General features: G+C 71.4%; 46 protein-coding genes (2 of these 46 running past the window's edge). 23 read left to right on the top strand and 23 right to left on the bottom strand.

The genetic code is table 11. The features are described 5' to 3' along the window. The 7 genes from WQ56_RS01555 to pbpC all read left to right on the top strand — a co-directional run. Positions 1–2,199 carry the final stretch of an alpha-2-macroglobulin gene (locus WQ56_RS01555; protein WP_047135279.1) on the top strand. Its footprint begins 2,730 nt before the window's first position, so the window shows 2,199 of its 4,929 coding nt (coding positions 2,731–4,929); its start codon lies beyond the left edge, outside the window; its stop codon occupies positions 2,197–2,199. Positions 2,200–2,452: 253 nt separating this feature from the next. Then, the gene (locus WQ56_RS01550) at positions 2,453–3,706 is read left to right on the top strand and encodes an HlyD family efflux transporter periplasmic adaptor subunit (RefSeq protein WP_047135278.1); all 1,254 of its coding nucleotides are present in this window, start codon (positions 2,453–2,455) and stop codon (positions 3,704–3,706) included. Positions 3,707–3,723: 17 nt separating this feature from the next. Continuing rightward, complete coding sequence (locus WQ56_RS01545; RefSeq protein WP_047135277.1) at positions 3,724–4,491, top strand: ABC transporter ATP-binding protein; 768 nt, start codon at positions 3,724–3,726, stop codon at positions 4,489–4,491. After that, positions 4,488–6,929: an ADOP family duplicated permease gene (locus WQ56_RS01540; protein WP_047135276.1), complete on the top strand. Its 2,442-nt coding sequence runs from the start codon at positions 4,488–4,490 to the stop codon at positions 6,927–6,929. The genes WQ56_RS01545 and WQ56_RS01540 overlap by 4 nt, the downstream gene beginning before the upstream one ends. A 50-nt stretch (positions 6,930–6,979) precedes the next feature. Beyond that, positions 6,980–8,368, top strand: a complete 1,389-nt coding sequence (locus WQ56_RS01535; protein ID WP_047135275.1) for a sigma-54 dependent transcriptional regulator — start codon at positions 6,980–6,982, stop codon at positions 8,366–8,368. 812 nt (positions 8,369–9,180) lie between these two features. Continuing rightward, a complete protein-coding gene (locus WQ56_RS18970) occupies positions 9,181–9,699 on the top strand; it encodes an ATP-binding protein (RefSeq protein ID WP_231583318.1) in 519 nt (172 codons plus the stop codon). Next, entirely contained in the window at positions 9,696–12,080 is a 2,385-nt protein-coding gene (gene pbpC, locus WQ56_RS01525; RefSeq protein ID WP_047135273.1) for a penicillin-binding protein 1C, read from the top strand. Before WQ56_RS18970 ends, pbpC begins: the two co-directional genes overlap by 4 nt. Before the next feature lie 100 nt (positions 12,081–12,180). On the opposite strand, the gene WQ56_RS01520 is transcribed toward pbpC, so the two are convergent. Beyond that, positions 12,181–12,660, bottom strand: a complete 480-nt coding sequence (locus tag WQ56_RS01520) for a peroxiredoxin (RefSeq protein ID WP_047135272.1) — start codon at positions 12,658–12,660, stop codon at positions 12,181–12,183. 212 nt (positions 12,661–12,872) lie between these two features. Between WQ56_RS01520 and WQ56_RS01515 the strand changes: the two genes are divergently transcribed. After that, on the top strand, positions 12,873–13,322 hold the full coding sequence (locus WQ56_RS01515) for an Hsp20/alpha crystallin family protein (protein WP_047135349.1): 450 nt from the start codon (positions 12,873–12,875) through the stop codon (positions 13,320–13,322). 156 nt (positions 13,323–13,478) lie between these two features. Next, positions 13,479–14,387: a DnaJ C-terminal domain-containing protein gene (locus WQ56_RS01510; RefSeq protein ID WP_047135271.1), complete on the top strand. Its 909-nt coding sequence runs from the start codon at positions 13,479–13,481 to the stop codon at positions 14,385–14,387. 26 nt (positions 14,388–14,413) lie between these two features. Here the strand turns inward: WQ56_RS01510 and WQ56_RS01505 are convergent, their stop codons facing one another. Next, a complete protein-coding gene (locus WQ56_RS01505; protein ID WP_047135270.1) occupies positions 14,414–15,406 on the bottom strand; it encodes a YhdH/YhfP family quinone oxidoreductase in 993 nt (330 codons plus the stop codon). A gap of 345 nt (positions 15,407–15,751) precedes the next feature. On the opposite strand from WQ56_RS01505, the gene WQ56_RS01500 reads away from it, so the two are divergent. The 3 genes from WQ56_RS01500 to WQ56_RS01490 all read left to right on the top strand — a co-directional run bounded on the left by WQ56_RS01500 (position 15,752) and on the right by WQ56_RS01490 (position 22,903). Next, positions 15,752–18,475, top strand: a complete 2,724-nt coding sequence (locus WQ56_RS01500; RefSeq protein ID WP_047135269.1) for a TonB-dependent receptor — start codon at positions 15,752–15,754, stop codon at positions 18,473–18,475. Positions 18,476–18,531: 56 nt separating this feature from the next. Next, positions 18,532–19,428 (top strand): endonuclease/exonuclease/phosphatase family protein, encoded by an 897-nt coding sequence (locus tag WQ56_RS01495; protein WP_156170178.1) that lies wholly within the window; start codon positions 18,532–18,534, stop codon positions 19,426–19,428. Positions 19,429–19,546: 118 nt separating this feature from the next. After that, the gene (locus tag WQ56_RS01490) at positions 19,547–22,903 is read left to right on the top strand and encodes a GH92 family glycosyl hydrolase (RefSeq protein ID WP_047135268.1); all 3,357 of its coding nucleotides are present in this window, start codon (positions 19,547–19,549) and stop codon (positions 22,901–22,903) included. Positions 22,904–23,111: 208 nt separating this feature from the next. Here WQ56_RS01490 and WQ56_RS01485 read toward each other — a convergent pair whose 3' ends face one another. From WQ56_RS01485 to purB, 8 genes are all read right to left on the bottom strand, one after another. After that, entirely contained in the window at positions 23,112–23,705 is a 594-nt protein-coding gene (locus WQ56_RS01485) for a TIGR00730 family Rossman fold protein (RefSeq protein ID WP_047135267.1), read from the bottom strand. A 132-nt stretch (positions 23,706–23,837) separates the two neighbouring features. Next, positions 23,838–25,274, bottom strand: coding sequence for a dihydrolipoyl dehydrogenase (lpdA, locus tag WQ56_RS01480; RefSeq protein WP_047135266.1), 1,437 nt, complete (start codon positions 25,272–25,274; stop codon positions 23,838–23,840). A gap of 132 nt (positions 25,275–25,406) precedes the next feature. Next, a complete protein-coding gene (sucB, locus tag WQ56_RS01475) occupies positions 25,407–26,651 on the bottom strand; it encodes a dihydrolipoyllysine-residue succinyltransferase (RefSeq protein ID WP_047135265.1) in 1,245 nt (414 codons plus the stop codon). Positions 26,652–26,696: 45 nt separating this feature from the next. Then, positions 26,697–29,537 carry a 2-oxoglutarate dehydrogenase E1 component gene (locus tag WQ56_RS01470; protein ID WP_047135264.1) on the bottom strand — a complete coding sequence of 947 codons (2,841 nt, stop codon included), beginning with the start codon at positions 29,535–29,537 and terminating at the stop codon, positions 26,697–26,699. 204 nt (positions 29,538–29,741) lie between these two features. Further along, the gene (locus WQ56_RS01465; protein WP_052772755.1) at positions 29,742–30,653 is read right to left on the bottom strand and encodes a GNAT family N-acetyltransferase; all 912 of its coding nucleotides are present in this window, start codon (positions 30,651–30,653) and stop codon (positions 29,742–29,744) included. Beyond that, a complete protein-coding gene (locus tag WQ56_RS01460) occupies positions 30,650–31,855 on the bottom strand; it encodes a cupin domain-containing protein (RefSeq protein WP_231583316.1) in 1,206 nt (401 codons plus the stop codon). The genes WQ56_RS01465 and WQ56_RS01460 overlap by 4 nt, the downstream gene beginning before the upstream one ends. A 90-nt stretch (positions 31,856–31,945) precedes the next feature. Further along, entirely contained in the window at positions 31,946–32,470 is a 525-nt protein-coding gene (locus tag WQ56_RS01455) for a DUF3060 domain-containing protein (protein ID WP_047135262.1), read from the bottom strand. An 87-nt stretch (positions 32,471–32,557) separates the two neighbouring features. Further along, positions 32,558–33,940 (bottom strand): adenylosuccinate lyase, encoded by a 1,383-nt coding sequence (gene purB / locus WQ56_RS01450; protein ID WP_047135261.1) that lies wholly within the window; start codon positions 33,938–33,940, stop codon positions 32,558–32,560. A 128-nt stretch (positions 33,941–34,068) separates the two neighbouring features. Between purB and WQ56_RS01445 the strand changes: the two genes are divergently transcribed. Then, a complete protein-coding gene (locus tag WQ56_RS01445; protein ID WP_047135260.1) occupies positions 34,069–35,484 on the top strand; it encodes a class II fumarate hydratase in 1,416 nt (471 codons plus the stop codon). A gap of 176 nt (positions 35,485–35,660) precedes the next feature. Here WQ56_RS01445 and WQ56_RS01440 read toward each other — a convergent pair whose 3' ends face one another. From WQ56_RS01440 to WQ56_RS01410, 7 genes are all read right to left on the bottom strand, one after another. Further along, positions 35,661–36,383: a hypothetical protein gene (locus WQ56_RS01440; protein ID WP_047135259.1), complete on the bottom strand. Its 723-nt coding sequence runs from the start codon at positions 36,381–36,383 to the stop codon at positions 35,661–35,663. 35 nt (positions 36,384–36,418) lie between these two features. Next, positions 36,419–37,270 carry a hypothetical protein gene (locus tag WQ56_RS01435; RefSeq protein WP_047135258.1) on the bottom strand — a complete coding sequence of 284 codons (852 nt, stop codon included), beginning with the start codon at positions 37,268–37,270 and terminating at the stop codon, positions 36,419–36,421. 63 nt (positions 37,271–37,333) lie between these two features. Further along, complete coding sequence (locus WQ56_RS17500; protein WP_052772754.1) at positions 37,334–37,996, bottom strand: hypothetical protein; 663 nt, start codon at positions 37,994–37,996, stop codon at positions 37,334–37,336. Between the two features lie 48 nt (positions 37,997–38,044). Further along, positions 38,045–39,094, bottom strand: coding sequence for a hypothetical protein (locus tag WQ56_RS01425; protein WP_231583315.1), 1,050 nt, complete (start codon positions 39,092–39,094; stop codon positions 38,045–38,047). Then, complete coding sequence (locus WQ56_RS01420) at positions 39,091–39,966, bottom strand: ABC transporter ATP-binding protein (RefSeq protein ID WP_047135257.1); 876 nt, start codon at positions 39,964–39,966, stop codon at positions 39,091–39,093. Before WQ56_RS01420 ends, WQ56_RS01425 begins: the two co-directional genes overlap by 4 nt. Next, positions 39,963–40,334 (bottom strand): GntR family transcriptional regulator, encoded by a 372-nt coding sequence (locus WQ56_RS01415; RefSeq protein WP_047135256.1) that lies wholly within the window; start codon positions 40,332–40,334, stop codon positions 39,963–39,965. The genes WQ56_RS01420 and WQ56_RS01415 overlap by 4 nt, the downstream gene beginning before the upstream one ends. A 3-nt stretch (positions 40,335–40,337) precedes the next feature. Then, positions 40,338–40,616 (bottom strand): hypothetical protein, encoded by a 279-nt coding sequence (locus WQ56_RS01410; RefSeq protein WP_047135255.1) that lies wholly within the window; start codon positions 40,614–40,616, stop codon positions 40,338–40,340. Positions 40,617–40,758: 142 nt separating this feature from the next. Here WQ56_RS01410 and WQ56_RS01405 point away from each other — a divergent pair, with 142 nt between their 5' ends. The 6 genes from WQ56_RS01405 to WQ56_RS01380 all read left to right on the top strand — a co-directional run bounded on the left by WQ56_RS01405 (position 40,759) and on the right by WQ56_RS01380 (position 44,988). Further along, positions 40,759–41,340: a glutathione peroxidase gene (locus WQ56_RS01405; RefSeq protein ID WP_047135344.1), complete on the top strand. Its 582-nt coding sequence runs from the start codon at positions 40,759–40,761 to the stop codon at positions 41,338–41,340. 98 nt (positions 41,341–41,438) lie between these two features. Then, entirely contained in the window at positions 41,439–42,353 is a 915-nt protein-coding gene (locus WQ56_RS01400; RefSeq protein WP_047135254.1) for an FKBP-type peptidyl-prolyl cis-trans isomerase, read from the top strand. 82 nt (positions 42,354–42,435) lie between these two features. Beyond that, entirely contained in the window at positions 42,436–43,206 is a 771-nt protein-coding gene (locus WQ56_RS01395) for an FKBP-type peptidyl-prolyl cis-trans isomerase (protein ID WP_047135253.1), read from the top strand. Between the two features lie 55 nt (positions 43,207–43,261). Next, a complete protein-coding gene (locus tag WQ56_RS01390; RefSeq protein ID WP_047135252.1) occupies positions 43,262–43,492 on the top strand; it encodes a SlyX family protein in 231 nt (76 codons plus the stop codon). A gap of 108 nt (positions 43,493–43,600) precedes the next feature. Beyond that, positions 43,601–44,236, top strand: coding sequence for a DUF2058 family protein (locus tag WQ56_RS01385; protein WP_047135251.1), 636 nt, complete (start codon positions 43,601–43,603; stop codon positions 44,234–44,236). 2 nt (positions 44,237–44,238) lie between these two features. Continuing rightward, positions 44,239–44,988: a transporter gene (locus WQ56_RS01380; RefSeq protein WP_052772753.1), complete on the top strand. Its 750-nt coding sequence runs from the start codon at positions 44,239–44,241 to the stop codon at positions 44,986–44,988. A gap of 105 nt (positions 44,989–45,093) precedes the next feature. Here the strand turns inward: WQ56_RS01380 and WQ56_RS01375 are convergent, their stop codons facing one another. The 4 genes from WQ56_RS01375 to WQ56_RS01360 all read right to left on the bottom strand — a co-directional run bounded on the left by WQ56_RS01375 (position 45,094) and on the right by WQ56_RS01360 (position 51,388). Further along, positions 45,094–46,488, bottom strand: coding sequence for an amidohydrolase family protein (locus tag WQ56_RS01375; protein WP_047135250.1), 1,395 nt, complete (start codon positions 46,486–46,488; stop codon positions 45,094–45,096). A gap of 73 nt (positions 46,489–46,561) precedes the next feature. Next, positions 46,562–49,258: a methionine synthase gene (gene metH, locus WQ56_RS01370; protein ID WP_047135249.1), complete on the bottom strand. Its 2,697-nt coding sequence runs from the start codon at positions 49,256–49,258 to the stop codon at positions 46,562–46,564. A 109-nt stretch (positions 49,259–49,367) separates the two neighbouring features. Next, complete coding sequence (locus WQ56_RS01365) at positions 49,368–50,462, bottom strand: homocysteine S-methyltransferase family protein (RefSeq protein ID WP_047135248.1); 1,095 nt, start codon at positions 50,460–50,462, stop codon at positions 49,368–49,370. After that, a complete protein-coding gene (locus WQ56_RS01360) occupies positions 50,459–51,388 on the bottom strand; it encodes a metalloregulator ArsR/SmtB family transcription factor (protein ID WP_047135247.1) in 930 nt (309 codons plus the stop codon). The genes WQ56_RS01365 and WQ56_RS01360 overlap by 4 nt, the downstream gene beginning before the upstream one ends. Positions 51,389–51,541: 153 nt before the next feature. Here WQ56_RS01360 and WQ56_RS01355 point away from each other — a divergent pair, with 153 nt between their 5' ends. After that, entirely contained in the window at positions 51,542–52,117 is a 576-nt protein-coding gene (locus tag WQ56_RS01355) for an NUDIX hydrolase (RefSeq protein ID WP_047135246.1), read from the top strand. A 50-nt stretch (positions 52,118–52,167) separates the two neighbouring features. Here the strand turns inward: WQ56_RS01355 and serA are convergent, their stop codons facing one another. Next, positions 52,168–53,400: a phosphoglycerate dehydrogenase gene (serA, locus tag WQ56_RS01350; protein WP_047135245.1), complete on the bottom strand. Its 1,233-nt coding sequence runs from the start codon at positions 53,398–53,400 to the stop codon at positions 52,168–52,170. A 189-nt stretch (positions 53,401–53,589) separates the two neighbouring features. On the opposite strand from serA, the gene WQ56_RS01345 reads away from it, so the two are divergent. The 3 genes from WQ56_RS01345 (at position 53,590) to WQ56_RS01335 (ending at position 57,211) form a co-directional block, all read left to right on the top strand. Next, complete coding sequence (locus WQ56_RS01345) at positions 53,590–54,978, top strand: FAD-binding oxidoreductase (protein ID WP_047135244.1); 1,389 nt, start codon at positions 53,590–53,592, stop codon at positions 54,976–54,978. Between the two features lie 75 nt (positions 54,979–55,053). Continuing rightward, positions 55,054–55,353, top strand: coding sequence for a DUF2388 domain-containing protein (locus tag WQ56_RS01340; protein WP_047135243.1), 300 nt, complete (start codon positions 55,054–55,056; stop codon positions 55,351–55,353). Positions 55,354–55,357: 4 nt separating this feature from the next. Continuing rightward, entirely contained in the window at positions 55,358–57,211 is a 1,854-nt protein-coding gene (locus WQ56_RS01335; RefSeq protein WP_231583314.1) for a DUF4105 domain-containing protein, read from the top strand. Between the two features lie 117 nt (positions 57,212–57,328). On the opposite strand, the gene yeiP is transcribed toward WQ56_RS01335, so the two are convergent. Next, on the bottom strand, positions 57,329–57,671 hold the 3' portion of the coding sequence (gene yeiP, locus WQ56_RS01330) for an elongation factor P-like protein YeiP (protein ID WP_047135242.1). It continues 224 nt past the right edge of the window; the window shows 343 of its 567 coding nt (coding positions 225–567); the start codon falls outside the window, past its right edge; its stop codon occupies positions 57,329–57,331.

Below are 57,671 nucleotides of genomic sequence, written 5' to 3'. Positions count from 1 at the left end.
GGCGTCGACGCCTACGACGTCTACGGCCGGGTCATCGAGAGCTTCGAGGGCGGCACCGCGAAACTGCGCTTCGGCGGCGACGCGCCCTTGGCCTCGCTGCCGCAGGCGCGCCGTCCCACCGCGCGCGTGCAGACCGTCGACCTGTTCGCCGGCCCGGTGAAGCTCGACGCGCGCGGCAATGCCCGGGTGCCGCTGCAGGTGCCGGACTTCAACGGCACGCTGCGGGTCTCGGCGCTGGTGTTCTCGGCCGACCGCTACGGCAGCCGCGACGTCGAGACGCTGGTGCGCGCGCCGGTGGTCGCCGAGGCCAGCATGCCGCGGGTGCTCGCGCCCGGCGACCGCAGCACGGTGACCCTGGACCTGACCAACTTCAGCGGCCGGGCGGGGGAGTTCGACGTGCGCGTCGACGGTGTCGGGCCGCTGGCGATCGGCGACGGCAGCCGCCGGGTGCCGCTGGCGGCCGACGGCAAGGCCACGTTGCGCTTCCCGCTGACCGCGCAGCCCGGCTACACCGTCGCGAAGGTGCGCGTGCGCGTGGCCGGCAACGGCCATCGCGTCGACCGCAGCTACGACCTGCCGGTGCGCCCGGCCTGGCCGGCGGTGCTGCGCTCGAGCACGCGCGTGCTCGACGGCACGACGCCGCTGACGCTCGACGCCGGTGCGATGGACGGGCTGATGACCGGGTCGGTCAACGCGCGGTTCTCGGTCAGCGCGCTGCCGCCGATCCCGTTCGCCGCCGCGATCGACGGTGCACTGAGTTATCCCTACGGCTGCGCGGAGCAGACCACCAGCCGCGGCTTCGCTGCGCTGCAGCTCGACGAGGCCACCGTCGCGATGCTCGGCATTCCGGACGTCGACGCCGCCAAGCGCCGGCGCGTGGTGGAGGCCGCGTTCGGGCGGCTGGCATCGATGCAGGTCGGCACCGGGCACTTCTCGATGTGGGGCGACGACGGCGACGTCAATCCGATGCTGACCCCGTACATCGTCGAGTTCCTGCTCGATGCCCGGGATGCCGGCTTCGCGGTGCCCGAGGCGGTGCTGCAGAAGGCGCTCGAGCGGCTGTCCGAGGACCTGCTGTCGGGCGGCAACGCGTTCTACGGCCAGGACGAGCGCGAGCACCTGCGCTTCGCCTACCAGGCTTATGCCGGCTACGCGCTCGCGCGGGTCAACCGCGCGCCGCTGGGCACGCTGCGCGGGCTGTGGGACAACGAGCGCGCGAACACGCGCACCGGCCTGCCGCTGGTGCACCTGGGCCTTGCGCTGTCGCTGCAGGGCGACAAGGCGCGCGGCGAGCGCGCGATCGAGGCCGGCTTCGCGTTCAAGGGCGACCGGCCGGGCTACCTCGGGGACTACGGCACGCCGCTGCGCGATGCGTCGCTGATGATCGCGCTGACCCACGAGCGCGACGTGGCCAAGGCGGCCTACGACGCCCGTGCGGTCGACATCGGTCGCGACCTCGATGCCCGCAGGCAGCGCGGCTGGATGTACCTGAGCACGCAGGAGCAGATCGCGATCGCGCGGCTCGGGCGCGCGCTGATGGCGGACCAGCGCCGGCGCGTCGGTGGCACGCTGCGCGAGGGCGACGTCGAGGAGGCGATCGCACCGGCGGCGATCGTCGGCCGCGCGTTCGACGAGGCCGGGCTGCGTCGCGGCGTGCATTTCGCCCCGCAGGGCGAGCCACCGATGTACGCCAGCATCGATGTCGCCGGCGTGCCGCTGCAGGCGCCGGCCGCCGATGCCAGCGTGCTCAAGGTCGAACGCCGGCTCTACGGCACCGATGGCCAGCCGTGGACGCCCGGGCCGCTGGCCGAAGGCGAGGCGCTGATCGTCGCGGTCTCGGTCGTCGCCGACCGCGACATGCCCGACGCGCTGTTGACCGACCTGCTGCCGGCAGGTCTGGAGGTCGAGAACTTCAACCTCGGCGACGGCAAGCAATGGGCCGACGTCGTCGTCGACGGCATCCGGATCACCGAACGCGGCGGTGCGGCGACGGTGCGGCACGAGGAGTATCGCGACGACCGCTTCGTCGCCGCGCTCAAACTCGACCGCGGCCGCACCGCGCGCGTGTTCTACCTGGTCCGCGCGGTCAGCCCCGGCACCTACACCGCGCCGCCGCCGCTGGTCGAGGACATGTACCGTCCGCAGCTGCGCGGCGTCGGTGCGTCGGTGCCGGACAGCATCACGGTGGTGCAGCCCTGAGCGTCGCGCGGCCATCGACGCACCCCCTGTAGGAGCGCGCTTGTGCTTGCATCCCCTTTTCGGGGACGCGCGACGGGCTTTCCCGGGGAAAGCCCCATCACGCGCAAGCGCGCTCCTACAGGCCTGTACGATTTCGGGCGCCGTCGTCCGGAATCGTACGGTTTGGGGACTGGTCTCTTCCCGGGTCCGCCGGTCGAATCAATGGCTTGAGCACCGCCGGGCGGTTGGCACGATCCCTGCGCCGATACCGGGCATGGACATCGCGAAATCTTCCCGCACGCCGCTGTGGCGGCTTCGCAATCTGCAATGGAGCGCGCTCGGCGTCGCCGCGCTGGCGCTGCTCGTCGGCGTCGGCCTGGGGATCGGTCGCGCCGCGCCGGGCGTGAGCCGCTCCGAACTCTGGATCGATACCGTGGTGCAGGGCGACATGCATCGCGAGATCCGCGCGACCGGCACACTGGTCCCGCGCCAGATCCGCTGGATCTCGGCCGGCGCGACCGCGACCGTGCAGGAAGTGGTGGTGCTGGCCGGTGCGCGCGTGGAGGCCGACACGGTGATCCTGCGGCTGGCCAATCCCGAACTGCAGTCCGCGCTCGACAAGGCCGAAGCCGCGCTCGCCGGTGCCGAGGCGGACGTCGCCGCGGTGCGCACGCAACTCGTGTCGCAACTGCTGGACCAGCAGGCGCAGGAAGCGGCCGCATCCTCGACCTGGCGCATCGCGCAGGTCAAGCGCGAAGCCTTTGAACGCGCGCACGCGGCCGGCGTGATGTCGGCGATCGACATGCGCGAGGCGCAGATCACCGAGGAGCAAGGGCAGGGCCAGGCGCGGATCGAGCGCAGCCGGGTGGCCGCGTTTCGGCAGACGATGGCGGCGCAGTTGCAGGCTGCGCGGGCACGGCGCGATGAGGCGGCCAGTGCCACGGCCATCGCCCGTGCGCAGGTCCGGGGGCTGGCGGTGCGCGCCGGCATCGACGGTATCCTGCAGCAGGTCGAAGTCGAACCCGGCCAGCAGGTCGAGACCGGCGCCAAGCTGGCGCGGGTGGCGCGTCCGGACGAACTGATCGCGCGCCTCCAGGTGCCCGAGGTGCTCGCCAAGGATCTGGTGCTCGAACTGCCGGTGTCGGTCGACACCCGCAACGGCGTCGTCACCGGGCGGCTGGCACGGATCGATCCCGCGGTGCGCGAGGGCAGTGTCACCGTCGATGTCGCCTTCTCCGACCCGCTGCCCGCCGGCGTGCGCCCCGACCTGTCGGTCGATGGCAAGGTGCTGCTCGGCACACTGCGCGACACCTTGAGCATCGCCCGGCCTGCGTCCGCCGCGCCCGATGCGCGCGGCACCCTGTTCGTGGTGCCTGCCGGCAGCAACGAAGCGCAGCGCCGGCCGGTCGAGTTCGGCGCCGTGTCCAGCGACCGCATCGAAGTGCGAAGCGGCCTCCGGCCTGGGGACACGGTGATCCTGTCCGACACCAGCCGCTGGAACGACCACGACACCCTGCGACTCCAATGATCCGAGGACTGCCATCCATGCATGCCCAACCGCCCCGTACCGACACCCCCCTGCTGCAACTGCGCGAGTTGGGTAAGGTCTTCCATACCGACGAGGTGGAAACGCACGCGCTGTCGGGCATCTCGCTGGACATCCGCCGCGGCGATTTTGTCGCGATCACCGGCCCGTCGGGCTGTGGCAAGTCGACCTTGCTGTCGATCCTGGGCCTGCTCGATCCTGCCAGCAGCGGTCGCTACGTCCTCGATGGGCAGGACGTGGCCGATCTCGATGCGCGGGGACGCGCGCGCGTGCGCAACGGGCGGATCGGTTTCATCTTCCAGGCCTTCAACCTGATCGCCGACCTCACGGTCGAGGAAAACGTCGCGCTGCCGCTGACCTATCGCGACGACATCGCGCGTGATGCGTTGCGCCGGCGCGTGCGTGAGGTGCTGGAAGTAGTGGGCATGGGGCATCGCACCCGCCATTACCCGGGGCAACTGTCGGGCGGGCAGCAGCAGCGCGTCGCGGTCGCACGGGCACTGGCCGGCGACCCGGCGATCCTGTTGGCCGACGAGCCCACCGGCAACCTCGACACCCGCAACGGCGAGGCGGTGATGCAGTTGCTCGAACAGTTGCACGACAGCGGCACCACGCTGTGCATGGTGACCCATGACGCCGCATTCGCCCGCCGTGCGCAGCGCATCGTGCACATGCTCGACGGCCGCATCGTCGACGAGGACAGCTTCGAGCGGCTGCGTGCCGAACGCGATCTGCCGTTGCCTGGGCTGGTGGGGGCTGCACCATGACGCCGGGCGTCGCGTGGCGCGAGGCCGGTCAGGCCTGGCGTGGCCTGCTGCGGCGGCCGGGCTACCTGATGCTGGCGATGCTCACGCTGGCGCTGGGCGTGGCGACCACGACCGCGGTGTTCGCGCTGATCGACCAGGCATTGCTGCGTCCCCTGCCGTTTCCCGAGTCGGCGCGGTTGGTCACCATCGGCCAGTACGACGACGGCGACCGCAACGTCGCCGGGCCGGCCTATCGCGAGCCGGTCCGCGCGATGGGATCGGTGGTATCGGTGGGCATGCTGCGTGGTTGGACGATGGACGCCAACATCGCGCGCGGCGATACGGCCGAGGTGGTGCGCTCGATGCGGGCCGACCGCGGATTCATCGATACGCTGGGACTGCCGCCGATGCTGGGTCGCAACTTCAGCGTCGAGGAGGACCGCCCGCATGGCCCGCAGGCGGTGATCCTCGCCCATGCGCACTGGCGCCAGGCCTATGGGGCCGATCCGGCGGCCGTGGGACGCGTGGTGCAACTGGAGGGGCAGGCGGCGGAAATCGTGGGCGTACTGCCAGCCAGCTTCCAGTGGCCCGAGCCCTTCGATGTCCTGTTGCCGTTGCAGCAGGACACGGCGGCGCGATCCATGTCGACCAACGAGATCCTGGTCGCCCGGCTTGCACCCGGTGTCGACATCGCCGCCGCCTCGGCGGAGGCGGCGACCGTGATCGGGCAGCTGATGCTCGACGACGGCACCGCCGATCGCCGTGACGCATTGCGCCAGCATCTGCGCGAGCATCCGCCCAGCGCGCTGCCGATGCTGTCGAGCCTGTTCCGGGCGCAGAGCGGCAACACGCTGTGGCTGTTCTCCGCTGCCGCCGGCTGCGTGCTGCTGATCGCGGCGGTGAATCTCGCCAGCCTGATGCTGCTGCGCACACTCGACCGCAGTCACGACCATGCGGTGCGGCTCGCACTGGGCGCCTCGCTGCCGCGGTTGGGGTTGCCGATGCTGGCCGAAGGCGCGCTGATCGGCATCACCGGTGCCGCGATCGGGCTGTTGCTGGCATGGCTGGGCCTGCGCCTGTTCGCCGGTGCAGTGCCGCTGGTCTGGTTGCGCGGCGAGCCGCCGGCGCTGTCGGTGGCAAGCCTCGTATTCGCGGCCGCGTGTGGCGTCGGTACCGCAGTATTCGCCGCGCTCCTCGGCATCTGGCGGACCCGCCGGCTGCCGCTCGCAGCAGAACTGGTGGGCGGCGGGCGCGGTGGCTGGAGTCGCAGCTCAGGTCACCTGGGCAAGGCGCTGGTGGTCACGCAGGTGGCCCTGGCGGTGGTGTTGCTCATAGGCGCGGGTCTGTTCATGCGGACACTGCAGGAGCTGTCCAACGTCCCGCTCGGGATCGAGAGCCGGCAAACATATGTGTTCAACCTGTCGCCGGTGAAGGGCCGTGTGGAGACCGTCGAAGCGGTCGATCGGCAGACCACCCGGATCCTCGAACGGCTGCGTCGGATGCCGGGTGTGGCCGCCGCGGCCGCCGCGAGCAACCCGCCGGTGACCACGCAATTGAACTTCTCGGTGGAACTGCCGGACCGACGCGAGATCAGCAGCCAGTATCGCTTCATGACCCCGGACATGTTCGCGGTCTTCGGGATCCCGGTCCTGGCCGGCCGCGGGCTGACTGCAGGCGATGTCGCAGGGGCCGAATCGGTCTGCGTGGTCAGCGAAGCATTCGCACGTCGCTACCTGGACGGCGACGCGCTGGGCAAGCTGCTGACGATGCCCTTTTACGACGGTCCGCAGAGTAGGGCGATGCGCGTGGTCGGCGTGGTGGGCGACGTGCGCCACGCTGGGCCGGCCGAACCCGCAGCGCCGGTCATGTACACACCGATGGCGCAGTTGCCCGATGCGATCTGGCAGATCATCCGCGGCTTCGGCGGCCTGACCTACTCCATGCGGATGCACGGCGGGACCGCCGTGGATGAGGCCGCGCTGCAGCGTGCGATCGCCGAGGTCGCGCCCGGCCAGCCGATCTCGAACCTGCGCGCCATGACCACGGTGGTCGCGTCCACGACCGGCCAGCAGGCGCTCAATCTGCAATTGGTCGGCTTGTTCGCGGCCTTGGCGTTGCTGCTGGCGTCGGTGGGGCTGTATGCGGTGATGGCGACCTCGGTTGCCGCCCGCCGCCACGAGTTCGGCGTGCGTGCCGCGCTCGGCGCGCCGCCGGCGCGATTGTTGCGGCAGGTCCTGCTCGAGAGCGCGCGGCAGATCGGCATGGGATTGGCGATCGGGTTGACGCTCGCACTGTCGGGTTCGCGGGTGCTGCAGGGATTTCTGTTCGGTGTCGAGCCGGCCGATCCGCTGGCCGTCGGCCTGGTGCTGGGCGTGCTCGCGCTGACCGCCGTGGCGGCCGCCTGGGTGCCGGCCGTGCGGGCGGCGCGGGTGTCGCCGATGCAGGCCTTGCGGACATGAGCGCGGTGGCCGCCCAGAGCGCCGGCGCGACTTCCGACTAGACTTGCGCCATGCCGCTTTCGCACACTGCACACCGCATCCTGGTCGTTGACGACCAGGCCGACGTCCGCGAGGCGTTGCGCCTGTTGCTCAAGACCGCCGGGTACGGCATGGTCGGTGCCGCATCGCCGGACGAGGCGTTGGCCTGTCTGCGCGGCGACGCATTCGCCGCGGTGCTGGTGGACATGAACTATGCGCGCGACACCACGTCCGGTCAGGAGGGGCTGGCTTTGATCGAAGCGGTCGCCGCGCAGTGGCCGGACCTGCCGGTGGTGGCGATGACGGCCTGGGCCAGCGTCGAACTTGCGGTCGAGGCGATGCGCCGGGGCGCGGTGGACTTCATCGAGAAGCCCTGGCAGAACGCGCGCGTGCTGTCGGTGCTCGACAGCCGCATCGCGCTCGATCGCCAGCGACGCGAGTTGCAGCGGCTCGGTGCCGCCCACGCATTGCTCGCGAGCGAGGGCAGCGACGGCTTCATCGTCGAGTCGCCGGTCATGCAGCGGCTGGTGGACGACCTAGTACGCGTGGCCGACAGCGACGCCGCGCTGTTGCTGCTGGGCGAGAACGGCACCGGCAAGAGCCTGATCGGACAACTGATCCACCAGTGGTCGCCGCGTCGCGATCGGCCGCTGGTCAAGGTCAATCTCGGCGGCCTGACGCCGACGTTGTTCGAGTCCGAGCTGTTCGGCCATGTCAAGGGCGCCTACACCGATGCGCGGCAGGAGCGGGTAGGACGTTTCGAACTGGCCGATGGCGGCACGTTGTTGCTCGATGAGATCGGCAACCTGCCGCTGGCCCAGCAACCCAAGCTGCTGCGCGCGATCGAGGACGGTGAGTTCGAGCGGTTGGGATCCTCGCGGACCGCGCGCGTGGACGTGCGCATCGTCGCGGCGACGAACGCGGACCTGCCGGCGGAAGTCGCCGCCGGACGCTTCCGCCAGGACCTGCTGTATCGCATCAACACGTTCCAGGTGCGCGTGCCGCCGTTGCGCGAGCGCCGCGAGGACATTCTGCCGCTGGCCCGGCACGCGCTGGCGGCTGCCTGCAGGCGCTATGGCCGCACGATGCCGCGGTTGGCCGCGTCCGCCGAGCGCGCGCTGCATGCCTACGCGTGGCCCGGCAACGTACGCGAACTGGCGCATGCGATGGAGCGTGCGGCATTGCTCGCCCGGGGGGCGGAGCTGGTCGCCGACGACCTGCGGCTGCAGGCGGCATCCTCGCCGGAGACATCGCTGGGCGATATGACGCTGGCGCAGGCCGAGGCCTGGCTGCTGCGCAAGGCGCTGCGCGACCATCCTGGCCATCTGCAGCGCAGCGCCGAGCAATTGGGCATCACCCGCCAGAGCCTGTACCGGCGCCTGGACAAGCACGGCATCGATCCCCAGGCCGGCGACGTGTGAGAGGCGCAGCGCTACCGCTGTGGCGCGTGCTGCTGGTAGCGCTTCCGGCGCTGTCTGCGCTGTGCATCGTGCTTGTGGCCGGCATCCCGCAGGGCGCCGCCCGCATCTGGCTGGCGATACTGGTGGTCAGCCTGACCGCGGGGCTGGCGGCGCTGCAGGTTGCCCGCGCTCGCCGCGCGCTCGTGACCCTGGCCAGCCTGGTGGATGCGTTACGCGAAGGCGACTACAGCCTGCGCGCAGCGACGATCGGCCGGCCGGGCGATGTCGTGGCGGCCGAGGCCTTCAACCGTCTGGCCCTGCACCTGCAGGACGAGCGTCGCCACGTGCACGAGAGTCTGCAGTTGCTGGCCAAGACGCTGGCGACGCTCGACGGCGCGGTGTTCGTGTTCGAACAGGACATGCGGCTGCGCATGCTCAATCCGGCAGGCGAACGCGTGCTGGGGCGACCCGCAGCGACGGCACTCGGCAAGGACGCGACGACGCTTGGTCTGGCGCCTCTGTTCGCGTTGCCGAGTGGCGCATTACACGCGCAGCGTTTCGGCGGACAGGCCGGGCGCTGGCAGATCAGCCATGCCGCGCTGCGCAGCCGCAGCCAGGCGGGGCGCCTTCTGGTGATGCAGCCGATGGAGCGTGCCCTGCGCGAGGAGGAGGCGCAGGCCTTCCGGCGCCTGCTGCGCGTGCTCGGGCACGAGATCAACAATTCGCTGGCGCCGATCGCGTCGATGGCCGACACCTTGCAGCGCCTGCTGCCGGGTGCGGGTGTGCCGCTGCCGGCCGAAAGTCGCGACGATGCACTCGGCGGCCTGCGCCTGATCGAACAGCGCAGCCTCGCGCTGCAGCGGTTCCTCGGCGGTTACGCACGTCTGGCGCGATTGCCGCCGCCGGTGCTCGCGCCGGTCGCGCTCGACGAGCACCTGCGACGCGTGCACCGCTTGATCGGCGATGGACGGGTGCGTCTGCGTACGGTGCCGCCATTGCGGGTGATCGCCGACGCCGACCAGCTGGAGCAAGTCCTGATCAACCTGTTGCGCAACGCGTTGGAGGCCAATGCCGAGGGCAGGGAGGTCGAGGTGGTCTGTGACCTCGACGGCGACCACGTGCGGATCTCGATCGCCGATCGCGGGCCCGGCCTGCCGGCGAGCGACAACCTGTTCGTGCCGTTCTTCACCACCAAGCCCGGTGGTTCGGGGATTGGGCTGGTGCTGTCGCGGCAGATCCTTGAGGCGCAGGCGGGCAGCCTGCAGTTGCTGGCGCGCGACGAGCCGCCGGGCAGCGTGGCCCGTGTGCGCCTGCCGTCGGCCGGAGCGTACGACCAGGGAGCGACGCGTTGAGGCCTGAGCGCGGCGAACAGCGCGTCCGGACGTGGGGGCGCCGGCTGCTGCCCTGGCTGCGCTGGGGCACGGTAACGCTGCTGCTGTCGCTGCTCGCGCTCGACCTGGCGTTCCCGCCGCAGTTGCCCACGCGCGAGGACGCGAGCGTGCTGGTGGTCGCGCGCGACGGCACGCCGCTGCGTGCGTTCGCCGATGCCGATGGCGTCTGGCGCCATCCGGCGACGCCGGCGAGCGTGTCGCCGTACTACCTGCAGGCGCTGCTCGGCTACGAGGATCGCTGGTTCCGGCGCCATCCGGGCGTCAATCCGCCGGCGATGGCGCGGGCGGCCTGGCAGTGGGCGCGGGGCGGGCGGATCGTCTCGGGCGGCTCGACGTTGACGATGCAGGTCGCGCGCATCCTCGATCCGCAGCCTGCGCGCGGGCGCACGCTGCGCGGCAAGCTGGTGCAGCTGCTGCGCGCGTTGCAGCTCGAGGCGCATCTGTCCAAGGACGAGATCCTGACGCTGTACCTCACGCGCGCGCCGTTCGGCGGCACGATCGAGGGCGTCGAGGCGGCCAGCTGGGCCTACCTGGGCAAGCCGGCGGCGCGGTTGTCGCGGGCCGAGGCGGCGCTGCTGGCGGTGCTGCCGCAGGCGCCGAGCCGGCTGCGTCCCGACCGCGCGCCCGGGGCGGCGCGCGCGGCGCGCGACAAGGTGCTCGAGCGCATGGTCGCGCTGGGCACGTGGACGCGCGCGGATGTCGACGATGCGAAGATCGAGCCGGTCGTGGCGCGCAGCCTGCGGCCGCCGCTGCACGCCGCGCTGCTCGCGCAGCGATTGCGCGCGGCGAACCCCGGGCAGGCACGGATCGTCTCGACGATCGACGTCGGCCTGCAGCGCATGCTCGAGCAGCGGGTCGCGAGCTACTTCTCGCAGCTGCCCGAGCGCACCTCGGCGGCGCTGCTGGTCGTCGACAACGCCAGCCTGGAGGCGCTGGCCTACGTCGGCTCGGTCGAGTTCGGCGACCGCGCGCGGTTGGGCCACGTCGACATGGTGCGCGCGTGGCGCTCGCCGGGCTCGACGCTCAAGCCGTTCCTCTACGGCATGGCGCTCGACGACGGACTGATCCACTCGGCCAGCCTGCTGGTCGATGCGCCGCAGTCGTTCGGCGGCTATCGCCCCGGCAACTTCGACGCCGCGTTCAACGGGCCGGTCGCCGCCGCCGATGCGCTGCGGCTGTCGTTGAACGTGCCGGCGGTGGACCTGCTCGACCGGGTGGGCCCTGCGCGGTTCGCCGCCCGGCTCGACAACGCCGGCGTCACGCTGCGCTTCCCGCGCGGGGCGGTGCCGAACCTGTCGCTGATCCTGGGCGGGACCGGGGCGACGCTCGAGCAGCTGGTCGGCACGCACGCGGCGCTCCATCGCGACGGGATCGCCGGCCGCGTGCGCTACACGCCTGATGCCGCGCCGCGGGACCGCCGGCTGCTGTCGCCCGGTGCGGCGTGGATCGTGCGCGAGATCCTCGAATCGGCCGACCGGCCCGGCGGGCGCGCCGGCACGTTCGACACCGGGGACCGGCCGAGGGTGTCGTGGAAGACCGGCACCAGCTACGGCTACCGCGACGCGTGGGCGCTCGGCGGCACGCACCGCTACACGGTCGGCGTGTGGGTCGGACGGCCCGACGGCACGCCGCTGCCGGGCCAGTACGGCGCGATCACCGCGTTGCCGCTGCTGCTCGAGACCGTCGACAGCCTGCCGCGTGCGCGGGGCGACGGGCAGCGTGCGCCGCCGCCGCGCAACGTGCGCGAGGTCGAGGTCTGCTGGCCGCTGGGCACCGCCGCCGACGCGCAGGAACCGGCGCTGTGCCAGCGCCGGCTCGATGCCTGGACGCTGGACGGCAACGTGCCGCCGACCTTCGCCGAGCGCGATGCGCGCCGCTGGAGCGCGGGGCGTGTGCGTTTCGATGTCGACGCGCGCAGCGGCCGGCGGCTGTCGGCCGACTGCGACGCACCGCACCCGCGCGCATCGCGTGCGATCGCGCGCTGGCCGGCGCTGGTCTCGCCCTGGCTGCCGGCGGCCACGCGGCGCGCTGCGCAGCTGCCGCCGCTGGCACCGGACTGCCGGCCCGACGGCCGCGAGGCGGCCGGTGCGTTGCACATCGAGGGTCTGGAGGACGGCGTGACGCTGCTGCGGCCCCCGGGCAGCGCGCACGGCGTGCGCCTGCAATTGCGGGCCCTCGGCAGCGAGGGCGGGGTGCAGTGGCTGCTCGATGGCCGGTGGATCGGCCAGACGCGTGGCACGCAATGGCTGCGGCACGAGTTCGACACCGCGGGCGCACACACGCTGACGGCGCTGGCGGACGACGGTGCGTGGCGGAGCGTGGCATTCCGGGTGGCGCAGTGATGAGGGAGCACCGGGCCCTGTAGGCGCGCGCTCGCGCGCGATGAAGCTTTCCCGATGAAGCTCCTCGCGCGCGAGCGCGCTCCTACAGGGGGCGCATGCCTCAGTCCAGGCTCGCCAGCACGTGCTCGGCCGACGACACCTTGAATTCGCCGGGCGCCTCGACGAACAGCTGCCGGACCACGCCGTCCTCGGCGTACAGCGCGAAACGCTTGGCGCGCGTGCCCATACCGTAGGCGGTCGCGTCCATCTCCAGCCCGAGTGCGCGCACGAAATCGGCGTTGCCGTCGGAGAGCATCTGCAGGCCGTCGGGCACGCCGACGCTCTCGCCCCAGGCCTGCATCACGAACGGATCGTTGACCGCGATGCAGACCACGTCGATGCCGCGGCTGCGGAACGCGTCGAAGTGTTCGACGAAGCCGGGCAGGTGGCGTTCCGAACAGGTCGGCGTGAATGCGCCGGGCACGGCGAACAGCACGACGTGCTTGCCGGAGAACACGGTCGGGGTGTCGATGACGCGCACGCCGTCGTTGATGTGCTTGAGCGTCACCTCGGGAATGGCGTCGCCGATCTGGATGGTCATGGTGGACTCGCGGGGGACAGGGTGAACGCAGTCTATCCGCTCGCGCACGGCGTCGCCGGGACGGCTTGAAACCGGCGCGCCGGTTCCCAGATCCGGGACATCGCGGCCGACGGGGCCGCCTTTCAACACGGAGTCATCCCATGCGACATGAAGCCTACCGTGCCGTCGCCCGCCAGCCGGCCCGCACCGAGCGCGCGACGTTCCAGGACGAGATGCGGCGTTTCTTCGACCAGTTCGTGCAGGGCGGCGACGCCCAGGACGAGTCCTCGGTCGTCACCAGCCAGTGGGTCCCGCGCGTGGACATCCACGAGGAGCGCGACCGGTTCGTGATCCTGGCCGATCTGCCGGGCATCGATCCGCAGGACGTCGAGATCTGGATGGACAAGGGCATCCTGAGCCTGAAGGGCGAGCGCCGCACGCGCACCGGCGGCGACGCCGCCGAGGGTGGCGAAGCGGGGCGCGGCGACGTGCGCTTCTCGCGGATCGAGCGCGCGACCGGCCATTTCCACCGCCGCTTCTCGTTGCCCGACAGCGCCGACGCCAACGCGATCACCGCGACCGGGCACAACGGCGTGCTGGAGATCAGCATCCCCAAGCGGCCCGAGACCACGCCGCGGCGGATCCAGGTCGGTGCGGCGCAGGACGCGGCCTCCCAGGCGTAAGCGGGCGCCCGTGACGCGCCGCGCGATCCGCGCGGCGTGGCGACGACGACGGACACGGCGGCCTGCAGGTATCCTGCGGGCCGCTGTCGCATCCGGCCCCCGGATCCGGCGATCCCCATTGTCGCGGCGCCGCGGCGCCGCATTGGAACTCCCCACATGCAGTTCAAGGATTACTACGAGATTCTCGGCGTCGAGCCGAATGCCGGCGACGCGGAAATCAAGACCGCCTATCGCCGCAAGGCACGCAAGTACCATCCCGACGTCAGCAAGGAGGCCGGCGCCGAAGAGACGTTCAAGGCGATCAACGAGGCCTACGAGGCCCTGCGCGATCCCGACAAGCGCAAGGCCTACGACCAGTTGCGCGCACGCGGCTACCGTCCCGGCGACGAGGTCCGGCCGCCGCCCGGCGGCTTCGGCGGACCCGGCGCGGGCGGCGTGGACTTCGACGAGATCTTCGCCGGTGGCGGTGCCGGCGGCGGCTTCAGCGACTTCTTCGAGGAACTGTTCGGCCGGCGCGCCGGCGGCGGCTTCGGCGGACAGGCCGGGCCCGGCACCCGCGGGCATGCGCCGCGCGGCGACACGCGCGCGCGACTGGCGGTGCCGCTGGAGACGGTCTACCGCGGCGACAGCGTCCGCGTGCCGGTGTTGGGCAAGACCTTCGACGTGCGCATCCCCAAGGGCATCCGGCCCGGCCAGGTCGTGCGTCTGCCGGGGCAGGGCCAGCACGGCGGCGACCTGCTGCTGGAGATCGAGTACGCCGCCCATCCCGACTTCGAGGTCGACGGGCGCAACATCATCCACTCGCTGCCGGTCGCGCCGTGGGACGCCGCGCTCGGTGCGACGCTCAGCGTGGCGACGCTCGGCGGCCGGGTCGAGCTGAAGATCCCGCCCGGCTCGGAGGCCGGCCGCAAGCTGCGGCTGCGCGGACGCGGCCTGCCGGGCAGCGGCGGCGCCGCGGCCGGCGACCAGCTCGTCGAACTCGAGATCCAGGCGCCGACGCCGCGCACCGAGGCGCAGACCGCGGCCTATGGCACGCTGCGCGAGGCGTTCTCCGGCGAGGCCTGAGGCGGCCGGCCGCCGGCGCGGCCGGATCAGATCGTGACCAGCGTCCTGCCGACCGCGCCGCCGGCGAGCAGGCGCGCGAAGGTGTCCGGCAGCTCGGCCAGCCCGATCTCCCGCGTGCAGATCGTCTCCAGGTGGCGCGGTCGCCAGTCGCCGGCGAGCCGCTGCCACACCGCCTCGCGCAGGTCGCGTGGCGCGTTGGCCGAGGTGACGCCGATCAGCGACACGCCGCGCAGGATGAACGGCATGACCGTCGCATCGAGGTCCGCGCTCGCGGCCAGGCCGGCGCTGACCACGTTGCCGTAGAACGCGGTCCGCGCCAGCAGGCCGACCAGCATCGGCCCGCCGACGTTGTCCAGGCCGCCGCCGTAGCACGGCGTCTCCAGCGGCTTGCCGGCGCGCAGCGCGTCTCGCCCGAGCACCGCGCTGGCGCCGAGCCCGCGCAAGTAGTCGGCCTGGTCGGCCTTGCCGCTGATCGCGTGCACCTCGTAGCCGGCGCGGGCGAAGATGTCGACGGCGAGCGAGCCGACGCCGCCGGTGGCGCCGGTGACCGCCAGCGGGCCGAGCGCCGGGGTCTGCCGGTTGGCCTGCATGCGCAGCAGTGCCAGCGCCGCGGTGAAGCCGGCGGTGCCCAGGATCATGCTCTCGCGCAGGCTCAACCCGTCGGGCAGGGCGACGACCGCGGATGCGGGCGCGCGTACGTACTGCGCATAGCCGCCGTCGCGCGTCTCCGACAGCCCGCAGCCGGTGACCAGTACCGCATCGCCCTCGCGGAACGCGGGGTCGCGCGAGGCGGCGACGTGGCCGGCGACATCGATGCCGCCGACCAGCGGGAAGCGTCGCAGGATGCGGCCCTTGCCGGTACCGGCAAGCGCGTCCTTGTAGTTGACCGAAGAATGCACGGCGCGGATCACGACCTCGCCGTCGGACAGCGCGTCCAGGGCGATGCGCTCCAGGCCGCTGCGATGGCCGGGCGCGTCGTCGTGGATGCGGAAGGCATCGAAGCTTGCGGGGATAGCCATCGGAGCACCTCGTCGAATGTCGGGGCCGCTCAGGATACAGAGGCGTGCTGCCGCTCTCGGCACGGAATGGTGGGGCGCACCGACGGCCGTCCCGCGTCGGCCGCCGGGCATGGCGACGCCCGATGCTGACGCGCGACTGTCACATCGCGACGATAATGTGCGCGACTTAAATCGATTCAAACAGCGTGCGGGCGACCGGTGACAGGGCCTCGGCAGCGCTTTGGTGCGAGACCGGTCCACACGTGTCCATTCTCCAGGCGAGGTCGCTGCGTCACAGGCTCGGCCTCTCCGGATTGGATCGATTCAGCGTCATCTCCCCGTCGAACCGAACAGCAGGAAATCGTCATGCAGCAGAGTTGGGCATCGCAGGCCGCGCCGCGGCCGGACCGCAATGGGCGCAACGTCGTGGACGGCACGCGCGCCGGTACAGGCGCCGGGACACGGACGCACGCGCTGCCGCGCACGCTGCTCGCGGTCGCACTGGCGGTCGCGGTCGGGCAGGCCGTGGCCGACGACGCGTCGCCGGACGCGGCCCGCACCCTCGATGCCGTCCAGGTCACCGCGGCGGTCGTCACCGACAACGCGGTGCGCAGCAAGCGCAACGCCGGCGTGACCGTCGACTCGCTCGACGAGAACAGCATCCAGGTCACCAGCCAGGAAGACTCGATCGCGCAGAAGCTGCTGGTCGCGCCCGGCGTGAGCCTGATGCGCGACGAGGACCAGCCGCGCTACGTCTCGGTGCGCGGCATCTCGCCCAACATCAACAGCACCACGATCGACGGCATCACGATGGCCTCGGTCGGCGACGAGGGCGGCGGCGAGCGCAAGATCAACCTGCAGATGATCCCCAACGACATCGCCGACCGCATCGACATCTACAAGACCTTCTCCGCCGAGCAGGCGGCCGACGGCGTGGGTGCCAGCATCGACCTGATCAGCGGCAGCGCGTTCGACCACGGCCGGCATGCCCTGCATGTCGAGGGGAGCGCCAATTACCACGACCTGAGCAACGACGACGGCGCCAATTCGATGCCGCGCACCACCTCGCGCTGGGGCGGCGGGCTCAAGGGGCGTTACTCCACCGTCTTCGGCGACGACGACCAGTTCGGGATCACCGTGTCGCTGCGCCAGCAGCAGTTCCAGACCTCGCAGAACAAGCTCTTCCAGACCTCGCACCACTTCTTCGACAACGATGGCGCGCCGATCGGCGGCCCCCTGCCGGCCGCGGGCTGGAACGGCATGGTGGCGCCCAACGCCATCGCCTATTACGCGGACAACCGCTGGATCAACAGCTACGGCGGTTCGGCCAAGCTCGAGTGGATGCCCAGCAACAGCCCGTTGCGTGCGTCCATGCTGGTGTTCGGTTACGGACTCGAGGAGCGGCGGACCGAGAACGGGTTCCAGTTCGTCACCCGGCAGGCGGTGGCGGGGCAGACGCCGACGTCCGGTACGAAGGACATCCAGGCGATGGAGGTGATCTTCGAGGACCGCGTGCTGGCCCGGAACAACCGCGGCCTGCTCACCGGCCTGGAATGGTCGGAAGGCGACCAGTGGCTGGGCCTGCGTGCCGGCTACACCCGCGACCGCTCCCATGGCACCAGCGACAGCGTCCGCCTGCGCGCGGAGCCCGGCCCCGGCGAGCGGCTGCACTACGCGTCGTCCGGCCCCGGCGAGATCTTCAACGTGGTCGGCCTGGACGATCCGGGCATCATCGGTAACACGCCGTACCTGCTGAGCGGCGCAGGCGCGAACCGCACGTACGCGACCGCCGGCCTGGGCAACGTGCGTCTGGACTTCACCCGCAACATCGGGGCCGAGGCGCGTGGCCTCGGGTTCGCCGCGGGCCTGGAACACAAGCGCCTGGACGTGAACACCGATCACACCCGGCGGGTGCACCAGGTGGGCGGCGACTACAGCGACCATCTCTACGATCCGGGCTGGCGGTATCCGCACGCGATGTACGCGTTGCCGTTCTTCGACACTCCGCGCTTCGTCGAGGGCGGCGGGTGGTCGGGGTTGGGGTTGAACGACGTCGCGACCGCGTACCAGAGCCAGGCCTCGGATTTCCGCTATGTGGAGAAGATCCGCGATGCCTACCTGTCGCTGCACTACGCCACCGACCTGATCCAGGCGATCGTGGGCGTGCGCTACGACGACACCGCATTCAAGGCCTACACGCCTGCGATCGAAGGCGGGGTGGTGACCGGGACGACGACCAACGCGGGCGGCTACGACAACCTGCTGCCGTCGTTCAACCTGGTCGCGCGCGTGCGCGACGACGTCAACCTGCGCTTGAGCGCCAGCAGGACGATCGGCCGTCCGATCCCGTCCAACATCGCCCAGGCCGAGGTGCTGAACTGCAATGCCGACACCGGCGACTGCACGCTCTCGCGCGGCAATCCGGATCTCGAGCCGCTGCGCTCGCGCAATCTCGACGTGTCGGTAGAGAGGTACTTCAACGGCAACAGCGGCTACGTGTCGCTGGCGCTGTTCCACAAGGCGATCGAGGACAACATCGTCGGCATCAGCGAAGAACGCATCGACGCCGACGGCCTGCTGACCACGATCACCACGCCGCGCAACCTCGACGATTCCAGCGTGCGCGGCGTGGAACTGTCGGTCGTCAGCCGCGACATGCCGCTGTGGGGCCAGCGCTTCGACGTCATGTTCAACGCCACGCGCATGGACGGCGAGATGACCTACACCTGGTCGGAAGGCTCGCGCCGGATCGACCAGCTGGCGACCCAGCCCGACAAGCTCGCCAATCTCGGCGTGACCTGGCACGTGCCGTGGCGCGACAGCCGGTTGACGGTGTCGCGCAACTACACCGGCAAGCACATCTTCACCATCGGCGCCAACGAGTGGGGCAACCGCGGCTTCCGTTCCCGCTCGGTGACCGACATCGCCTGGGTGACCCGGATCGACCCGCGCTGGACGGTGGGACTGAGCGCCGCGAACGTGTTCAACGAGGACCAGTACCAGACGGTGGGCGAGCACTACCAGACGATGCGCAACCTCAACAACTACGGTGCGACCTATGCGTTGACGGTGAGCTACGACCTCGACTGACGCCCTCGGGGCCGCGTCCCACGGATGCGGCCCGTCCCATGAACGATGGAGATGCCATGACCGTTTCGATCCGCCGCGCATTGCGGCTGCCGCTGGGCCTGCTGCTGACGGCGCTGGCGGCGCTGTCCGTGCCCGCGTCCGCCGCCGGCGCCGACGCGCCGTCACCCGACCTGCGGGTGATGGGCTTCAACGTCCGCTACGCGGCGCCCGGCGACGGCGCCAACGTCTGGGACGCCCGCCGCGACCTGCTGGTCGAGACGATCGCGCGCCGGCGTCCGCATCTCGTCGGCACGCAGGAACTGCTGCGCGGGCAGGCGCTGTACGTCGACGCGCACCTGCCGGGCTATGCGTGGTTCGGAACGGGCCGCAACGGCGACGACACCGACGGCAACGGCAACGAGCACATGGGCGTGTTCTACGACGTCCGTCGGCTCGAACTGCGCGAGCAGGGGCATTTCTGGCTGTCGGACACGCCCGACGTGCCGGGCAGCGACAACTTCGGCCTGGCGATGCCGCGCATGGCGACGTGGGGGCGGTTCCGGGACCGCGCCAGCGGGCGCGAGTTCTACCTGTTCAACACCCACTTCCCGCACACCGCCGATGCCGAGCCCCTGCGCGAGCGGTGCGCCGAGCTGCTGCTGGCGCGCATCGCGCGCCTGCCGGCGGACGTCCCGGTCGTGGTGACCGGCGACTTCAACGCCGTACCCGGCTCGCCGACGCACCGCCGACTCGCCGGTCCGCTGCGCGATGCCTGGCAGGCCGCGCCGCATCGCACCGGGCCGGAGGCGACCGTGCACGCGTTCACCGGCAAGCCGACGGACCGCATCGACTGGATCCTGTTCCGGGGTCTGGACGTGCGGCACGTCGAGACCGCGACCGACCAGGCCGACGGCCGCTATCCGTCCGACCATTTCCCGGTCGTCGCCGACTTCGCCTGGCCGTCGCGGCCCTGAGTTCCCGAAGACTGCAGCGCCGTGGACGCCGCTTGCAGACCACGCCACGGGCCGGCCGGGCTGGGGAGACCCCCGCTGCGCGCGGCCGCGTCCATCACAACAACAGACGAGCGGTTCGATGACACATGCACATGCGACGCGGGGCCTGCGCCTGGCGGCGGCCCTCCTGCTGGCGATGCCTGGCGCAGCGGCAGCGCAGGCGGCGTTCGCCACCTCGTTCGAACGCGACCAGCCGCAGCCGCTGCCGGTCCACGGCGATACGCTGCGACTGCAGGTGGGCCCGGGTCCCGCGGACCCCTATGCCGCCAAGCCCTCGACCGGCTACACCGGCCTGCAGGCGCTGCAGTACCGGGGCATCGGCGGCCGGGTGCGGCTGTTCGACGTGGACGTGCACGTCGCGGCCGACACCACGCTGTCGTGGCTGGTGCTGCCGGAGATCGTCGGCGACGACCTCGTCGCATCCACGTACGTCTCGCTCGACGCGGTCCTCGACGACGGCACGCGGGTGTCGACCGCCGGCGCGCGCGACCAGCACGGCGTCGCGCTGGGCGCGCAGGCGCAGGGCGCATCGCAGGCCCTGTATCCGCAGCAGTGGGCGCGCAAGGCCGTGCGCCTGGGCGACGTGCCGGCGCTGCGCGGCCGGCGCATCGTGGCACTGGAACTCGACCTGCAGCCCGGCGACGGGCGCATCGCGCAGGGCTGGCTGGACGACATCGCCCTGGGCGAGACGCCGGTGGCGCACCGCGGCTCGCCCAGCGACTGGGTCGTGACCACGCGCGGCACCCACTCCAACGGCAGGTTTTCGCGCGGCAACAATTTCCCCGCGACCGCGGTGCCGCATGGCTTCAACTTCTGGACGCCCGCGACCGATGCCGGCACGCTCTCGTGGCTCTACCGCTGGCACGAGCACAACGACGCCGACAACCGGCCACGGCTGCAGGCCTTCTCGCTCAGCCACCAGCCCAGCCCGTGGATGGGCGACCGCCAGACCTTCCAGGTGATGCCGTCGATCGGGCGGGGCGTGCCGCAGGCCGACCGCGTCGCCCGCGCGCTGCCGTTCTCGCGTGCGCACGAGCTGGCGCGCCCCCACACCTACCAGGTGCGTTTCGACAACGGCATCGCGGTCGCGCTGGCGCCCACCGACCACGCGGCGCTGTTCGAGTTCGCGTTCCCCGTCGGCGCCGACGCCAACCTGCTGTTCGACAACGTCGACGATCGCGGCGGACTGACGCTCGATGCGGAGACCCAGATGCTGTCGGGCTACACCGACGTGCGCAGCGGGTTGTCGACCGGCGCGACGCGCATGTTCGTCCATGCGACCTTCGACCAGCCATGGCAGCGCAGCGGCGCGATCGAGACCGGGCGTCCCACCGGCTACGTCAAGTTCGCGCCCGGCACCCGCCGGGTGACCATGCGCATCGCGACCTCGCTGATCTCGCTCGAGCAGGCCCGGCACAACCTGGCCTTGGAGTTGGCGCCGGAGGACACCGTCGACAGCGTCGCCGCGCGCGCCCGCGCGCAATGGGACGCGTTGCTGGGCCGCATCGACGTGGACGGCGCCACCGAGGACCAGCGTGTCACGCTGTACTCCAACCTCTACCGGTTGTTCCTGTATCCCAACTCCGGCGCAGAGAACGCCGGGACCGACGCCGCGCCCGACTGGCGCTATGCCAGCCAGAACAGCGCCTCGGACGACAACGCCGACGGCAACCCCGCGCGCAGCTTCGCCCCGGTGCGCGACGGCAGGGTCCAGGTCAACAACGGCTTCTGGGACACCTTCCGCACGACGTGGCCGGCCTACGCGCTGCTGGCGCCCGAGCGCACCGGCGACTTGGTCGACGGCTTCCTCGAGCAGTACCGCGCCGGCGGCTGGGTGGCGCGCTGGTCGTCACCGGGCTACGCGGACCTGATGGTGGGCACCAGCTCGGACGTCGCGTTCACCGACGCCTGGGCGCGTGGGATCGAAGGCTTCGATGCCGGGCTCGCCTACGAGGCCGCGCTGAAGAACGCCACGGTGCTGCCGCCCAGCCGTCACGTCGGCCGCAAGGGGCTGGCGCGCGGCACGTTCCGCGGCTACGTCGACACCGAGACCGACGGCGGCATGTCGTGGACGATGGAGGGCGTGCTCAACGACTTCGGCATCGCGGACATGGCGACGCGACTGGCCGGGCGCGCGACCGACCCGCGCCTGCAACGGCGCTACGCCGAAGAAGCCGAGTACTTCCGCTACCGCGCGGCCGGCTACGCCAACGTGTTCGACCGCGGCGTGGGCTTCTTCCAGGGCCGCGGGCCGGACGGGCGCTGGCGCGTGCCGGCCGCGCAGTACGATCCGCGCGTGTGGGGCAACGACTACACCGAATCCAACGGCTGGACGTTCGCGTTCACCGCGCCGCACGACGGCAACGGCCTGGCCGCGCTGCACGGCGGACGCGAGGCGCTGGCCGCGAAGCTCGATGCGTTCTTCGCCACGCCCGAGCAGGCGAAGGTCGAACTCTCCGGGCCGCGCGGCTACCTGATCCACGAGATGACCGAGGCGCGCGACGTGCGCATGGGCATGTACGCGCACAGCAACCAGCCCGCGCACCACATCCCTTGGATGTACCTGTACGCGGGCCAGCCGTGGAAGACCCAGCGCATCGTGCGCGAGGCGCTGGCGCGGCTGTACCTGGGCAGCGAGATCGGCCAGGGCTACCCGGGCGACGAGGACAATGGCGAGATGTCGGCCTGGTACGTGCTGGCGGCCGCCGGCCTGTATCCGCTGCGCATGGGGTCGCCGGACTGGGTGATCGGCTCGCCGCTGTTCGAGCGGCTGACGCTCGCACTGCCGGGCGGCCGGACGCTCACCGTCAACGCGCCGGGCAATTCGCCGGAGAACGTCTACGTGCAGTCGTTGCGCGTCGACGGCCGGCCGTGGACCTCGACGTCGATCCCGCACAGCGTGCTGGCGGCCGGCGCGACGCTGGACTTCGTCATGGGGCCGACCCCGTCGACCTGGGGCAGCCGGCCCGAGGATGCGCCGCCGTCGCTGACGCCGGCCGGGCAGGCGCCCACGACGCTGGCCGACGCGATCGGCCCGGGCGCCCAGGTCGCGGTGTCGGGCGACGGTGTGGGCGCGCGGCTGGTCGACGACGATGCCGGCACGGCGGTCGCGTTGCGCGGGGACCCGGTCGAGATCGATATCGCGCTAGAAACGCCGGTCACGCCGACCTTCTACACGCTCACCAGCGGCGATCGTGCGATCCCGAAGGCTGGCTGGACACTGGAGGCCAGCCGTGGCGACGGCGCCTGGCAGGTCGTGGACAGGCGCGACGGGGAAGCATTCCGCTGGCCGGGCCAGACCCGGCCGTTCCGGATCGCCGCCCCCGGTGCGTTCGACCGCTACCGCCTGCGCTTCGACACGCCCGGCCGGCTGCAACTGGCCGAGATCGAACTGCTCGCGCCGCATGCGCCGGTGCCGCTGGTCGCGTCGCCGTGACACGGACAGCGCCGAGCCTACTGGGCTGTGGCGTCGACAACCGACCCTCCCTGTAGGAGCGCGCTCGCGCGCGATGGGAGGTTCGCGCCACGGCCCCATCGCGCGCGAGCGCGCTCCTACGGGATTCTCTCGCGTCGGGCGAACGCGTGGGCCCTGTGTGCAGAACGCGTCGCCACGCGACCTGACATTGCCGCGTCAGGCGATGCTTTTACTTCAAAACGCTTCGACGCTTCTCGTCGATCCACTTTTCCGCCCGCGCCGGCGTATAGCCTCGCATCCACGCGAGCATCGCGTCGATATCGTCGCCGTACCACAGGTCGGCGCGCTGGTCGGGATGCAGGAACCGCTCCTCGACCATCCGGTCGATCATGCCGATCAGCGGCGCGTAGAAACCGTCGATGTCGAGGAATGCGCACGGCTTGTTGCCGATGCCCAGCTGGCGCCAGGTCAGCATCTCGAAGATCTCCTCCATCGTGCCGAAGCCGCCGGGCAGGGCGACGAAGGCGTCCGACAGTTCGAACATGCGCATTTTGCGCGCGTGCATCGAGTCGACGATCTCAAGCGTCGTCAGGCCGCGGTGCGCGACCTCCCAGTCGGCGAGCTGCTGGGGGATGACGCCGGTGACCTCGCCGCCGCCTTCGAGCACCGCATTGGCGACGGTGCCCATCAGGCCGACGTTGCCGCCGCCGTAGACCAGGCGCAGCCCGTCGCGGGCGATGCGATCGCCCAGCGCCATCGCGCGTTCGGCATAGACGGGTTTGCTGCCGGCATTGGAGCCGCAATAGACACAGAGGCTTTTCATCGGGATCCGGGATTCGGAGTGGGGAATTCGCAAAAGAAGACGCCGGGCTTTCGGCCCGGCGCCAGAGTCGGATCGGGATGGAAAGCGGCTTCTGCGAATCCCGATTCCCGAATCCCAATCCCGAGGCGAACGTCAGTTCGCCTTGTGGATCGCGCGCTTGTCGACGGCCATCGCGGCGTCGTGGACGACTTCCGACAGCGAGGGGTGCGCGTGGCAGATCCGGGCCAGGTCGTCGGCCGAGCCCTTGAACTCCATCGTCAGCACGCCCTCGTGCACGAGCTCGGAGACATTGGCGCCGACCAGGTGCATGCCCAGCACGCGATCGGTCTCGGCGTGCGCGAGCACCTTCACGAAGCCCGCGGGCTCGACCATCGCGACCGCGCGGCCGTTGGCGGCGAACGGGAAGCTGCCCGCCTTGTACGGAATGCCCTCGGCCTTGAGCTGCTGCTCGGTCTTGCCGACCCAGGCCAGCTCGGGCTCGGTGTAGATCACCCAGGGGATCGTGTCGAAGTTGACGTGGCCGGGCAGGCCGGCGATCAGCTCAGCGACGGCGATGCCTTCCTCGAAGCCCTTGTGCGCCAGCATCGGGCCGCGCACGCAGTCGCCGATCGCCCAGACGCCGTCGACGCCGGTGTGGCAGTGGTCGTCGACCTCGATCTGGCCGCGCTCGGTCAGCTTCACGCCGGTACCTTCGGCCAGCAGCCCCTTGCTGGCGGCCCTGCGGCCCACGGCGACCAGCAGCTTGTCGACGGTGATCGACTGCTCGCCGTCCTTGTCGGCGTAGCTGACGACGACTTCCTTCTTCTTGCCCTTGCCGGTGACTTCGGTCTTGGAGACCTTCGCGCCGAGCTTGATGTCCAGGCCCTGCTTCTTGAATTCCTTCAGCGCGGCCTTGCCGACTTCGGCATCGGCCGCGGCGAGGAAGTCGGGCAGGGCCTCGAGGATCGTGACTTCGCTCCCCAGCCGCTTCCACACGCTGCCCAGCTCCAGGCCGATCACGCCCGCGCCGATCACGGCGAGACGCTTGGGCACCTCGGTGAAGTCCAGGCCGCCGACGTTGTCGACGATGGTCTCGCCGTCGAACTTCGCGAACGGCAGTTCGATCGAATCCGAGCCGGCGGCGATGATGACGTTGGTGCCGGTCAGTTCAATCTCCGACCCGTCGTGCTGCTTCACCTTCACCACGCGATCGGGGTGCAGCGTGGCGAAGCCGTAGTACGGCGCGACCTTGTTCGCCTTGAACAGCATCGCGATGCCGCCGGTGAACTGCTTGACGATCTTGTCCTTGCGGCCAACCATCGCCTCGACGTCGATCTTCGCGTCCTTGAAGCTGATGCCGTGGTCGCCGAAGATGTGGCCCATGTTCCAGAACTGGCGCGAGGAATCGAGCAGCGCCTTCGACGGGATGCAGCCCACGCGCAGGCAGGTGCCGCCGAGCGCGGGCTTGCCGTCCTTGCCCAGCGCGGCGTCGATGCACGCGACCTTCATGCCCAACTGCGCGGCGCGGATCGCGGCGTGGTAGCCCGCGGGGCCGGCGCCGATGACGACGACATCGAATTTTTCGGTCATTTCATTCCCTCACAACGGGATTGGGGATGCGGGATTCGGGACCGGGAGGAGCGGGAGCCGGCGTCGCCGGCTTTCAACGGCCGGAGGCCGGTCATCCCGAATCCCGAATCCCGTTTCCCGTGCTGCTCGGGCTTACAGCCCGAGCAGCATGCGATGCGGATTTTCCAGCTGGTTCTTGATGTCGACCAGGAACAGCACCGCGTCCTTGCCGTCGATGATGCGGTGGTCGTAGGAGATCGCGATGTACATCATCGGGGCGGCGACGACCTGGCCGTTCTCGACGATCGCGCGTTCCTTGATCGCGTGCATGCCCAGGATCGCCGACTGCGGCGGGTTGACGATCGGCGTGGACATCAGCGAGCCGAAGGTGCCGCCGTTGGTGATCGTGAACGTGCCGCCCTGCAGGTCGTCCAGCCCCAGCTTGCCGTCGCGCGCCTTCTTTGCGTAGTCGGCGATGCCCTGCTCGATCTCGGCAAAGCCCATGCGCTCGACGTTGCGCAGCACCGGCGTGACCAGGCCCTTGTCGGTCGAGACCGCGATCGAGATGTCGGCGTAGCCGTGGTAGATGATGTCGTCGCCGTCGACCGAGGCGTTGATGACCGGGTAGCGCTGCAGCGCATTGGCCACGGCCTTGGCGAAGAAGCTCATGAAGCCGAGCTTGATGCCGTGTTCCTTCTGGAACTGCTCGCCCAGCTCCTTGCGCAGCGCCATCACCTTGCCCAGGTTGACCTCGTTGAACGAGGTCAGCATCGCGATCGATTCCTTGGACTGCATCAGGCGCTCGGCGATGCGCTTGCGGATGCGGGTCATCGGCACGCGCTCTTCGGGACGGGCGCCGCCCGACACGCCCGGGGTCTTGCCCGCGGCGTAGTTGAGCAGGTCTTCCTTGGTGACCGCGCCGCGGCGGCCGGTGCCCTCGACCTGCGACGGGTCGATGCCCTTGCTCTCGGCGGTGAAGCGCGCGCCCGGGGGCAGGTCGCCGGTCTTGCCGCCCGACACCGACTGCGGCTTGGTCGAGGACGGCGCCTTGTCGTCGGCCTGCTTGGCCTGCGACTTGGACTGCACTTCCTCGGCGCCGGCGGCCGGCGCTTCCTTGTCCTGGTTGCCCGATTCGGCGGCCGGCGGCGCGGCCGCGGCGGCGCCTTCCTCGATGATCGCGATGACCTGCTGGCTGTTGACCGTCGCGCCTTCCTCGAACTTGATCTCCTTGATCACGCCGTCGACCGTCGAGGGCACTTCGAGCACGACCTTGTCGGTCTCCAGATCGACGATGTTCTCGTCGCGGCTGACCGCGTCGCCGGCCTTCTTGTGCCAGGTGGCGATGGTGGCGTCGGAAACGGATTCGGGCAGGACCGGGACTTTGATTTCAGTGGCCATGTTGGCTTCCTGGGAAAAGCGTGGAATGTGGGGGTGCGATCGGGATTACTCGGACAGGACCTTGCCGCCGAGCGCATTGACCAGCGCGTCGGCGATGAGCTGCTGCTGCTCGGCGACGTGGTCGTTGAAATGACCGACCGCCGGCGACGGCGAGCGGGCGCGGCCGGCGTAGTGCAGAGCCTGGCCGTCGCCGGTGCAGAACTCGAGGTGGTGCTTGATCTGGTACCAGGCGCCCTGGTTCTGCGGCTCTTCCTGGCACCAGACGACCGCCTTGGCGTTGCCGAAGCGGGCCAGCTCGGCGCTCAGCTGCGCGCGCGGGAACGGGTAGAGCTGTTCGACGCGGAGCAGGGCGACGTTGTCCAGCGACTGCTTGCGCGCCTCCTCGAGCAGGTCGTAGTAGACCTTGCCCGAGCACACCACGACGCGCTCGACCCGCTTGGGATCGGCCTCGCGGTCGGGGATCAGGTGCTGGAACTCGCCGTTGGCCAGTTCGTCGAGCGTCGAGACCGCGAGCTTGTGGCGCAGCAGCGACTTCGGCGTCATGACCACCAGGGGCTTGCGCGTGGTCATGCACAGCTGGCGGCGGATCATGTGGAACGCCTGCGCCGGCGTGGTCGGCACGCAGACCATCATGTTCTCGAGCGCGCACAGCTGCAGGAAGCGCTCCAGGCGGGCCGAGCTGTGCTCGGGGCCCTGGCCTTCGTAGCCGTGCGGCAGGAACAGCGCCAGGCCGCACAGGCGCTGCCACTTGGCCTCGCCCGAGGACAGGAACTGGTCGATGACGACCTGGGCGCCGTTGGCGAAGTCGCCGAACTGGCCTTCCCAGATGCACAGCGTGCCCGGCTCGGACGACGCGTAGCCGTACTCGAACGCCATCACCGCCTCCTCGCTGAGCAGCGAGTCGATGATCGTCGCGTCCTCGGGGTTCTTCACCAGCTGGCGCAGCGGGATGTAGTCGTCGCCTTCCTGCTGGTCGTGCAGCACCGCGTGGCGGTGGAAGAACGTGCCGCGGCCGCTGTCCTGGCCGACCAGTCGCAGCCGGTTGCCGGCATCGAGCAGGGTCGCGTAGGCGAGGTTCTCGGCAAAGCCCCAGTCGCCGGGGATTTCGCCGGCGGCCATCTTCCGGCGGTCCTCGTAGATCTTGGCCACGCGCGGGTGCAGGTGCACCGAATCGGGCAGGGTGGTGATCGTCTGCGCCAGCGACTTGAGCTTGTCGACCGACACCGTGGTGTCGGGCGTGTCGCTCAGCCGGCCGGCGAGGTAGGGATCCCAGTCGATCGTCAGCTCGTAGTCGTTCGGCTTGGTCTCGGCCAGCTCGACGGTGACCTCGCCCGCGTCGAGCTTGTCGCGATAGCGATCGACGATGGCCTTGGCGTCGGCCTCGGCGAGTACGCCCTCGGCCGCCAGCTGCGCGGCGTAGAGCTCGCGCGGCGTCTTGTGCTTGCGGATCACCTGGTACATCAGCGGCTGCGTCGCCGCCGGCTCGTCGGCCTCGTTGTGGCCGTGGCGGCGGTAGCAGACCAGGTCGATGACCACGTCCTTGCCGAAGGTCTGGCGGAAGTCGTAGGCCAGCTCGGCGCAGAACACCACGGCCTCCGGATCGTCGGCATTCACGTGCAGCACCGGGGCGCCGACCATCTTCGCCACATCGGTGCAGTACAGCGTGGAGCGCGCGTCCTGGCGGTCGCTGGTGGTGAAGCCAACCTGGTTGTTGATGACCACATGCACGGTGCCGCCGACCGCGAAGCCGCGGGCCTGCGACATCTGGAACAGCTCCATGTTCACGCCCTGGCCAGCGAATGCCGCGTCGCCGTGCAGCAGCACCGGCAACACGACCTTGCGCTCGGTGTCGCGGCGGCGGTGCTGGCGCGACCGGACGCTGCCGGCGACCACCGGGTTGACGATCTCGAGGTGCGAGGGGTTGAACGCGAGTGCCAGGTGCACGGCGCCGCCGGGCGTGGCCAGGTCGGCCGAGAAGCCCATGTGGTACTTCACGTCGCCGGTGTGCGCGCGGTCGTCGTCGTGGTGCTCGAACTTGCCCTCGAACTCGTCGAACAGCCGGCGCGGGTTCTTGCCGAGCGTGTTGACCAGCACGTTGAGGCGGCCGCGGTGGGCCATGCCGATGACGATGTCCTTGACGCCGTCCTTGCCGGCGCGCTGGATGACGTTGTCGAGCAGCGGGATCAGCGCGTCGCCGCCTTCGAGCGAGAAGCGCTTCTGGCCGACGTACTTGGTGTGCAGGTAGCGCTCCAGGCCCTCGGCCGCGGTCAGCCGCTCGAGAATGCGCTTCTTCTCCTCGGCGCTGCGCGCGAACCGGCCGCCTGCGTTCTCGAGCCGGGTGTAGAGCCAGTTGCGCTGCTCGAAGTCCGGGATGTGCATGAACTCGGCGCCGATCGGACCGGCATAGGTCGCCTTGAGCAGCGCCAGCAGGTCGCGCAGCTTCATGCGCGGCTGGCCGCCGACGCCGCCGGTGCTGAATTCGTCGTCGAGGTCGGCTTCGGTGAGCTGATGGAACGGCAGGCCCAGGTCCGGCGGATTGACCGGCGGGGTCATGTCCAGCGGGTCGAGCCTGGCGCCCAGGTGGCCGCGCGAGCGGTAGGCGGTGATCAGGCGGCCGACGTGGCGCTCGCGCTCGTCACCGGCGCCCGAGGCCTGGGCCTGGACCACGCCGCGTGCGGCCTGGCGGCCGGCGTCGGCGACGGCGGACAGCACCGCCGAGTGCGGCACGTCGCCGGCCTCGCGGCCCTTGAACGTATCGAACCACCGTTTCCAGTCCGCCCCGACGCTGTCGGGATCCACGAGGTACTGCTCGTACAGGTCTTCGATATAGGCGGCATTGGCGCCGAACTGCGACGACTGCGCAAACTGCTTCAGGAGACTGTCCACGTCTGGCGATTCGGACTCTTTGGGGAAGGGGGATGCGGCGTGCCGGATGACCGGAAAAAGCCGGAATCTGGCGGCCAAGGAGGTTCCACAGTATACGCGCGTCCTCCTGCGCGATGCACCCCGCGCGGCCGTCCGCGGGCCGGCGACACATCGCCGCGGCGTCCGCGCGCGGCGCATGCGGACACCGCGCGCCGCGTATCCCGGTCAGATGCCGAGCGCGCGCAACTCGGTCGCCGGACGTGAACGCTCCCACACCGGGTCGAACGCCTGCACCAGCCGGCGGGCCCGCGCGGGCAACGTGGTCGCCGCCTCGCCCTGCACCCGGTGCGCGAGCGGGCGGACGTGGAAGCCGCCGGCGTCGTTGACCAGCAGCGCGCCGGCGAAGCCGCGGTCGGGCGCGGTGTCGACCTCGCGGATCGCGAACACGCTGGGCAGGCGCTGTGCCAGCGCGACGACCGGGGCGAATCCGGTCCGCAGCGCGGCCGCGTCCTGCAGCAGGATGCGCACGGTGCCGCCACGGCCGGCGGTCGCGAACCGCTGCAGGGCGCGCAGCACGTCGGGGTGGTCGTAGAGGCCGGGATCGAGGTCGCGGCTGCGCAGGCACACGCCGCGGCGCGCGGCCAGGATCACCGCGACGCTGGCGCCGACCGCGGTCTCGAGGTCGTCCACCGGGAACGCGGCGCCCTCGTGCCGGTGCATGGCGCGGTGCTCGATGCCGGCCTCGAACACCGCCGGTCCGTGGGCGACGAATCCGTGGCGCGCGTACAGGTCCATCGCGCGCAACTGGGCGTGCAGGTGGGTTCGGGCGAGGCCGTCGGCGTGCGCGAGCTCGAGCAGCGCCCGCAGCAGCGCATCGCCGATGCCGCGGCCGCGCCGATCGGCGCGCACCGCCAGCCGGCCGATCCTGCCGTCCGGCGCGAGCCGTCCGGTCCCCACGGCCGCGCCGTCGGCGTCGACCGCCAGCACGTGCCGGCAGTCGGCGTCGAGCGCATCGCGCTCCAGCGCCGCCGGCACGCCCTGTTCGGCGACGAAGACCTGCGCGCGCAGGACGTGCGCGGCGGCCCGGTCGGCGTCGGTCCCGATCGGGAAGACCCGGAACGACGCCTGCGCGCTCATGCGTCCTCGGGCCGCGCCAGCGTGTAGTGGCCCTGTTCGAGCAGCGCGTGGACCGCCGCGCGGCCTGCCGCCGACAGTGCCGCGTGGTCGGGTGCGTCCAGGCGGGTGGCGGCCGCCAGGCGCCGCGCGTCGCGGATCGGCAGCGCGAACTCGCTGCCCGACACGAACAGGCGCGCGCCGCGGGCGGCGCGCCGCCAGGCGGCGCGCGAGAACGGATTGCGCAGCAGCACGGCCCGGCCACCGGCGAGCAGCGCGTCGACCTCCTCCGGCGGCGGCGGTGCCTCGCCGGCGACCACCTGGTGCGCGTTGCGGTAGCCGGTCATGAACCTTCCGAACCAATCGCCCAGGCGGTCGGGATCGTTCATGCGGATCGCGTTGAGGGCCTCGACCACACGCGCCATCGTCGCCGCGTCGATCTCGTTCGGGTCCTTGGGCAGCGCCAGCGTTTCGTCGTGGTAGCGCACCGACTCGTCGGCCTCGGCGGCCAGCGTGTCGATGTAGTCGCCCATCAGCTCGGCGGCCGACGGTGCGCGCATGCCCACCGACAGCGTCAGGCACGCATCCTCGGCCACGCCGTGGTGCGGGACCATCGGCGGCAGGTAGAGCATGTCGCCGGGCCCGAGCACCCAGTCGTGGGTCGGCGCGAACGCGCGCAGCAGCTTGAGCTCGACGTCGTCGCGGAAGTCCTGCGGCGGCAGCCCGCGCCCGAGCGCGTGCGAGGCGTCGATCATCCAATGGCGATGGCCCAGGCCCTGCAGCAGGAACACGTCGTAGTGATCGACGTGCGCGCCGACCGAGCCGCCGGTCGCGGCGAAGCTGACCATGATGTCGTCGATGCGCCAGCGCGGCAGGAACGCGAAGTGCGGCAGCAGCGCGGCCACGTCGGCATCCCACTTGTCGACGTCCTGGACCAGCAGCGTCCAGTCGCGGTCGCCCAGGCCCGGGAACACGTCCTCCTCGAACGGGCCGGTCTCGACCTGCCAGCCGTCGGTGGCGCGGTCGTGGCGGATCAGCCGCGACAGCGCCAGTTCCTCGCAGGCCAGGCCGGCGAGGTCCTCGGGCTGCAGCGGGGACTCGAATCCCGGGAACGCGTTGCGGATCAGCAACGGGCGCTTGTGCCAGTAGTCGCGCAGGAAGCGGGCAGGGGGCATGCCGAGCGGGCCGTGGCGGCCGGCATCGATCTCGAAGGGGAGGGCTGTCATGCGCGCAAGCGTACGTGATCGCCCCGGCGGGCGCATTGCGTTCGCGCATGGACGCGGCGCCGCCGTTCGGCCAGGCGGCCGGTCGCGTGGCTACAGCACGCGGTTGTCGCGGCCGTCGTCGTGCACGTCGGGCGCGTTGCTCGGATCGACCGTATTGCCGGCGCCCTCGAACTCGACCGACGTCACGTTGCGGGCGAGTACCGTGTTGCGGTCGCCACCGATCCGTACCTCGCCGGCCTCGGTCAGGTTGAGCGTGTTGTCGCTGCCGGTCACTTCGACATCGCCGACGCGGCGGTTGAGCACCGTGACGTGATCGCCCGCGACCCGGAGCGACGTCGCATGGTCGACGTTGATCGCGCCGCGGGACGCGGTCACCAAGACCGCGCCGCAGGCCCCGTCGAGCACGATCCGGAACGCGTCGCGGGTCACGTGCACGTCCCGGCCGGCGCACGGTGCACCGCTGGCCGGATCGCGCAGCGTGCCCGGTGTGGCCGGAGACGTCGCGTTGTCGGCCGCGATCGGGGCGTCGTCGGCCGGCCCGCCGCACGCGGCCAGGGCGGCGACGAGGAGGCCGGCGGTGAGCGGTGCGGGCGATCGGAGCGCGGGGCGGCGCATGGGCGGGAGCCGGTGGGGAGCGCGGTGATCGTCAGCCTGCGGCGCCGCGCGTGCACGCGGCGTCGCGCCGGGGCGTGCCGCGGCGGATCAGATCGCGCGGGCGAGCTGTTCGGCCAGGCCGGTATAGCCGCCCGGCGTCAGCGCGCGCAGCCGCGCCTTGTCGGCGTCGGGCAGGTCGAGGCCGTCGACGAAGGCGCGCATCGAGTCCGCGGTGATGCCCTGGCCACGGGTCAGCGCCTTGAGCTGCTCGTAGGGATTGGGCAGGCCGTGGCGGCGCATGACGGTCTGCACCGCCTCGGCCAGCACTTCCCACGCCGCATCCAGGTCCTGGGCCAAGCGCTCGGGATTGGCGCTGAGCTTGTCCAGTCCGCGCAGCAGCGCATCGAGAGCGATCTGGGTATGGCCGAACGCGGTGCCCAGCGCGCGCAGCACGGTGGAGTCGGTGAGGTCGCGCTGCCAGCGGCTGATCGGCAGCTTCGCGGCGAAGTGCTCGAACAGCGCATTGGCGATGCCGAAGTTGCCTTCGGCGTTCTCGAAGTCGATCGGGTTGACCTTGTGCGGCATCGTCGAGCTGCCGATCTCGCCTTCCTTGAGCGCCTGCTTGAAGTAGCCCAGCGAGATGTAGCCCCACACGTCGCGGCACAGGTCGATGCCGACCGTGCCCATGCGGCGCGCGGCATCGGCGATCTCGGCCACGCAGTCGTGCGGCTCGATCTGGGTGGTGTAGGGGTTGAACTCGATGCCCAGCGACTCGACGAAGCGGCGCGAGAACGCCGGCCAGTCGATGTCCGGGTAGGCGGCGACGTGCGCGTTGTAGTTGCCGACCGCACCGTTGATCTTGCCGGTCAGCGGCACCGCCGCGAGCTGCTCGCCCTGGCGCTGCAGCCGCGCGACGACGTTCGCCAGCTCCTTGCCGACGGTGGTCGGCGACGCGGTCTGGCCGTGGGTGCGCGAGAGCAGCGGCAGCGCCGCGTGCGCATGCGCCATATCGCGCAGCGTCGCGATCAGCCGGTCGAGCGTGGGCAACAGCACCTGCTGGCGCGCCTGGCTGAGCATCAGTGCGTAGGACAGGTTGTTGATGTCCTCGCTGGTGCAGGCGAAATGCACGAACTCCAGCGCCGGCGCCAGCGCGGCGTCGTCCTTGAGCCGCTCCTTGATGAAGTACTCGACCGCCTTGACGTCGTGGTTGGTCGTGCGCTCGATCTCCTTCACGCGCGCGGCATCGGCCACCGAGAAGCCCTCGGCCAGCGCCTGCAGCGTCGCGCGCGCCGCCGCGTCGAACGCCGGCAGCTCCGCGATGCCCGGCTCGTCGCCCAACGCGATCAGCCACTCGATCTCCACGCGTACGCGCGCCCGGATCAGGCCGTACTCGGAGAAGATCGGCCGCAGCGCGTCGACCTTGCCGGCATAGCGGCCGTCGAGCGGGGACAGGGCGAGCAGGGCGGCGTCGGCGGTGCGGGAGTCGGTCATGGGCGGAAGGCGCGGCGGGCGAAGCCGTCATTTTAGCCTGCATGGCGGTCGCGTATCCTCCGGGGGCACCGTCCCATCCGCCAGCGAGCACGCCAGCCGGACCCTTTCCCTCCAAGGAGCCGAATCGAATGAGCACGTCAGCGAACGCCCCGGCGTTCCGGATCGAACACGACAGCATGGGCGACCTGCAGGTCCCCGCCGGCGCCCTGTGGGGCGCCCAGACCCAGCGCGCGGTGCAGAACTTCCCGGTCTCCGGCCGGCCGATGCCGCGCGGCTTCATCCGCGCGCTGGGCCTGATCAAGGCCGCTGCCGCCGACGTCAACACCGGCCTTGACCTGTTGCCGGGCCGGCTCGGCAAGGCGATCCGCACCGCCGCGCTCGAGGTCGCCGACGGTGCGCACGATGCGCACTTCCCGATTGACGTCTACCAGACCGGTTCGGGCACCTCGTCGAACATGAACGCCAACGAGGTGATCGCGACGCTGGCTTCGCGGGCCGGCCGCCCGGTGCACCCCAACGACCACGTCAACCTGGGCCAGAGCTCCAACGATGTCGTGCCGACCGCGATCCGTGTCTCGGCGCAGCTGGCGGTGGTCGAGGACCTGCAGCCCGCGCTCAAGCACCTGCGCCGCACGATCGAGCGCCGTGCCAAGTCGCTGCAGAAGGTCGTCAAGACCGGACGCACGCACCTGATGGACGCGATGCCGCTGACGTTCGGCCAGGAGTTCGGCGCGTGGGCCTCGCAGCTGGCCTCGGCCCAGGCGCGCCTGGACGATACCCTCAAGCGGTTGCGCCGGCTGCCGATCGGCGGCACCGCGATCGGCACCGGCATCAACGCGCATCCGCAGTTCGGCCGGAAAGTCGCGCGCGCGCTGTCGACGCTGACCCGCACGACGTTCGAATCGGCCGACGACAAGTTCGAGGGCATCGCCGCGCAGGACGACGCGGTCGAGCTGTCGGGCCAGCTCAACGCGCTCGCGGTCGCGCTGATCAAGATCGCCAACGACCTGCGCTGGATGAACTCCGGCCCGCTCGGCGGCCTGGGCGAGATCGAATTGCCGGCGCTGCAGCCGGGCAGTTCGATCATGCCCGGCAAGGTGAACCCGGTGATCCCCGAGGCGACGGTCATGGCTGCCGCCCAAGTCATCGGCCACCACACCGCGATCACCGTCGCCGGGCAGACCGGCAACTTCCAGCTCAACGTCGCGCTGCCGCTGATCGCGGCCAACCTGCTCGAGTCGATCCAGCTGCTGGCCGGCGTGTCGCGGCTGCTGGCCGACAACGCGATCTCCGGCCTCAAGGTCCGTCGCGACAACGTCGACGCCGCGCTGGCGCGCAACCCGATCCTGGTCACCGCGCTCAACCCGATCATCGGCTACGAGAAGGCCGCCGCGATCGCCAAGCGCGCCTACAGCGAGGAACGTCCGGTGCTCGACGTCGCACTGGAGGACAGCGGGCTGTCGGCCGCCGACCTGCGCGCGCTGCTCGATCCGGCCGCGCTGACCCGCGGCGGCATCCACGAAGGGGCGGGCGGCGGCGGCTGAGCCCCGTATGCGGCCGGCCCATGGCCGGGCCGGTCGATCCGGACCCCTGTAGGAGCGCGCTCGCGCGCGATGGGGCTGTTCCGGGAAAGCCCATCGCGCGCGAGCGCGCTCCTACAAGCTAATGTTTCACCTGATCCGCGCCCGTCGGCATCCGTCTGCCGCCGGCATTGCGTCGCTCAGTGCGCCGAAGCTTCGGCCGCGGCATCGGCTTCCGCGGCAGGATCGTCGCGGTCCGCGACATCCTTGCGGCAGTCGTCGATGTCGGACGCATCCATCGTCGCGTAGGGCTGGAACGCGGGCAGGGCGGCGGCCAATGCCTGTTGGGAAGCGAGCAGCGGCGGCAGGCGATCGCAGAGCTTCAGCGCCTCGGCCTTGATCTTCTCCCCCTCGGCTTGCATGCGCTGCTCGAATTCCTCGCCCTTGCCCGACAGCGCGCTGGCGATCGCGCCCTTGGCGGCCTCGGCGCCGAGCTGCGCGCCCTGGACGCCGATCGCGATGCCGGCATCGGCGATCGCCATGATGTGGGTGCGGTGCGCGAGCAGCAGGTCGCGCTGCGCCGCGTCGATGGCCGTCGGCTCGCCGTCGATCAGCAGGTCGCCGGCCGGGCTGATCTCGGCCTTGGGCAGGTGCGCGGTCCGCCCGTCCTTGCCGCCGAGCGCGACGCCGTTGATGTCGACGCCGCCGCTGCCCGTGCCGCCGACGCCGATGTTGCCCTCGGCCAGTTCGGTGCGCGCCGCCGCCAGCGCGCGGCGCGTGGTGCGGGCGATGAAGCCGTCGTCGTCGGCCGTGGTCCCGGCGTCGCCGGAGGCCGGTGCCGGATCGCGGGCGCAGCCTGAGAGCGCGCCGGCGCAGGCGACCAGCAGCGCCAGCGACAACGCGAGGGGATGGGGGGTCGTCATGGTCCGGCTCCTGGATCGGGACAGGGGAATGAGCGTCAGCGCCCGCGGGGCACGTCGACGCTACCGCGCACATCGCGTGCGACGACGTCGCCGCTGCCGATCGACGACACGGCGAGATCGCCGGCGATACCGCGCGCGTCCAGGTCGCCCGAGCCGATCGCGCCGACCCGCACGCTGCCCGAGGCGTCGCGGATCTCCACGTCTCCCGAGCCGATGCTGCCGATGCGGATGTCGCCACCGACACGATGCAGGCCGAGGTCGCCCGAGCCCACGCTACCGACCTCGACCGCGCCTCGGATCCCGCGCGCGACGACGTCGCCCGAGCCGACCGACAGCAGCTTCAGTTCGCCGGCGTCCTCGATCGCGATGTCGCCCGATCCGGTCTTGACGGTCGCGCGGCCCGCGATGCGCCGCAGTTCGACATCGCCCGACCCGACGTCCGCGCTGGCCGCCGCGACGCCGGTCACCCAGGCATCGCCCGAGCCGGCGACGACCTGCACCAGCACATCGGCCGGTACCTGGCCCGACAGGTCCAGGTAGGCATAGCGGTCGCCGAGCCAGGCGCCCGTGTTCCCGGCGCGCCCGTACGTCACCGTCAGCACGTCGCCGCTGCGGCTGGCGCGGGGCTCGAGCGCGGCCAGCGCCGATTCGCTCGAAGCGCAGGCGCGGCCGCGCAGCGTCGAGTCGGGACGCGCGGCGCCGTCGACGCGAAGCTTGCCGTTGCCGGTCTCGAAGCGGAGCGTGCGGACGCCGGCGAAGTCCAGCGCCAGCGTGCGCGGCTGGCTGTGTCGGCATTGCGGGGTGTCGTCCGCCCACGCGGCGGACGGCAGCGCGAGCAGGGCGGCAAGGCAGGCGGGAACCAGCGTGCGGCAGGCGGCGAACGTCATCTGGGGTCTCCTGGAGGGTGCCCGGCGGCATCGCGCCGGGACGTGCGGGCGAACGGGCGGGCGTCAGCGCGTCGCGAGCTGGCTGCGGACCTCGTCGCGGCAGGTTTCCGCGTCGTGGGCCTCCATGCGCGCGTACGGGCGGAACGCCGGCAGCCCGGATGCGAGCTGCTGCTGGGCGGCGTGCAGCGCCGGCATGCGCGCGCAGATCCGCAGCGCGCCGGGCTCGACGCTTTGGCGCACCGTCCGCTCGATGCGTCGCTCCAGGCTGCCGGTCAGCGCGCTGAAGACCAGGCCGAAGGTCCCCCGGTCCACCGCGTCCACCGCCGCCAGCGCGGTGACCTCGCCGATGTCGATGCCGGCGCGTGCGATGTCGATGACCAGCCCGCGGTAGGCGAGCAACTGGTGCCGCTGACCGTCGTCGATGGCGACGGCACGGCCGTCGATGAGGAAGTCGCCGCGCGGGGTGATCTCGGCCTTCGGCAGCGTGGCGTCGGCATCGCGTCCGCGCCGGCGGTCGCGGCCGAACTGCACGGCGTCGCCGACGTCGAGGTTGCCGGTCTCGAGCTCGGCGCGGGCCTCGGCGAGCTCGGTGCGGATCTCGCGTCGCGCGTCGTCGAGGTCGCGGCGGACCTCGTCGCGGACACCGTCCCGCGGCGGGGCGGACCACGCCGCCGGGGCCAGGCCCAGGGCGACGGCGGCGACAGCGGAAAGGACGGCGGTTCTCATGCGTGCGTGCTCCTTGCGGTCGAGAGGGGATGTCGTGGCGTCGGCGGCTCAGCCTTCCTCGCGCCAGCGGCGCAGCCGGATCGCCAGCGCGATCATCAGCGCGCCGGCGGCGATGCCGATCCACATCGAGGGCGAGGCGAAGTTCGAGTAGACGCCGGCCACGCTCAGCAGGTGGATCATCCGGTCGCCGTCGATCGCGGCGTGCTGCAGGTACGACAGGTCGGCGCCGGTCAGCGGCACGGTGCCCAGCAGCATCCGCGCGATCACGTTGCTCCACAGCCAGTGGCGGTCCAGGCCGACCAGCTGCAGCAGTCCGGTCATCGACGCGGCGGCACCGACGGCCAGCGGCAGCAGCACCGCCCACAGGAACGGCTTGCTGCGCGCCCAGGCCGAGCACAGCAGCAGCCAGCCGATGGTCGGCAGCGCCCACGCGGCGTAGACCGGGATCGCCGCGACCAGCTGCGCGGCGAGCAGGAACGCCACGCCGTTGCCCCACAGCAGCGGCAGCGGGTTGGCACCGTGCACGGCGGCGGCCACACTCAGTGCGACCAGGAACAGCAGCATGACGACGATGGCGATCGCGGTCGAAATCGCCGGGATCACGAAGGCGGCGGTGACGACCTTCGACAGCACGGTCGCCGTGTCCGACACCGGCAGCGACTTCCAGAACAGCACGCTGCGGTCCCGGCGGTCGTCGTAGAGCGCGCCCAGGCAATAGAAGAACGCCACGAAGATCATCACCAGGAACGGCCAGCCCGCCGACATCAGCAGCGTGGCGTAGAGCCCGTCGGCGAGTTCGCGCAGGTCGTCTCGGCTGAGCTGGCTGGCCAGCGTGCCGAGGTCGAGGCCGTTGATGGTCACGCCGTTGTGCTCGATCGTCGAGCCGCCGGCGACCTGGCGGCGCGCGAACACGACCGCCGTCACCAGCAGGCCCAGCGACAGCAGCAGCGACAGGCCGCCGGCGATCATCGGCGCCCACAGCATGCCGCCGCGGTGTTCCCAGTACTCGCGGCGCAGCAGCAGCCTGAACCGATGGGTGGCGTGCGCGGGCACGCGCGCGGGGACGGGCGTGTCGCTGCGTTCGACGATCGCGTTCATGCGTAGGCTCCCTTCATCGTGGCCACGAACAGGTCCGCCAGGCCGGGCGTGCGGGTCTCGCCGTAGGCCGACAGCGCGGCAACGGGGACGGTGTCGAACAGCATCACGGTCTTGCCGAACGGCAGCGCGCGTTCGTCGATCGGGCGGTGCGCGCGGGCAGCCTCGAGCTTGTCGGCGTCGACCAGCACCTCGACGAAGCGTTCGGACAGGTCGTCCATCGGCGCGTCGAGCACGATCCGGCCGTCGCGGATGAACAGCACGTCGGTCAGGATGTGCTCGATCTCCTCGACCTGGTGCGTGGTGACGATGATCGTCTTGCGCTCGTCGAAGTAGTCCTCCAGCAGGCGCTGGTAGAACTGCTTGCGGTAAAGAATGTCCAGGCCCAGCGTCGGCTCGTCGAGCACCAGCAGGCGGGCGTCGATCGCCATCACCAGCGCCAGGTGCAGCTGCACGATCATGCCCTTGGACATCTCGCGCACGCGCTGCTTCGGGCCGAGCTTGGTGTTGGCCAGGAAGCGCTCGCAACGGGCGCGGTCGAAGCGCGGGTGCACGCCCTCGACGAAGTCGATCGCATCGCGCACCCGCATCCAGCGCGGTAGTACCGCGACGTCGGCGATGAAGCACACGTCGTTCATCAGCGCGTCGCGCTCGCGGCGCGGGTCGCGGCCGAGCACCGAGAGCTCGCCATCGAACCGGATCAGGCCCAGCAGCGCCTTGAGCGCGGTGGTCTTGCCGGCGCCGTTGGGGCCGATCAGGCCGACGATGCGGCCGGCGGGGATCTCGAAGGCGGCGCCGTCGAGCGCGCGTGCGCCCTTGTAGGTCTTGCCGAGATTGCGGGCGGAGATCACGGGCGTGTCGGACACGGCGTTCATGCTTTGGCTCCATTGCCGATGGACTGCAGCAGGTCCCGGGCCGACAGCCCCAGGCGTTCGATCCGTTCCACGACCAGCGGCCATTCCTCGTGCAGGAAGCGCTCGCGCTCGCTGGTGCGCAGCTTGCGGGCCGCTTCCTCGGTCACGAACATGCCCAGGCCGCGGCGCTTCTCCACCAGCGCCTCGTCGGCCAGTTCCTGGTAGGCGCGCGAGACGGTGATCGGGTTGAGCTGGTACTCGGCCGCGACCTGGCGCACCGAGGGCAGCGCGTCGCCGGGCTTGAGCACGCCGTCGAGCATCATCGCGATCACCCGTTCCTTGAGTTGCCGGTAGATCGGAGCGCCGTCGCTCCATTCGATGTTGGCCATCGCTCAGCCCCTCCCGCCGGCGCCCCGGGCGAACGAGAAGTAGGGCATCGCGATCGCGCTGCGACCGCGCCGGCCGCGGCTGCGCGGCGCGGCCTCCAGCGGCTCGGCCTCGCCGGCGGCGACGTCGGCGGCGGCGTTTGCGGTCGTGGACGAGAGCCCGGCGACGGAGGGGGGCGTGGCGTCGCCGGCCGACAGCGACGGGGCGGCGAACAGCAGCCCGGCACACAGGGCCGCAGCGGAAACGCCGCATGCGATGATCGGGGTCTGGAGCCTGCGGGTCATGGGACCGTCCTGCTCTGGTGGGTAGGTGTTGTAGGCAACTATAACACCACGGCAGCGGGTGTCAACGCCCGGCGGGCGGACGTCCACCCAACTGATGGCATAGACGAAGGCGAGGCCTTCTGGGGAGCGCGCGATGCGGAAGATGCACCTGTCCTTGATCCTCGTGGCCTGCGTCGCCGGCCTGCTTGCCACTGCGACGGCGGTCGCGCAGTCGGCGCAGGGGGCGCCGGGCCTGCTCGACCACCGGTTCCGGCCGCTCGCCGGGCGCGAGGCCGTTGACCTGCGCGCCACGTACGGCGGCGACGTGCTGCTGATCGTCAACACCGCGAGCAAGTGCGGCTTCACGCCGCAGTTCGAGGCGCTCGAGGGCCTGCATGCGCGCTATCGCGGGCAGGGCTTCGCGGTGCTGGGCTTCCCGTCGGGCGACTTCAAGGAGCAGGAGTTCGAGGACGAGCAGGCGATCCAGGAATTCTGCACGCTGACCTACGGCGTGAAATTCCCGATGTTCCAGAAGGTGCACGTCGTCGGCCCCGAGGCGGTGCCACTGTACCGCGCACTGGCGACCGCGACCGGTCAGGCGCCGCAGTGGAACTTCCACAAGTACCTCGTCGGCCGGGACGGGCGGGTGCTGGCGCAGTGGGACAGTCGCACGAAGCCAGACGACCCGCGGATCGTCGCCGCGATCGAGCGCGCGCTGCGGGCGCCGCGCCGCACCGCGCGCTGAAGCGCGTCTGAGCCGTCGCCGGCCGCGATTGCCCCGCACCGCGGTCGCCGCGACAATACCCGGCTGCATCGCCCCGGACGGGGCAGGAGAATCAACGGATGTCCAAGCTGTTGCGCGCCGGGGCCCTGGCGCTGCTGATCGCCGCCGGTACGCAGGCCGGTGCCGCCGAGCCGGCCTCGGACCGTGCGCAGACGAGCTATGTCGTCGGCCTCGACGTCGGCCGCTCGTTGGGCCAGGTCGGAGAGGATCTGGACATGCGCGCGTTCGAGCAGGCGCTCTCCCGCGCGCTCGCGGGCAGCCCGCCGCAGCTCGCGCCCGAGGAGTCGCAGCGGCTCGGCGTCGCGCTGGCCCAGCGCATCGCCGCGCGCAGCGGCCGGCCGGTGCCCGGCCTGCCGCCGGGCAGCGCGCCGCCGGAGGTCGACAAGGCGAAGGTGAGCCAGATGGTCGCGGTCGACATCGCCCGCTCGCTGGCGCCGCTCAAGGACGAGATCGAGGTCGCGCCGCTGGTCCGTGCGATCGCCGATTCCATCGCCGGCACGCCGCCGTCGATGGACGAGGCCCGCATCGCCGAGATCCGCCAGGCGATGGTGGGTCGCTCCCAGGCGCGCGCGGCCGATGCCGCCGACGCCAACCGCCGCGCCGGCGCCGAGTTCATGGCCGGCAACCGCGGCAAGCCGGGCGTGTTCGCGACCGCGTCGGGCATCCAGTACCGCGTCGAGCGGCAAGGGCAGGGCCCGCGCCCGCGTGCGAGCGACCGTGTCCGCGTGCACTACCGCGGCACCCTGCTCGACGGCACCGAGTTCGACAGTTCCTATGCCCGCAACGAGCCGGCGGTGTTCGGGCTGGGCCAGGTCATCGCCGGCTGGACCGAGGGCTTGCAGCTGATGCCGATCGGCGGCAAGTACCGGTTCTGGATCCCCGGCGACCTGGCCTACGGACCGAAGGGCAGCCCGCCCAACATCCCGCCCAACGCCACGCTGGTGTTCGACGTCGAGCTGATCGACATCCTCTGATCGCGTTTCCCGTTTCCGCGGCGCCTGGGTGCCGCGCCGCACGATCCTTCCGCATTCCCCTTTTTTCCGGAGTTCCTCCAAGATGAAGACCACATCGCGTATCGCCCTCGTCGGCCTGGTGGCCGTGCTGCCGCTGGCGATGATCGCCTGCAAGCCGATCGACAAGGAGACCGGCAAGCCGGTCCAGGACGCCGCCGACGCCGGCACCGAGGCCGCCAGCGGCACCGAGATCGCGGGGCTCAAGACCGAACGCGAGCAGGTGAGCTACATCATCGGCAACCAGATGGGCGAGCAGCTCAAGCAGGTCAAGGACGAGATCGACCTCAAGACCCTGCAGCGCGCGATCTCCGAGACGCTCGACGACAAGGCCGTCGAGATCACCGACGAGCAGGCGATGAAGGTCATGCAGTCCTTCGGCGAGCGCATGCAGGCCAAGCAGATCGCCGAGATGCAGGAGAAGTCGAAGACCAACGCCGCCGAGGCCGAGAAGTTCTTCGCCGAGAACGGCAAGCGCGAGGGCGTGCAGACCACGGCGTCTGGCCTGCAGTACCGCGTCGTCACCGAGGGCACCGGCGCCAAGCCCGGCCCGAACGACACCGTGCGCGTGCACTACAAGGGCACGCTGCTCAACGGCGAGACCTTCGACAGCTCCTACGACCGCGGCGAGCCGGCGCAGTTCGCGCTCAACCAGGTGGTCCCGGGCTGGCAGGAAGGCCTGCAGCTGATGCCGGTCGGCAGCAAGTACGAGCTGTGGATCCCGGCCAAGCTGGGCTACGGCGAGATGGGCTCGGGCCCGATCGGCCCGAACCAGGCGCTGAGCTTCGAGGTCGAGCTGCAGGACATCGTCAAGTGATCCGCGCACCGTCGCGACGCGCGCCGTCGCGTCGCGACGGTGGAGACGCCGCGCGATGACCGGTCCGGCTGCGCACGAGGCGCTCGAGCGGCGGGTCACCGAGCTCGAGACGCGGCTGGCGTTCCAGGAGCACACGATCTCCGAGCTCAACGACGCATTGACCGCCGCCCGGCTCGAACTCGTGGCCCAGACCGGGCTGCTGCGCCGGGTGATGGACGACCTGCGCCAGGCGCGCACGGTGCAGTTCCCCGATCCGGGGCAGGAACCGCCGCCGCCGCACTACTGACGTCTTTTGCATGATCGATGCCTGCCGACCGGATGCGTCCGGCCGCCAGGCATCGGCTCCACAAGTTTCCGTTCCGACCGTGTCCGTTCCAGGCGAGGTGCCCCCGACATGAGCGATACCCTGCGCGACCAGCTGCTCGGCCTGGGGTTCAAGGCGCCGGCCAAGCCGGCCAAGCCGCAACCCCGCCGCGACGAGCGCCGCGGCCGTCCGGACGAACGTCGCGGCGGCAAGCGCAACGAAGCCGGCCGGCCGGATGCATCGGCACGTCCGCCCGCCCGGCGCGACGGCCAGGGCCCGCGCAAGCCGCGCGCGCCGCGCGAGGACATCGACCTCGCCAAGGCCTACGCGATCCGCGCCCAGCGCGAGAAGGACGAGCGCATCGAGGCCGAGCGCCTCCGGCAGGAAGAGGCGCGGCTGCGCCGCGAGGCGCGCGCGAAGCTCGAGGCGTTCGTCAAGGACAAGGCGCTCAACCGCGCCGAGGCCGACATCGCCCGGCATTTCGAGTACGGCGGCAAGATCAAGCGCATCCACGTCGATGCCGAACAACTGCGTGCGCTCAACGCCGGCGAGCTGGGCGTGGTGCAGGTCAACGGCCGCTACCTGCTGGTGACCACGGCGGTGCTGGCCGAGGTCGAGACGATCTTCGCGCCCGCGGTCGCGCTGAAGATCGATCCGTCCGCGCCGGCCGGCGAGGATCCCTACAGCGACCCGAAATACCAGGTGCCCGACGACCTCGTCTGGTGAGCATGCGCGCCGTCTGGGTGTGCCTCGCGCTGTTGCCGGTGGGCGGCGCCTGCGCGCAGGAGATCGCGTTCGACCGTCCGGGCCTGGGGTTCTCGGCCACCGTGCTCGAGCCCGGCCAGGTCGCCTGGGAGCAGGGACTGCCCGATGTCGAGCGCGACCGGGACGCCGGCGTGCGCACGACGCAGGCCGAAGCCGGCAGCATGCTGCGCGTCGGCCTGGGCGCCTCGCTGGAACTGCAGCTGGCGGGCACGCCGTGGCGGCGGGAATCGACCCGCGATGCCGGGGGCACCCGCGAGGTTGCCGAAGGTGCCGGCGACAGCAGCGTCGGGCTGAAGTGGGCCTTGTCCGGCGGCGGCACGCTCGACTGGGCGCTGCTGGCGCGCTACGGCCTGGCGAACGGTTCGCGCGAACTGCGGCCCGATACCCATCTGCGCAGTCTCGGTGCCTCGGTCGAGGGCGAGGCCGGAGGTGGGCGCGGCTATGCGCTGTTCGCCGGCTACCAGCACGACGACGACGGCAGCGGCTGGCAGGTCGCACCGAGCCTGGACGTGTTCGCGTCTGAGTCCGGTACGTTCGCCGGCTACGTCGAAGCGGGCGTCGGCGGCGGCACGCAGGCCGGGACCGTTGCCGGCGGCGGCCTGACGTGGCGTCCGCGACCGCCGGTGCAGCTCGACCTGTCGGTGCTGCGCGGCATCGGCGGCGAGGCGCCCGACTGGCAGGGCGGCGTCGGCGTCTCCGTCGGGTTCCGCTGACACGCGGGCCGGGACGGCCGGCCGCGCAGCGCGATGACAGGCGTGGCGCGCCGCATCCGTCGTCCCTCCTGCGCGAGCGCGGCGTTGCGCCCCGCCTTCAGCGCGTCAGGGCGCGCGGTACTCCGCGACCGGGCCCGCGACGCGACGCCCGGCCTGCCAGACCGCCTCGATCGTGCGCAGATTGCGGATGTCGGCCAGCGGGTCGGCCGCCACCACGATGAAGTCCGCGCGCCGGCCCGGCTGCAGCAGGCCGCGGTCGTCGAGGCGCAGCAGGTGCGCCGAGTCGCGCGTGGCCACGGTCAGCGCCTGCTGCGGCGTGAAGCCGGCCTGCATCATCAGCTCGAGTTCGCGGTGCTCGGCGAAGCCGGGCACGCGGTGCGGCAGTGCGCCGGCGTCGGTGCCGAAGCCCAGCCGGACGCCGGCCTCGCGCAGCGCCGACAGGTTGCGCAGGTTGGTGGCCAACGCGGCGCGCGCCTTGGCGGTCTGCGGGTCGCGCAGCTTGTCGGCGCGCCATTGCGGATCCGACCACTGCGCGCGGACCGTCTCGGGCAGCGCGTTGCGCAGGAACGGCGTCTCGAGCCACTCGGGACGCTCGGCGTAGACGTAGTTCGCCTCGTCGATCTGCAGCGTCGCGATGTAGCCGGCGTTCGATGTGCGCATCGCCGCGACGAACGCCGGATCGACGGCGCGGTCGCGCACGCCGTGGGCGACGATGTCCAGGCCGCCGGCGACGAGGTCGGCGGCCGGCGCCAGGTCGTGGATGTGCGCGGCCGCGAGCAGCTTCTGGCGGTGGGCTTCGTCGATCGTCGCCCGGTAGACCTCGGGCGCCATCGGCGCGACCTGGCCGCCGAGTTCGTCGACCCACAGCTTGATGATGTCGACGCCGGACTCCGCCTGCGCCCGGACCGCGGCGCGTGCCTCGGCGGCGGTCGCGGGCCGGGCGACCGGATCGTGGACCAGGCCCATGTTCGCCGCGGGCGGGGCGCCGCCGGGCGCGCCGATGCCGCCTCCGGCGCCCAGCGACGGGTCGCCGGCCACCGCGTGGCGGATGTCGCCGAAGGCCGCGCCGTTCATGCCCAGCGACATCACCGTGGTGACGCCGTAGGCCTGGAACTGGCGCAGGTCGCGCACGACATGCTCGCGGGTGTAGAAGCGGTCGCCGTGCGCGGTGCCCTCGGTGTTGCCCACGTGCGCATGCGCGTTGACCAGGCCGGGCACGATGAAGCGGCCGCGGTAGTCGATGCGCTCGGCATCGGCGGGCAGGTCGCCGGCGCCCGCGCGCGCGACGCGCTCGATCAGACCGTCGCGGATCACCAGCGTGACCTCGCCCAGGTCGCGTTCGCCGTCGAAGACGCGAGCATGCTCGACGACGATCGGCGGGGGCGCGGGCGGCGCGTCGGCCTGCGTGGTCGCGGACGGCCCGGTGGCGGGGCTGCAGGCGGCGGCAAGGCAGGCGATCGCGGCCAGGGCCACGGCGCCGGCGGCACGGCGTCGATGCATCGTGAGGATCCTCAGCGCGGGGAGGGCGCCGAGGATAGCGGCCCGGTCGTGACGGACATGCGCATGCCCGCGCTCAGTCGGGGTCGTAGTCCAGGTTCGACGCCAGCCAGCGTTCGGCCTGCGCCAGCGGCACGCCCTTGCGCTTCGCGTAGTCCTGCACTTGTTCCTTCGAGACGCGGCCGACGACGAAGTACTGGCTGCGCGGATGGCTGAAGTAGTAGCCCGACACGGCCGCGGTGGGCAGCATCGCGAAGCTCTCGGTCAGCGTCATGCCGGCGTTGGCCTCGGCGTCGAGCATCGCGAACAGCGTGCGCTTCTCGCTGTGCTCGGGGCAGGCCGGATAGCCGGGGGCAGGGCGGATGCCGCGGTACTGCTCGCCGATCAGCGCGTCGTTGTCGAGCGCCTCGTCGGCCGAGTAGCCCCAGTACTCGGTGCGCACCCGCTGGTGCAGGCGTTCGGCCAGCGCCTCGGCCAGCCGGTCGGCAAGCGCCTTGAGCAGGATCGCGTTGTAGTCGTCGTGCGCGGCCTCGAAGCGCGCGACGTGCGGCTCGATGCCGATCCCGGCCGTGACCGCGAACGCCCCGATCCAGTCCTGCACCCCGCTGTCGGCCGGCGCGATGAAGTCGGCCAGGCAGAAGTCCGGTCGCTCGACCGGCTTGTCGACCTGCTGGCGGAGGAAGTGCAGGCGGACGCGCCCGTTCTCGCCTGCGGGGACGGCCACGTCCACGTCGTCGCCGACGCTGTTGGCCGGCCAGATCCCGAAGACGGCCTTCGCGGTCAGCCATTTCTCCTCGACGATCCGGCGCAGCATGGCCTGGGCGTCGCCGAACAACTCGTTGGCCTGCGCGCCCACGACGTCGTCGGTCAGGATCGCGGGGTACTTGCCGAACAGTTCCCAGGCATTGAAGAACGGCGTCCAGTCGATGACCGGCAGCAGGTCGTCGAGCGGGTAGTCGTCGAACACGTGCAGGCCGGGGCGGCGCGGCGCGGGCGGGACGTAGGTGTCCCAGCCGCCGTCGAAGGCCTGGGCGCGCGCCTTGTCGAGCGCGACGAGCCGCTTGGCGTCGCCGCGGTTGGCGTGACGCGCGCGGATCTCCGCGTAGTCGGCGTCGTTGGCGGCGACGAACGCCGGCCGCAGCTCGGGGCTGATCAGCGACTGCACGACGCCGACGGCGCGCGAGGCGTCCTTGACCCAGACGGTCGGTGCGGCGTAATGCGGGGCGATCTTCAGCGCGGTGTGCGCGCGCGACGTGGTCGCCCCGCCGATCAGCAGCGGCAGCGCGAAGCCCTGGCGCTTCATCTCGCGCGCGACGTGGCTCATCTCCTCCAGCGACGGGGTGATCAGTCCCGACAGGCCGATCACGTCGGCCTGTACCTCGCGGGCCTTGTCGAGGATCGTCTGCGCGGGGACCATCACGCCCAGGTCGACGACCTCGAAATTGTTGCAGGCCAGCACCACGCCGACGATGTTCTTGCCGATGTCGTGCACGTCGCCCTTGACCGTCGCGATCACGATGCGGCCGTTGGAGCGGCCGGCATCGCCGGTGCGCGCCTTCTCCGCCTCGATGTGCGGCAGCAGCCACGCGACCGCCTTCTTCATGACACGCGCGGACTTGACCACCTGCGGCAGGAACATCTTGCCGGCGCCGAACAGGTCGCCGACGACGTTCATGCCGGCCATCAAAGGCCCTTCGATGACCTCCAGCGGTCTGGCGAACTGCAGCCGCGCCTCCTCGGTGTCGGCGTCGACGTACTGGTCGATGCCGTGCACCAGCGCGTGGGTCAGGCGCTGCTGGACCGGCGCCTCGCGCCAGGCGAGGTTTTCGGTCTTGGCCGCGCCCTTGCGGCCCCGGTAGCGCTCGGCCAGCTCGAGCAGCCGCTCGGTCGCGTCGGGATGCCGGTTGAGCACGACGTCCTCGACGCGCGCGCGCAGTTCGGGGTCGAGCTCGTCGACGATCGGCATCGCGCCGGCGTTGACGATGCCCATGTCCATGCCGGCCGCGATCGCGTGGTACAGGAACACCGCATGGATCGCCTGGCGCACGACCTCGTTGCCGCGGAACGAGAACGACACGTTCGACACGCCGCCCGAGACGTGGCAGTGCGGCAGCGTCGCCCGGATCTCGCGCGTGGCCTCGATGAAGTCGACCGCGTAGTTGTCGTGCTCGGGGATGCCGGTGGCGATCGCGAAGATGTTCGGATCGAACACGATGTCCTCGGGCGGGAAGCCCACGACCTGCGTCAGCAACCGGTAGGCGCGCGTGCAGATCTCGACCTTGCGCGCGCGTGTGTCGGCCTGGCCGGCCTCGTCGAAGGCCATGACCACGACCGCCGCGCCGTAGCGCAGCACCTTGCGTGCCTGTTCGAGGAACGTCGCTTCGCCTTCCTTGAGCGAGATCGAGTTGACCACGCCCTTGCCCTGCAGGCAGCGCAGGCCGGCCTCGATCACGCTCCACTTCGACGAGTCGACCATCACCGGGATGCGCGCGATGTCGGGTTCGGCGGCGATCAGGTTCAGGAACGTGGTCATCGCCCGCTCCGAATCGAGCATGCCCTCGTCCATGTTCACGTCGAGGATCTGCGCGCCGCCCTCGACCTGCTGGCGCGCGACCTCGACCGCCTCGGCATAGCGGTCCTCGCGGATCAGCTTGCGGAACGCGGCCGAGCCGGTGACGTTGGTGCGCTCGCCGATGTTGACGAACAGCAGGTCCGGTGTGACGACCAGCGGTTCGAGGCCGGACAGGCGCATGTGGCGGATGGGCGGCGTCATCCGGGGAGCGTCGCGTGGACCGTGGGTCGACCCGCAGGGATGCGGATCAGCAACGGCGCAGCCAGGAAAACGCCCGTAGGCGCGCGCCGGTCCGCGGATCCGTGGCCGATCACGCCGCTTCCTCCGCAATCCGCACCGGCGCCCGCGGCGCGACGTCGCGCACCGCATCGGCGATCGCGCGGATGTGGTCGGGCGTGGTGCCGCAGCAGCCGCCGACGATGTTCAGCAATCCCGCGGTCGCGAACTCGCGCAGCGTCGTGGCCATGTCCTCGGGCGTTTCGTCGTAGCCGCCGAAGGCGTTGGGCAGGCCGGCGTTGGGATGGCAGGACACGTACGTCTCTGCGATCTGCGCCAGCGTGGCGACGTGCGGACGCAGGTCCCTGGCGCCGAGCGCGCAGTTGAGCCCGATCGCCAGCGGCCGCGCATGGCGCAGCGAGTACCAGAACGCCTCGGCGGTCTGGCCCGAGAGCGTGCGGCCCGACGCGTCGGTGATCGTGCCCGAGATCATCACCGGCAGCCGGCCGCCGAGATCGTCGAACACGGTCTCGACCGCGAACAGCGCGGCCTTCGCATTGAGCGTGTCGAACACCGTCTCGACCATCAGCACATCGGCACCGCCGTCGATCAGGCCGTGCGCGGCGTCGCGGTAGATGCTGACCAGGTCCTCGAACGTCACCGCGCGGAAGCCGGGATCGTTGACGTCGGGGCTGATCGAGGCGGTGCGGCTGGTCGGGCCGAGGATGCCGGCGACGAAGCGCGGCTGCGCGGGCGTGCGCGCCTGCGCCGCGTCGCAGGCCGCGCGCGCGAGCGCGGCGCCCTCGCGGTTGAGCTCGCGCGCCAGGTGCTGCAGCCGGTAGTCGGCCAGCGACACCGCGGTCGAGTTGAAGGTGTTGGTCTCGACGATGTCCGCGCCGGCGTCGAGATACGCGGTGTGGATGCCGCGGATCAGGTTCGGACGGGTAAGCGTGAGCAGGTCGTTGTTGCCGCGCTGGTCGGCCGCCTCGCAGTCGCAGCCGGCACCGTGGGCATGGCCCTCGGCGGCGTGCAGCGCATCGAAGCCGTCGATGAAGCGCGTGCCGCGGTAGTCGGCTTCGGTCAGCCCGTGCTGCTGGATCATCGTGCCCATGCCGCCGTCGAGCACGAGGATGCGCCGGGCGAGCGCCGCCTCGAGCGCGGCGGCGCGATCGGGATGCAGCCAGGTCACGGCTTTCTCGCGATGATCGAGACCACCTGGAAATGCGGCGGCCGCTTCTCGCGCGTCACCGTCTCGGCGCTGTGGATCTCCAGGCCCGCTTTGGTGACGAAGCGGCGCAGTTCCTTGTCCGGGAAGCCCAGGTTGGCGTGGCCGTAGGCCTGCACGACCGCCTCGTGGCCGTGCCGGTCGAGGCTCGACAGCAGCAGCCGGCCACCCGGGCGCAGCACCCGGGCCGCCTCGGTGACCGCCTGCGCGGGCCGCGTGGCGTAGGTCAGCGCGTGCATCAGCACGACGAGGTCGAAGCTGGCGTCGTCGAACGGCAGCGCGTGCATGTCGCCCTCGCGGACCTCGACGTTGCGGAAGCGCTTGAGGCGTTCGGCCGAGGCCGCCACGACGCGGGCGCTGGCGTCGAGGCAGACGTAGCGGTGCGCGTGCGGGGCCAGCAGTTCGGCGAGCACGCCGTCGCCCGATGCGATGTCGAGCACGTCGCCGGTCTCGAGCAGCGGCAGCGCCGAGCGCGCCAGCGCCTCCCAGGTGCGGCCGGGCGAATAGTGGCGCTCCATGTCGCCGGCCACACTGTCGGCCCAGTTCTGGTCGGCGGCGCGCATCGCCAGCACCGCGGGGATGCGCTCGGCGTCCTGGCGCAGCAGCGGATCGTCGCTGCCGGTGCTCAGCGCCTGCCACAGGGCGCGCTGCGCCGGGTCGAGCGCGGCGTCGTCGAAGCGATAGTAGGCCGACACGCCGGCGCGGCGGTCGCGGACCAGGCCGGCCTCCTTGAGACGTGCCAGATGCGTGGACACGCGCGGCTGGGCGAGGCGGGTGATCGACGACAGTTCGGCAACCGTCAGTTCCTCGACCTCCAGCAGCGCCAGCAGCCGGACGCGGGTCGGGTCGGCGAGCGTCTTGAGCCGGGCCGACCAGGCTTCCAGGTCCATGGATATCTCCATATCGCGATATAGAGATAATTTTCGGCGCGCGGCCGGGTATGGTCAAGCCGGACGCGACGCGCGTTGGGGAACCGGCCACCTTGCGGCGGGCCGGGCGAGCGCCGATGCTGCGCGTCCCCACGCCGCTGCAGGTCTGCCCGCATGTCCGCATCCCGTCCTTCGCGCGCGCCCGCGCTGGCCGCCGCCTTCGCCGACTACGCCGCGCGGCACCCCGACGAACACGCCACGGTTGCCGAGTTCGTCGTGCTGCTTGACGATCCGCTCGATCCGTTCGTGCGCGAACGCCTGGCCGGCCATTTCACCGCCTCGGCGCTGGTGGTCTCGGCCGACGGCCGGCGCACGCTGCTGACCCACCATCGCAAGCTGGGCCTGTGGCTGCAGCCGGGTGGCCATGCCGACGGCGATACCGACCTGGCGCGCGTGGCGCTGCGCGAGACCGAGGAGGAGACCGGCCTGCAGGGCGTGCGCGTGCTGCCGGCGATCTTCGATCTCGACCGGCACTGGATCCCCGAGCACAAGGGCGTGGCTGCGCACTGGCACTACGACGTGCGCTATCTCGTGCGCGCCGGCGCCGACGAGCGGTTCACCGTCAGCGCCGAATCCCACGCGCTCGAGTGGCGTCCGCTCGCCGACGTTGCCACCGGCCCCGACTACGACGCCTCGCTGCGACGGATGGCGCGAAAGTGCCTGGACGGGCAGGCAAGCGCGGCAGGCTGACCGTCGCGACGGTCCGTTTTTTCCGGTTCCCCACTCCCCGATCCCGATGCCTAGTACAGCACCCGCGTGCGCAGCGTGCCGTCGATCTTCGACAACTCGCTGCGCAGGCGCTCGGCCTGGTCCTGCGTCGCGGCGACGTCGATGACCACGTAGCCCACGTTCGCCGTGGTGCGCAGGTACTGGCCGTCGATGTTGATCGCCTCGCGCGAGAACACCTCGTTGATCCGCACCAGCACGCCGGGGACGTTGCGGTGCAGGTGCAGGATGCGGTGGCTGCCGACGTGCTCGGGCAGCGTGACCTCGGGGAAATTGACCGCCGAGAGCGTGCTGCCGTTGTCGCTGTAGCGCACGAGCTTGGCCGCGACCTCGACGCCGATGTTGTCCTGCGCCTCGAGCGTGCTGCCGCCCACGTGCGGGGTCAGCAGCACGTTGTCGTGCGCGGCCAGCGGCGAGTCGAAGACGTCGTCGTTGCCCTTGGGTTCGACCGGGAACACGTCGATCGCCGCGCCGCCGACGTGGCCGGTGCGCAGCGCCGCGTCGAGCGCGTCGATGTCGACGACGGTGCCGCGCGAGGCGTTGATTAGGTGCGCGCCCGGCTTCATCGCGGCCAGCTCGGCGGCGCCGAACATCAGCTTCGTGGCCGGTGTCTCGGGCACGTGCAGGGTCACCACGTCGCTGCGCGCGAGCAGGTCGTCCAGCCCGGTCGCGCTGCGCGCGTTGCCCAGCGAGAGCTTGGTCTCGATGTCGTGGAACAGCACCTGCATGCCCAGCGACTCGGCGAGCACGCCGACCTGGGTGCCGATGTGGCCGTAGCCGACGATGCCCAGCGTCTTGCCGCGCGCTTCGTGGCTGCCGAGCGCGGACTTGCTCCAGCCGCCGCGGTGGCACTGCGCGTTCTTCTGCGGGATGCCGCGCAGCAGCATGACCGCCTCGGCGACGACCAGCTCGGCGACGCTGCGCGTGTTGGAGTAGGGCGCATTGAAGACCGGGATGCCGGCCAGCTCGGCGGCTTCCAGGTCGACCTGGTTGGTGCCGATGCAGAAGCAGCCGACCGCGATCAGCCGGCGCGCGTGGGCGAGGACCTCGGCGCTGAGCTGGGTGCGCGAGCGGATGCCGACGATGTGCGCGTCGGCGATCTTGGCCAGCAACTGGTCCTCGGGCAGCGACTTGGGGTGGACCTCGATCTGCGTGTAGCCGGCGACCTTGAAGGTGTCGACGGCGCTCTGGCTGACGCCCTCGAGCAGCAGGACGCGGATGTCCGCGCGGGGAAACGAGGTCTTCATCGAGGCTGCGGCCGCCGGGCGGGAGGAACGGGCCATGGTGCCAGAAGCCCGCCGCTGTTGCAGCGCAGCAGCGGGCGGCGCGTCGCGTCGTCGCACCGGCCCCGGCGGTCGCGACGCCCGCCGCCGCGGGCGCTGGACGCCTGCGGGCGCGGCTGGCAGGCTGGCCCGCCGTGCCCGCGATCCGACCCCATGCCCGACGCCCGCATCGCCCGGCTGCAAGCCGCCGTCCCGACCCTGCAACTGCGGACCGATCCGGCCGACCTCGCGCACTACGGCGTCGACTGGACCCGACGCTGGACGCCGGCGCCGCTGGCGGTCGCGTTGCCGGCCGACATCGCCGAGGTCCAGGCCACGGTGCGCTGGGCGCGCGCAGAAGGGGTCGCGATCGTGCCCTCTGGCGGACGCACCGGCCTGTCGGGCGGGGCGGTCGCGGCGAATGGGGAGCTAGTGCTGAGCCTGCAGCGCATGAACCGCGTGCTGGGCTTCGATCCGGTCGACCGGATCCTGACCGTGCAGCCGGGCATCGCGCTCGAAGCGGTGCAGGAGGCGGCGCGCGGGCACGGGCTGGCCTATCCGGTCGATTTCGCCGCGCGCGGGTCCTGCACGATCGGCGGCAACATCGCCACCAACGCCGGCGGCATCCGCGTGCTGCGCTACGGCAACACCCGCGAGTGGATCGCCGGCCTGAAGCTGGTGACCGGCACGGGGGAGCTGCTCGATCTCGGTCGCGGGCTGGTCAAGAACTCCAGCGGCTACGACCTGCGCCACCTGGCGATCGCCTCGGAAGGCACGCTGGGCATCATCGTCGAGGCCAGCCTGAAGCTGGCCGCGCCGCCGCCGGCCACGCGCACGCTGCTGCTGGCGCTGCCGTCGTTCGAAGGCCTGATGCAGGTGTTCCAGGCGCTGCGCGCACGACTGGCGCTGGAGGCCTTCGAGTTCTTCACCGACCGCGCGCTGCACCACGTGGTCGCGCACGGCGCGCAGGCGCCGTTCGACGCGCCGCATCCGTTCTACGTCGTCGCCGAGTTCGCGTGCGAAGGCGAGGCGGGCGAGGTCGCGATGCTGTCGGCGTTCGAGCACTGCGTCGAGCAGGGCTGGGTCGAGGACGGCGTGATCGGCCAGAGCGACGCGCAGGCCACGCAGCTGTGGCGGCTGCGCGAGGGCATCACCGAGAGCCTGGCGCCACACGTGCCCTACAAGAACGACGTCTCGGTGCGGATCTCGGCGATGCCGGCGTTCCTGGAGGCGGCGCAGGCGCTGCTGGCGCGCGAGTATCCGCAGTTCGACGTCGTGTGGTTCGGTCACATCGGCGACGGCAACCTGCACATCAACGTGCTCAAGCCCGCCGACCTGGCCAACGACGCCTTCGTCGCGCAATGCGAGCGGGTGACCAAGCTGCTGGCCGCGACGCTGCAGGCGCACGGCGGCAGCATCTCGGCCGAGCACGGCATCGGTCTGGTCAAGAAGCCTTACCTCGACTCGACCCGCAGCGCGGCCGAGATCGCAGTGATGCGCGGCATCCGTCGCGCGCTCGATCCCGACGGCATTCTCAACCCCGGCAAGCTGTTCGATGCCTGACCGCGGACGGGCGGTGGCGATGAAGGCGGCGTGAGGGCGAGGTAGAGTGTCGCCTCCCCCCTGGAGATGCCGCCGATGTCCCGACCGCTGCTGGCCTGCGTCCTGATCGTCCTGTCCACGCCCGCGCTCGCCGGCAGCTTCGCCGGCACCACCGGCGGCGCGACCTCGGCCGGCAGCTCGGCCTCGTCGGGCAGCACCTCGGGCGACGACAAGGTCGTGCTGCAGGCCCGCGAGGATGCGGCCGGCTTCGTCGCCAGCGACGGCCGGATCCGCGGCGTCCGCCTCGAGGCCGCGCTGCGCCACCTGCGGCAGACGCGTCCCGACGCGCAGGCGGCGAGTGACCTGCAACTGGCGCAGGCGATCCTCGCGCGTTGAGCCGGTGAGCGCGCGCGACCGCCCGGCGGCGCGCGGCCGTCGCCTGCGGACCGTAGCCCTCGCGCTGCTGCTGGCCGCCGGCACCGCGCACGCGCAGGCGTGGCGGATCGAGACCGGGCCCGGGACGCCGCCGCTCGACGCCGACGCGCAGGCCGCGTCGGCGCGGCTGGTCGACGCGGTGCTCGCGCGCCTGCCGCCGGCGTGGCGCGCAGCCGACGGGCTCGACGTACACCTGGCGTGGCGCGACGACCTGCCGGCGCAGGTGCATGGACGCGCGACCGGCGATCGCATCATGCTGCGCCGTGCGCTGCTCGATGCGGCGGCCGCCGACGACGCGCCGCCGCAGGCGACACGCGCCGCGTCCGCCGCGCTCGTCCACGAACTCGCGCATCGCTACGACCGCAGCCGCCACGGCGGCCTGTCGCGCGATCCGCGGCTGCTCGACCTGGCCGGCTGGCCACGCCCGCCGCTGCGGCTGGGCCTGCGGGCGCGCCACAACGCGATGACCGACCGCCGGCCCGACGCCTACGAGACCACATCGCCGGCGGAATTCGTCGCGGTCAATCTCGAGCATTTCCTGCTCGATCCCGAGTACGCCTGCCGGCGTCCCGCCCTGCACGCGTATTTCGCCGCGCATTTCGCCTGGGCGCCGCCTGCCGCGGCCTGCGCCGCGGACCTGGCGTTCGTCGAGGCCGAGCCGCGCGCGACCGACGACGCGGACGCGCTGCTGGAACTCGACCCGGCCCGCGTCTGGGCGGTCGAGTACCTGTTCGCCGAAGCCAACGCGCAGCCGATGAGCCGCTGGGGCCACAGCATGCTGCGGCTCGTGGTCTGCGCGCCCGGCCGCGTGCCGGGGCCGGACTGCCGCTACGATCTCGCGCAGCATCGCGTGCTGTCGTTCCGCGCGTTCGTCGACGACGTGCAGATCTCCAGCCTGCGCGGTCTGACGGGGCGTTATCCCGCGCGGCTGTTCGTGCTGCCGCTCGATCAGGTGATCGACGAATACACCCGCGTCGAGCTGCGCGGTCTGCAGTCGATCCCGCTGCGGCTGTCGCCGGACGAGATCGCCTCACTGCTCGAGCGCGCGGCCAGCGTGCACTGGAGCTACGACGGTCGCTACCGGTTCGTCGGCAACAACTGCGCGGTGGAGACCTGGAAGCTGCTCGACGCAGGCGTGCCCCGGCTCGACGGCCCACGCCTGCGCAGCATCACGCCCAACGGGCTGCTGCGCAGGCTGGTGCGCGACGGCATCGCCGACGATACGGTGCTCGGTCGTGCCGATGCGGTCCGCGCCGGCTACTACTTCCCGTCGGCGGATGCGGAGTACCAGGCCCTGTTCGACGTCGCGCGCGAAGCGCAGCGCCTGCCCGCGACGCGCTTCGAGGACTGGCTGGCGCTCGATCCCGATGCGCGCACAGCCTGGCTGGCGGGGCCAGGCGAGCGCGATGCCGCGGCGCTGCTGGTGCTCGAGCATGCGGCGCATCGTCGCGCGGAGCTCGAAATGCGCGATGTGCTCAAGCGACGGCTGCTCGATCCGCGCCGTACTGCGGAACGGGCGCCGGCACTCGCGGCGCTGCGGGAGATGCTGGCGGCCGGTGATCGCTTGAGCCGGCCGGCGCAATTGCTGGATGGCGGCTACGGGCTCCCGCAGGCAGCCGAACAGGCGACATTGCGCGGCGATGCCGCCGCTCGCGCGCAGCGCTTGCGCGGTCTGCGTACCTTGCTGGAGGACGAGGGGCGCGCGGCGCTGACCGCGGACGAGCAGGCGCGCGTGGCATCGATCGAACGCAACGTCGAAGCGCTGGGCGCGCGCCTGCGCGCGCTGCATCGCGAAGCCGGCGGATTGCAGCTGGATTGAGCAATCTTGCCAGGCCGAATTGCCTTCTCCATGTAGGCGCGCGCTTGCGCGCGATGGGGCCTTCCCGGAAAGCCTGTTCGCGCGCGAGCGCGCTCCTACAGGGTGGAGACGCGAGCCTCAGTCCGCCCGGCCGCCGAACTCGCCGGTCGTGGTGTTGACCCAGACGCGCTCGCCGTTGCCGATGTACTCGGGGACCTGGATCTCGATGCCGGTGCTCAGCGTGGCTGGCTTCGGGCGCTTGGTCGCGGTGCCGCCCTTGAGCTCGGGCGGGGTGTCGACGACCTCGAGCACCACGCTCTGCGGCAGTTGCAGGCCGACCGGCGCATCGTCGATGACCTGCACGTAGCAGCCGCCCAGTCCCTCGGTGATGTAGCCCGCGCCGTCGCCGACGACGTCGGCATCGAGCGTGTAGGGCGTGAAGTCCTCGTCGTCCATGAACACGAATGCGTCGCCGTCCTTG

Source organism: Luteimonas sp. FCS-9 (assembly GCF_001014645.1).
Classification (GTDB): Bacteria; Pseudomonadota; Gammaproteobacteria; order Xanthomonadales; family Xanthomonadaceae; genus Luteimonas.
The sequence above is the reverse complement of the archived record's forward strand: the minus strand, read 5'-3'. Positions and strand labels throughout refer to the sequence as shown.

Coding starts and splice junctions, on each gene's coding strand:
- WQ56_RS01355 (WP_047135246.1), top strand. CDS start 51,542: ATGTCCGCATCCCGTCCTTCGCGCGCGCCCGCGCTGGCCGCCGCCTTC.
- WQ56_RS01400 (WP_047135254.1), top strand. CDS start 41,439: ATGTCCAAGCTGTTGCGCGCCGGGGCCCTGGCGCTGCTGATCGCCGCC.
- WQ56_RS01455 (WP_047135262.1), bottom strand. CDS start 32,470: ATGCGCCGCCCCGCGCTCCGATCGCCCGCACCGCTCACCGCCGGCCTC.
- WQ56_RS01445 (WP_047135260.1), top strand. CDS start 34,069: ATGAGCACGTCAGCGAACGCCCCGGCGTTCCGGATCGAACACGACAGC.
- WQ56_RS01410 (WP_047135255.1), bottom strand. CDS start 40,616: ATGACCCGCAGGCTCCAGACCCCGATCATCGCATGCGGCGTTTCCGCT.
- WQ56_RS01420 (WP_047135257.1), bottom strand. CDS start 39,966: ATGAACGCCGTGTCCGACACGCCCGTGATCTCCGCCCGCAATCTCGGC.
- WQ56_RS01440 (WP_047135259.1), bottom strand. CDS start 36,383: ATGACGACCCCCCATCCCCTCGCGTTGTCGCTGGCGCTGCTGGTCGCC.
- WQ56_RS01465 (WP_052772755.1), bottom strand. CDS start 30,653: ATGAGCGCGCAGGCGTCGTTCCGGGTCTTCCCGATCGGGACCGACGCC.
- WQ56_RS01345 (WP_047135244.1), top strand. CDS start 53,590: ATGCCCGACGCCCGCATCGCCCGGCTGCAAGCCGCCGTCCCGACCCTG.
- WQ56_RS01425 (WP_231583315.1), bottom strand. CDS start 39,094: ATGAACGCGATCGTCGAACGCAGCGACACGCCCGTCCCCGCGCGCGTG.
- WQ56_RS01380 (WP_052772753.1), top strand. CDS start 44,239: ATGCGCGCCGTCTGGGTGTGCCTCGCGCTGTTGCCGGTGGGCGGCGCC.
- WQ56_RS01550 (WP_047135278.1), top strand. CDS start 2,453: ATGGACATCGCGAAATCTTCCCGCACGCCGCTGTGGCGGCTTCGCAAT.
- WQ56_RS01435 (WP_047135258.1), bottom strand. CDS start 37,270: ATGACGTTCGCCGCCTGCCGCACGCTGGTTCCCGCCTGCCTTGCCGCC.
- WQ56_RS01460 (WP_231583316.1), bottom strand. CDS start 31,855: ATGACAGCCCTCCCCTTCGAGATCGATGCCGGCCGCCACGGCCCGCTC.
- WQ56_RS01540 (WP_047135276.1), top strand. CDS start 4,488: ATGACGCCGGGCGTCGCGTGGCGCGAGGCCGGTCAGGCCTGGCGTGGC.
- WQ56_RS01485 (WP_047135267.1), bottom strand. CDS start 23,705: ATGAAAAGCCTCTGTGTCTATTGCGGCTCCAATGCCGGCAGCAAACCC.
- WQ56_RS01545 (WP_047135277.1), top strand. CDS start 3,724: ATGCATGCCCAACCGCCCCGTACCGACACCCCCCTGCTGCAACTGCGC.
- WQ56_RS01395 (WP_047135253.1), top strand. CDS start 42,436: ATGAAGACCACATCGCGTATCGCCCTCGTCGGCCTGGTGGCCGTGCTG.
- WQ56_RS01390 (WP_047135252.1), top strand. CDS start 43,262: ATGACCGGTCCGGCTGCGCACGAGGCGCTCGAGCGGCGGGTCACCGAG.
- sucB (WP_047135265.1), bottom strand. CDS start 26,651: ATGGCCACTGAAATCAAAGTCCCGGTCCTGCCCGAATCCGTTTCCGAC.
- metH (WP_047135249.1), bottom strand. CDS start 49,258: ATGACGCCGCCCATCCGCCACATGCGCCTGTCCGGCCTCGAACCGCTG.
- WQ56_RS17500 (WP_052772754.1), bottom strand. CDS start 37,996: ATGAGAACCGCCGTCCTTTCCGCTGTCGCCGCCGTCGCCCTGGGCCTG.
- WQ56_RS01510 (WP_047135271.1), top strand. CDS start 13,479: ATGCAGTTCAAGGATTACTACGAGATTCTCGGCGTCGAGCCGAATGCC.
- WQ56_RS01360 (WP_047135247.1), bottom strand. CDS start 51,388: ATGGACCTGGAAGCCTGGTCGGCCCGGCTCAAGACGCTCGCCGACCCG.
- serA (WP_047135245.1), bottom strand. CDS start 53,400: ATGAAGACCTCGTTTCCCCGCGCGGACATCCGCGTCCTGCTGCTCGAG.
- WQ56_RS01500 (WP_047135269.1), top strand. CDS start 15,752: ATGCAGCAGAGTTGGGCATCGCAGGCCGCGCCGCGGCCGGACCGCAAT.
- WQ56_RS01505 (WP_047135270.1), bottom strand. CDS start 15,406: ATGGCTATCCCCGCAAGCTTCGATGCCTTCCGCATCCACGACGACGCG.
- WQ56_RS01490 (WP_047135268.1), top strand. CDS start 19,547: ATGACACATGCACATGCGACGCGGGGCCTGCGCCTGGCGGCGGCCCTC.
- WQ56_RS01515 (WP_047135349.1), top strand. CDS start 12,873: ATGCGGCGTTTCTTCGACCAGTTCGTGCAGGGCGGCGACGCCCAGGAC.
- WQ56_RS01415 (WP_047135256.1), bottom strand. CDS start 40,334: ATGGCCAACATCGAATGGAGCGACGGCGCTCCGATCTACCGGCAACTC.
- lpdA (WP_047135266.1), bottom strand. CDS start 25,274: ATGACCGAAAAATTCGATGTCGTCGTCATCGGCGCCGGCCCCGCGGGC.
- purB (WP_047135261.1), bottom strand. CDS start 33,940: ATGACCGACTCCCGCACCGCCGACGCCGCCCTGCTCGCCCTGTCCCCG.
- WQ56_RS01495 (WP_156170178.1), top strand. CDS start 18,532: ATGACCGTTTCGATCCGCCGCGCATTGCGGCTGCCGCTGGGCCTGCTG.
- WQ56_RS01520 (WP_047135272.1), bottom strand. CDS start 12,660: ATGACCATCCAGATCGGCGACGCCATTCCCGAGGTGACGCTCAAGCAC.
- WQ56_RS01340 (WP_047135243.1), top strand. CDS start 55,054: ATGTCCCGACCGCTGCTGGCCTGCGTCCTGATCGTCCTGTCCACGCCC.
- WQ56_RS01375 (WP_047135250.1), bottom strand. CDS start 46,488: ATGCATCGACGCCGTGCCGCCGGCGCCGTGGCCCTGGCCGCGATCGCC.
- WQ56_RS01535 (WP_047135275.1), top strand. CDS start 6,980: ATGCCGCTTTCGCACACTGCACACCGCATCCTGGTCGTTGACGACCAG.
- WQ56_RS01385 (WP_047135251.1), top strand. CDS start 43,601: ATGAGCGATACCCTGCGCGACCAGCTGCTCGGCCTGGGGTTCAAGGCG.
- WQ56_RS01405 (WP_047135344.1), top strand. CDS start 40,759: ATGCACCTGTCCTTGATCCTCGTGGCCTGCGTCGCCGGCCTGCTTGCC.